Raw genomic sequence first — 56,454 nt, forward strand, 5'->3', positions numbered from 1 at the left:
GATTGCCGCCGAACATGTGGCGCACCCGTCACCGCATTTATCGGTGTTCCGATTGATCGCTTTCGATGGACGGGAAAATCGCCCAAACGATACCAATCGTCATTTGGTGTGCTTCGTCATTTCTGTGAAACTTGCGGATCACCGATGGCATTTGATGCTGAACATTACCCTGGTGAAATACATCTATATGCTGCCTCACTTGAAAATCCTGCTGATTTCAAACCCTTGTTTCACGTTCACTATGATTCAAAATTACCGTGGTTGCATCTGACGGATGATCTGCCAAAATACCCCCACTCCAAAACCTAAAGGATTAGCGATGTCAGAGGATACCGAACGCCACGCGATGAAAATGGCCAAGAAGAAAGCCGCACGCGATAAAATCATGGCGACCAAAACCGATAAAAAGGGTTTGATCATTGTGCACACGGGCAAGGGCAAGGGGAAATCAACCGCTGCCTTTGGGATGATTTTTCGCCATATCGCACATGGTATGCAATCCGCCGTGGTGCAATTTATCAAGGGTGGCATGTCCACGGGTGAGCGCGATATGATCTTGGATCGTTTTGGCGATATTTGTTCATTCCACACAATGGGCGAAGGGTTCACTTGGGAAACCCAAGATAAAACGCGCGACACCGAAATGGCACAGGCTGCGTGGGAAAAAGCCAAGGAATTGATCCGCGACCCCGCAAATTCCATGGTCTTGCTGGACGAAATTAACATCGCCATTCGTTATGATTATGTCGATATCAACGAAGTGGTTGAATTCTTGGTCGAAGAAAAACCAGAGATGACCCATGTTGTTTTGACGGGGCGTAATGCCAAGGATGAATTGATTGAAATCGCCGATTTGGTCACCGAAATGGAATTGATCAAACATCCGTTTCGATCGGGCGTGAAAGCACAAATTGGGGTTGAATATTGAGCGAAGAATCCGAAAAATCAGAGCTATCACTCCTATTGGAAGAGGTACAAAAACTGAACCGTCACCACTATGTGCGCGCGCATGACAGTTGGTGGGGATTGATTTCGTATCAGGTTGTACGTGGATTGGCCTTTGGTTTGGGTTCCGTTGTTGGTGCAACTGTGCTGGTCTCTGTGATGGTTTACTTGCTGGGCCAACTTGATTTCATCCCAATTCTTGGAAATTGGGCGTCGCAAATTTTGGACATCATACAACAAAGGTAAAATATGAAACTGCTTGGAATATCAGGAAGCCTGCGTAAGGGTTCACTTAATCGCAAATTAATGCACCAGGCAATCCGCCTGTTTGGGGATGCAAAGGTCACTATCGCCGATCTGAATTTGCCGCTGTATGATGGTGATCTTGAAGAAGAACAAGGTATTCCTGACAGCGTGACATTGCTTGCCAATCAAATCGCAGCGGCGGATGCAGTCATAGTTTCATGCCCCGAATACAACCAAGGGATTTCAGGTGTGATGAAAAACGCACTGGATTGGGTAAGCCGCACGGATGGATCACCGTGGGCAAATAAGCCAGTTGCGCTTCTTGCGGCGGCGGCGGGTCGAGCGGGTGGGGCGCGCTCAAATTACGCGCTACGTTTGGCGATGGCACCGTTCAATACCAATTTGCTGCAAGGCCCTGAAATTTTGGTGGCCGGCGCTCATAATGAATTTGATGAAAACGATCAGCTGACCAGCGAGTTTTATACCAAATCGCTAACCAAGTTGATGACGGAACTTCGCGAAATTTCCAAATCTTAACTTATAAATCCAAATGGTGCTGAACGGTGAAATTCGCAGGGATATCACAGGTTGTCCCTGCAATCATATCCGCGATCATCTCTGCTGATTTATGCGCCAGACCAAACCCGATTTTGTAACCGCCAAGCGCAGCATAAACATTGTTACAACCTGGTATGGCACCCAACATCGGAGTACGCTTTCGCGCCTTTGGTCGCAATTCCGCCCATCGTTTTTTGACGATCGCATTTTGCAACACTGGGCAAATACGTTTCGCCGATGCAATCACAAAATCCAACTTTTCATCTGTGCCGGTTGGATTATTCCAATCGGTTTCTGATGTTGACCCCACACCAACCGTGCCATCTTCATGTGGAATAATATAGATGCCTTCTGCATTTATTTGCGGCGCATGACCCAAATCATATTGCAACAATGCACCTTGTCCTTTGACGCCTGATCCCGTTTGCATTTCGAACTTTCGGTCAAGAAATTCAAACCCGCCGACACCAGCGGCCAGTACAATTGCATTTGCACGAATTTCTCCCCACTGCCCCGAAACAATGGAATCTTGAACCGTTTCAACTACACAACCCATGCGTATTTCCACACCCATTTTCATCAGTGCCGCCCGTAAAGACTGGCACGCCAATGCCGGGTAAATACGCGCAGACATTGTATCGTGAACCACGCCAAATGGGGCGGCAGACGGAGCGATTAACGCATGGCTTTGCAACACATCCCAGCGGAATTTTCCTTGCCAAATTTCGGTTGCAGATTTTGCGCGCATTTGCGCCAAACCCAACAGGCGTTCATCTGGAATCGGAAACACCCGCCCGATGCGCCCGTATCCAGATGAAACACCCGAACACGCATCAACGTCGCGCCAAAACGTTTCCGCCGCACATAACGCGTCGAACTGAAACTGTTTTTTCTGATTCCAGTTATCGGGCGTATGCGGCGACATCGCACCAACAATTCCACCACTTGCCCCTGCACCAATCGCATCGGACTTTTCCAATACAACAACCGACATTCCACGTAATGCGCAAACATACGCAGCGCATAGACCGAAAACCCCAGCCCCGACGATTGCCACATCTTTGATTTCATTGCTTGCCAAGGCGTCAAACTTTCCTAAAGTGCGCTTATTGCTTACGGCATCCAAACAAAACCAGCCAGCCCGAAATCGCATTGAATAAATGCGCCTGACAGTTTTGCGCGTCAATGCCGTACACCACCCAAGCGACAGGAAATAAAATGACGCGAAACGATCCAAAGCTCGGCATTTGGTTAATGATTGCCACGACATTCGTATTCGCATTGCAAGATGGTGTTTCACGTCACTTGGCCAGCGAATATAATGTGTTGATGGTTGTCATGGTGCGTTACTGGTTTTTTGCCGCATTTGTCATTTTCATTGCACGCATACAACAAGGCAGTATTCGAAAGGCCGCCAAAACCAGCCAGCCGATATTGCAAATTTTTCGCGGGCTTTTATTGATTACCGAAATCTGTGTGATGATTTTGGGATTTGTCTATCTTGGCCTGATCGAAAGTTATGCGGTATTCGCCGCATATCCTTTATTGATCGCTGCGCTCTCTGGCCCCATTTTGGGTGAAACCGTTGGGTGGCGGCGTTGGGCTGCGATTGGTGTTGGCTTTCTTGGCGTGTTGATAATTTTACAACCAGGTGTTCAGGTATTCAGCCCCCTTGCCTTAATCCCACTGGCCGCCGCGTTGATGTTCGCACTTTACGGATTGCTCACGCGGTTTGCCGCACGCAAAGATACTGCCGCGACCAGCTTTTTCTGGACGGGGGTAAGTGGCACAATCGCGATCACAATGATCGGTGTGTTTTATTGGGAAAACATGACCACACCTGATTGGGCTTGGATGGCGGTTTTATGCGTGTTGGGCGCATTGGGGCATTATCTGTTGATCAAATGTTACGAAGTTTCGGATGCCAGCACTGTACAACCGTTTGCCTATTTCCAATTGGCATTTGGCGCGGTGATCGGATTGTTCATTTTTCACGAAGAATTACGTTTCACAACCGCACTTGGCACAACGATCATCATTTCCGCAGGTTTGTTTACCCTGTGGCGCGAAAATCGTGCCAAGGCGAAACGCTAACCCTTTGCCAAATCCACGCTAAGCGCGACAGGTGTTGAACTTCCTGTCAGGCGTGCGCGGTACACATGCAACGATTCAATCACGCGCATGACATAATTGCGCGTTTCGGTATAGGGAATATGTTCCACCCAATCGACGACATCGACATCTTCATTGCGCGGGTCACCATATTCTTTGATCCATGCATCTGCGCGGTGCGGCCCCGCATTATATCCCGCAAATGCCAAAACATATGACCCGTTGTATTTTTCCAGCAAACCCGCCAAATAATGTGTGCCAAGCGTTGCGTTATATTGCCAGTCTTGACCCAGTTTTTGAGTTGAATAATCAATTCCGATTTCACCCGCGACCAGTTTTGCCGTACCTGGCATAACTTGCATTAAACCACGTGCGCCTGCATGGCTTTGTGCGTATGGGTCAAGCTCGCTTTCACGCCGTGCAATTGACATGGCAACCTCGCCATCAACCTTTGATGTAAAACTCGCTAAATCTGTGACGGGGAAATAGGGGCGTGGCAAAACGATCCCCCGTTTTGCCACCTCTTTTGCGATTCCAATTGCCACGAACGGACGGTCCATTTCCAAGGCCAGATCGGCCAGTTGCGCAGCCTCTGTTGCATCCATGGTTTCGGCCATATGCATGAAAAACTGGCGTAGCCTGTTTTGATGATCAGCATAATGAAAAATCAACCCCGCCTGAAAAGTGGTGCTTTTAACGAACGGCGCGTCGCGCCAATCAGGCACGGTTTCTTTGCCCGATAAACTGTCATCGATTGCACCCCCCAATTTTTCTGCGGCCAACTGACCGTAATAGGATGTTTGATGTTTCGCACCCGCCTCATATGCCACCAATGCGGCGTCATAATCGCCCATTGCCTCATATGCGCGGCCTTTCCAATATCCGGCACGACCCAAGCTGATTGGCGATGCCACGGCGGTTTGAAAATTGTTAAAATGCTGCAACGCCTTTTGTGGGCTGTTCAAAAATCGAAGCGCAAGATACCCTGACAGCCATTCCAAATCCGCATAATCGTCACCTGTGAATACGCCATGATTGCTGGCCAAAACATAGGCCGCGGCATGATCACCTGATCGCATCGCACGGCGCGCAAAACCACGACGACGTGGTGTCCATTCTTCTGCGCGGCCCAGTTTTTTTGGGTCTTTGGATTGTTCTAAAATCATTTGCTGTGCGTCGTCCCAGCGCCCCTTTGCAATCCGCCACAAGAACCGCTCGAATGTAAGCCCTGCATCATTTTGCAATCGTGCTGGTACGGCGGCGATCAGCGTATCAACGTTTTTGTCAACGCGGCGCAAACCGATACGTGCCTTGGCCAGTTTTTGCATGTCAGCACCGACCAGTGGCAACATCGCCGTTGCTTCGTTGGTCCAGCCTTTCCACAAAAGATTTTCCAACCGATCCAAATGTTTGGATTTCAACACGGATGGGTATCGCGATAAAAACGCCTCTTGTTCCTCGCCATTCAACGACAGATCAAGCCAAGCGCGAACAATTTCTCGATGCGCTGCATCATTGTTCTCTTGGGCTGCATATGCCTCTGCTAAACGCAAGGCACCTTTGCCTGTTTGTGGCAATTCTGTTTCGAAGAAGCTTCGGATTTGCGTGGGTGAATCGCGATGGGGAATCGACGCTTCACCTTTGCGCCGCAATAGCTTCAAACCCGGCCAATCACCGTTTCGAGCAACGAAATTTTGATAGTCATCCCAACCACCTTCGCCTGCACGTAATCGCTGCCATTCGACGATATCCTTGGCAACAGGATCATCCATTGATTGACGCAGGGTATCAACCTGTTCCCAATCTTTCTGAGCAGCAGAAATCAGCGCATCGGCCAGCAACTGACCGTTGCGTTCCGTGGTGTCTGCCAGCGCAATCGTGTTGTATGTGCATACAATGGCACACGCCAGAATCGCGAAAACCCTATTTTTCATTGTTTGCCTGCCCTCAAGTCGTGGCAAAATAGACGAAACCTGTGCCAAATCATACCCAGAACTTGGCAATCGCATTTTTGCCCGTTACCTTTGCGCAGTTTCACGCTATTAGGGCGGCGACTCAAATCAACTTTCAGGGAGCACGAAAATGTTCAAAGGTTCTATGCCAGCACTTATCACGCCAATGTCCAATGGGCTTGTGGATGATAAGGCCCTGAAACAATTGGTTGAATGGCATATTGCCGAAGGTACGCATGGGCTGGTTCCTGTGGGCACTACAGGCGAAAGCCCAACATTGAGCCATGACGAACATCAACATGTTATTCGCGTGGTTGTTGAAACCGCCGCAGGGCGTATTCCTGTTATCGCGGGCGCAGGTTCAAATAACACTGCCGAGGCTATCAGCCTTTTGCAATTCGCCAAAGATGTGGGTGCGGATGCTGGATTGGTTGTAACCCCATATTACAACAAGCCAACTCAGGCAGGATTGATCGCGCATTACACGGCGTTAAACGAAGTTGGCCTGCCGATTATCATTTATAATATTCCTGGTCGTTCGGTCATTGACATGGCTCCTGCGACAATGGGTGAGCTGTCGAAATTGCCAAACATCGTTGGCGTCAAAGATGCCACTGGCGATATTGCACGTGTCAGCTTGCAGCGCATGACCTGTGATGCGGATTTCATCCAACTTACGGGCGAAGATGCATCCGCACTTGGCCATGCCGCGCATGGTGGCAAGGGTTGTATTTCTGTAACTGCAAATGTTGCACCGCGTCTTTGTGCAGAATTCCAAGACGCATTGATGGCGGGCAATTTCCCACGCGCATTGGAATTGCAAGATCGCTTGATGCCCCTGCACAATGCTATCTTTATGGAACCTGGTTTGTGTGGCGCAAAATATGGTCTATCGAAACTTGGGCATTGCAATAACGAGGTGCGTTTGCCGATGACGACGGTAAGCGCGAGTACTCAAGACGCAATCGATTCTGCAATGCGTCACGCGGGTTTAATCAACTAAACCCACACCAATAATACCCAAGAGGCAATCTGCCTCTTGGCCTTGGCCGTTGATTGACATATATCCATCCATCATGGCCAAAAAAACGAAACCATCCGACAGCAATAACAAACTGGTCGCCGAAAATCGGCGGGCGCGGTATGATTATGCCATTCAAGATACATTTGAATGTGGTGTCGTTTTGATGGGGTCAGAGGTGAAATCGCTGCGCGAAAATTCAGCCAATATCACCGAAAGCTATGCCGATGTCGAAAACGGCGAATTGTGGTTAATCAACAGTTCCATCGCGCTCTATGCCCAAGCAAAAACATTCGGTCACGAAGAACGCCGTCGGCGAAAATTGCTCGCATCAAAACGCGAGATCGCGCGCATGTTTCAGGCCATCGGGCGCAAGGGCATGACATTGGTTCCGCTCAAACTTTATTTCAACGACAAGGGCCGTGCGAAACTGTTGATCGGCTTGGCCAAGGGTAAGAACCAATCAGATAAACGTGCCACCGAAAAACAACGTGATTGGCAAAAACAAAAATCACGATTGCTACGCGATCACGGCTAACGCTTCCTTTGGTGTTGCGGATTTTTTCACGTGGTCATAGCGTGTGCATATGAAAGTTACAGTATCCACAGATTGGCTTGCCCAACACATTAACGATCCCAAGTTACGCATTTTGGATGCGTCTTGGTATTTACCCACCGAAAACCGTGATGGTCGCACAGAATATGAAGCGCAACATATTGCGGGTGCGCAGTTTTTCGATATTGACGCAATTTCCGATACATCAAGCGATCTGCCACATATGGCGCCGACCGCGGCAGTGTTTGAAACCGCCGTTCGCAACATGGGCATATCCAATGATTCAACAATCATTATTTATGATGGTGCTGGGTTGTTTTCCGCAGCGCGCGTTTGGTGGATGTTTCGGGTGATGGGGCACGATGACGTTTACGTATTGGATGGTGGTCTGCCTGAATGGATCGCCAAAGGATTGCCAACACAATCCACGCCCACCCAACCCGACACTGGAAATTTCAGCGCAAAATTTAATGCGCAAAACATTGTCGATGAAACCCAAGTTTTAAAAACAACCGCACAGGTTATCGATGCGCGCCCACCGGCAAGGTTTCGTGGCGAAACGCCAGAGCCACGCGCAGGATTGCGATCTGGGCATATTCCAAATTCAACAAATGTATTTTTCAAAGCGGTGTTGACCCCAGACAACCACCTGAAATCTGTCGATGATTTGCGCGATGTTTTTCAGGGCGCCAATATTGATCTGACCAAGCCCATCATTACCAGCTGTGGTTCTGGTGTGACTGCGGCAGTTTTGGCATTGGCGCTTGCACGACTAGACGTGACTGAACAAGCACTTTATGACGGGTCTTGGGCGCAATGGGGCGCCGATGAAAACTTACCACTTCAAACAGGTTAACAGGACCTTATCATGCTGACTTCGCTTCACGCACAACCCGAAGATAAAATTCTGGCACTTATGGGCATGTTTCGTGCCGATGATCGCCCAAACAAAATTGACCTTGGCGTTGGTGTTTACAAAAACGCCGAAGGCCAAACGCCAATTATGCACGCTGTTAAAAATGCAGAAAAACAATTGTGGGAACAGGAGCAAACCAAAAGCTATACTGGCCTGATCGGTGATGCGGGTTATCACAAAGCGATGTCAGAAATGGTTTTAGGCGGCGTTGTGGATTCTGATCGTTTGGCATTTGCACATACACCCGGTGGTACAGGCGCCATTCGCCAGATTATGGAACTGGTTAAAATGGCCGATACCGGTGCAACCGTTTGGTTAAGCGATCCAACATGGGCGAACCATCCCAGCATTATCAAGCATATGGGGTTGCCACAAACGACATACACCTATTTCGATAATGAAACCCGTTCCGTGAATTTTGACGGCATGATGGACAGCCTGAAAGGCGTGAAATCAGGCGATGTTGTTTTGCTGCATGGTTGTTGTCACAACCCAACAGGTGCAAACTTGAACAATGAACAATGGGCGCTGGTTGCCGATTTGTTGTTGGAAAAGGGTGCAATTCCATTTGTTGACATCGCCTACCAAGGTTTTGGCGATGGTTTGGAAGAAGACGCATATGGCACGCGCCTGCTTGCGCAAAAATTCCCTGAAATGTTGATCGCGGCAAGCTGTTCAAAAAACTTTGGCATTTATCGTGAACGCGCCGGGATTGTGATCGCAATTTCACCTGACGCAGCCGCAAGCAAAATTACCCAAGCGAACCTAAGCTATCTAAATCGCCAAAACTTTAGCTTTCCACCCGATCATGGTGCACGTCTGGTGACGATGGTTTTAACCGACGATACACTTCGTGCGGAATGGAAGGCCGAATTGGAATCTGTGCGTACTGGCATGTTGAACATTCGCCAAATGCTCGCCGAAGCATTGCGCGCCGAAAGCGGATCAGATCGTTTTGGTTTCTTGGCCGAACATCGAGGCATGTTTTCGCGTGTGGGTGCAACACCTGAACAGGTGCAAAAGCTACGCGAAGATCACGCGATTTATATGGTTGGTGACAGCCGTATGAATATCGCTGGGATCACAGAAAAAACCGTGCCGATTTTGGCCAAGGCCATCATCGAAGTTGGTGTTTAAATTTCGCGCCCAAGGTTCCCACCTTGGGCGTTTTTAATTTGGGTAGTGCATGCGCAACACTTGCGCATCTTGGCCTGTTAGTTTGGTAATGCTGTCGGTGCCAACTTGGGCAAAAATGGATCGTTTATCGTAATAGGGATTGTGAATATCCCAAGTTAACCCCAAACTTTGCACCACTTCTTCCAGCAGGATTGATGACAACTTCGACTGTTTCACACGATCAACAGAAACCGCAATTCCCGAAGACAGGATATATTTACCAACTGTCGCGCTTGCCGAAATTGCATTATTTGCCTTTTGCCCGTCTAAAAAACGATAACCCGTGTTTTTGATGATACGATTTTTGCCACGCGGTTTCACCAGATGAACCTGAATATTTGCATTTCGTGCCGCATTCCCAGAATAAAAGCGCAACTGCACACCCGCGTCAACGGCGTTCACTTGTTGCACTGCATTTTTGATCGCAGCCTCGGTCGCGGCGGCATATGCACCATTTTTTGAAACGCCTTGCACGCCAACAAGCCCAACCGAAATATTGTTGCGCAACTGCTTGGGCCAACGTCGCAACGATGTTTGGCAGGCTTGGCCAGGCTTAGCCTTGCACGCAATTGATTTGTAAAACGCTTGGTTGGACAGCTTGCCAGAGCTGCGGGTGAAATCCTGTGCCGACACTGGGAATGCCCCGATCATCACCATCAATAACCCCAACAGATATTGTCTCATGCGACACCCCATCAAATCTTTCGTTTACGATTTCCCTTACCTAAACCGCATAGCGTATAAATCCAGACTCCGCTTGCGTTTTAAATCATAACATCCTATGTCCGCGCTGCTGAACAGCAAAAGTGTCCGCTACCTTTTCAAAACGGAGTACATTATGAATCGCGGTATCATCATTGGCGTCATCGCCATGGCAGCCATTGTCGTTGCCTCTAATATTCTTGTGCAATTCTTGTTGGGCGATTGGCTCACTTGGGGTGCATTTACATATCCATTCGCATTTCTTGTGACCGATTTGATGAACCGTGTTTACGGCACATCCGCGGCGCGCAAAGTTGTGTTTGCTGGTTTCATCGTTGGCATTATCTGTTCGTTCATCGGAACACAGATCATCGGTGAATTTGGCCCATTGGTGACATTGCGCATCGCAATTGGATCGGGCACTGCATTCTTGGTTGCGCAATTGATCGATGTATTGGTGTTTGATCGCCTGCGTTCGGGGAAATGGTGGCGCGCGCCTCTTGCATCCACTTTGATCGGATCGTCATTGGACACGGCTATTTTCTTTACCATCGCGTTTTCTGCAGGCCTTGCATTTATCGAACCCGCAAATGATGTGTCATGGGCAAATGAAATGGTTCCATTGCTTGGTGCGGGCGCAATGTTGCCATTATGGGTTTCACTCGCCATTGCCGATTGGGGTGTAAAATTGGTGTTGGCATTGGTTGCACTGATTCCATTTCGCGTGTTGGCACAGCAACTCACGTTGCGCACTGCCTAAGCATTCACGCCACTTTCACTGAACTGTTTCAAAAAAACGCTTGGAGTTTTTCCAAAGTCGTTGCATGATTCGTTTATCGGACAACGATCCGAGACACAGAAACAATCAGAAAGGAGGTGCCAATGATTATTGGGAAAACAGAGCCGCTGGTGAAGGATACGAGCGAGGTGCATTTTTAGGGGGCAGCCCTCCTACGAACACATCTGGCCTCAAAGCCTCCGGGTTTTGCTTGCCACCTCTAAATCTCGAGAAAAGCCTGCGTTCCTTGGCGCAGGCTTTTTTGCATGTTAAACGGTATTATGATCCGCATTAATGACAACATAACCATCCAAGATTGGGAAATAAGCGAAAGTTTTCAACGCGCTTCTGGCCCAGGTGGACAGCATGTGAACAAAGTGTCCACCGCCGTAGAATTGCGGTTCGAAGCTGACAGATCACCAAATCTGCCCGCCCCCGTTAAAACCCGCCTGCGTAAATTGGCCGGACGAAAATGGACAAAGGATGGTGCGGTTATCATCACCGCAGATAAACACAGATCGCAAAAATTGAACCGCGAACTGGCACGTGAAAAACTGATCGAATTGATCACCGCCGCAATGCAGCGACCAAAATTTCGCGTCAAAACCAAGCCCACCCGCGCATCACAACGCCGCCGCATGGATGCAAAAACACAGCGCGGACAAGTGAAATCATTGCGCGGAAAGGTCAATCTGGATTGATTGTGGGCACTGGACGAACCTCATGCACAGGCGTATATGGCGCGCATGACAAAAATCATCGTTGCCGCACTTTATCATTTTACCAAGTTTGCAGATCATAAATCGCTGCAAGCTCCGCTTCAGGCTGTTTGCAAATCAAACGGGGTAAAAGGTTCGCTTTTGCTTGCGTTTGAGGGTATCAACGGCACCATCGCAGGATCGCGCACAGGCATCGATAATGTGCTGTCTGCCATCCGCGCCTTGCCCGGCTGCGCAGATTTCGAACACAAAGAAAGCTTTGCCAGCGAAATGCCGTTTAACCGCATGAAGGTGAAGCTGAAAAAAGAAATCGTCACAATGGGACAACCCAATGTTGACCCAACAGCGAATGTTGGAAACTACGTCGATGCGGCCGATTGGAATGATCTGATCACACGTGATGATGTTGTGGTGATTGATACGCGCAATGATTATGAGGTTGCGATTGGCACATTTGATGGTGCGATTGATCCAAAGACAAAATCATTCGGTGAATTCCCCGCCTGGTGGGAAGAAAACAAACAACGTTTTCACAATAAAAAGGTTGCGATGTTTTGCACAGGCGGTATTCGCTGTGAAAAATCCACCAATTATCTGCTCGGCGAAGGTGTCGAAGATGTTTATCACCTGAAAGGTGGCATTCTCAAATATCTTGAAGAAGTCCCCCAAGAAGATAGCACTTGGGACGGCGAATGTTTCGTCTTCGATAGCCGCGTTTCGGTGAAACACGGGCTGGAAGAAGGCAAATACGATCTTTGCCATGCTTGTCGTATGCCCCTTGCCCCCGAAGATTTCGCACGCCCCGAATTTGAAAAAGGTGTGAGCTGTCATCAATGTATTGATACCACCAGCGAAGAGCGTAAAACCAGATTTCGTGAGCGTCAAAAACAGGTTGAATTGGCCAAAACCCGTGGCAAACATCATATTGGTTAACGCCGCAAAATTGCGCTAGACCATAACAAGGGATGCTGATAGCGCTGCGCTATGAGCGATCCAACAATCACAATTCTTTTGATCTTGTTTGCAGTTGCATTTTTTGCAGGCGCAATTGATGCAATTGCTGGGGGCGGTGGATTGATCACGGTTCCCGCGTTGTTACTCGCGGGTGTTTCACCAATTCAGGCGATTGCGACAAACAAATTTCAAGGCTTGTTTGGAACGGGAACAGCCGCAATTACTTTTTTGAAAAAGGGCCATTTGGATATTCGCAAAGAGTGGCCTATTGCATTGTTGTGTTTTGTGCTGTCTTTCATTGGTGCCTATGTCGCATCATATGTTTCCAGTGAAGTATTGGAAATCGTACTGCCCGTGGTTTTGATCAGCATTGCAATTTATTTCGCTATCCAGCCAAAACTGGACGATCAATCCAAAAAATCCTTGCTACCAATCGGATTGGTTAGCGTTGCAATTCTCCCACTTGTTGGATTTTACGATGGGATATTTGGCCCAGGTGCAGGGAGTTTTTATATGCTTGTGCTTGTCGCACTTGGTGGGCATGGCGTGTTAAGCGCCACAGCCAAAACAAAATTGTTTAATTTTGCGTCTAACCTTGGTGGGTTTGTAAGCTTTGTTTTTCTGGGTGTAATTTCGTGGAAAATTGGGGTGGTCATGGCATGTGGACAAATTTTGGGTGCGCGTGTTGGTGCAAACTTGGCGATTAGCAAGGGCAACACAATTATAAAACCCATGCTCGTGACCATTTGTGTTGCATTGGCGCTAAAGCTTTTGTTCTGGAGTTAGCATGGGCGCAAAGCGTTCCAATAATTCAAACACCATTTTTTTCTTTAGCGGTTTTGCCAAATAATCATCCATACCCGCGGCAATAAATCGATCCCGATCACCTGCCATTGCATGTGCCGTTAAGGCGATAATGGGTGTTGGCGGCATTTTGTTTCGTTTTTCAATCCGTCGAATTTCTTGGGTTGCTTCCACTCCATCACATTCCGGCATTGATATATCCATAAAAATAATTCTGGGTTTCGTGATTTGAAACTGTTCAATTGCGTCAAATCCATCACGACAGGTCGTTAAATTCAACTTCAACGCCTTGGTCATCTGGCGAAACACCAATTGGTTGGTTTTGTTATCTTCCGCCAACAGGACGGGTAAATTTTCCAAATTTTGAATAGACGATGAACCAACCACCAATGTTTGTTTTGTTTTTACCGATGTGTCAAACACACAGTTCAGCGATTTATAAAGTTCGTTGCGCAAAGATGGGCGTTGCAATATCGCCGTAATACATTCGGTATTCACCTGCGAAGGCTTTAAATTGCGCAGATCCGAGCTCAGCATAAAAATCGGGCCGCTGAATCCAAGATCGCGCAGTTGAATTGCCAAATGCTCACCCGTTTTTTCTGGCATTTGGTGATCTGTAATAACCATATCGCACGGCATGCCCGCTTTGAACGCATCGACGGCCTGATCCACATTTGAAAATTCATGCGAATGCAAATTCATCGCGCCCAATTGTTTTTTCAAAATGGTGCGATTTTGTTCCAAATCGTCAACAATCATGACATCCTGAATTTCCGTTGGTGCGGTAGGTTGGCGGTATATTTCGTTTTCTTGTGAAACAAGATCAATTTTAAAACCAAAAACGGATCCCTTTCCCGCCTCAGAATCAAGCCACATTACACCGCCCATCTTTTCAACCAATTTCTTGCTAATGGCCAATCCCAATCCGGTGCCCTCTAATTTGCGATTTTCAATGTGATCAACTTGTTTAAATTCACTAAACACATGTTCCTGCTTTTCTTCAGGTATACCAATACCCGTATCTTCGACCGCTATGTGGATTTTGTAATCGGTATCATTTTGCGTCACGCCCACAACACGGATCAACACATATCCAAACTGTGTGAATTTTATGGCGTTGCTAATCAAATTCAACAAAACCTGTCGAATGCGCCCGACATCACCAACGAATCCCGTCGGCAAAAACATGTCGTAATCCAGTAGTAGATCGAGATTTTTATCGCTCGCTTTGCTTTGCAGCAATCGGACACAATCCAGAACCATTTCTTCCAGATTAAAGGGTTCTGGAAACAGTTCCATTTGCCCGGCTTCAATCTTGGAATAATCCAAAATGTCATTAATGATTGTCAGCAATGCTTCACCAGAATTTTTGATCGTATTCGCAAACAGCAATTGTTCGTCGTCAAGTTTTGTTTCAACCAATAATTCCGCCATCCCAATTACGCCATTCATTGGTGTACGAATTTCGTGACTCATATTGGCCAAAAATGCCGATTTTACACGGCTAGCATGATCTGCATTCTCTCGCGCCTTTTGCAATTCAATAGAGCGCAGTTTTTCGGATGTGATATCAACCCGATATGTAACGCTATCGCCATATTTTGTTTTGCGATTTGTAACGCGATACCATTTTCCATCGGTTGTTTGTAACGTGCTTTCACCAAATTCGGCAGATCGCCATTGTGGCGCTGTTTGTGCAAACCATTCTTTGGCAGACTTCCCATTGAAATCAAGCAATCCAACCGCTGCGACTTTCTCCAAAATTTGCAATCGTGACATACCAATTTCAAGCACAAGCCGTTGATCATCAATGGGGTCTAAATACGCCTTGTTTGCCGCCACCAATATGTCATCTTTATCAAACAGCGCCATCGCATCAGGTGCCGCCATCATCGCCGAAAGAATACGATCTGTAAGTTGGCGTTTTTCAGCGTTTTTGATTTCAACCTGACGCCGATATTCCGCCAACGCGTTTTCGGCGGACATGCGCGCGGCACGTTCTTGTTTCAGCTGCTGTTCAAGAAATGCAATATTTGTCAAAACTAGTCCTGCTTGGTGGTCTTGCAATAGACCTAAGCCAAGAAAATTAGCCTTGCGTTAATTGCGCAAATTTAATCGATAAAATTGAATCAATTCAGACACGAACCGCTTGTCGCAACTTGAGTGGGATTTCTTTGACTGGAATGTGGACCAAGGCGCTAAATGCACCCACACCGACGCCAACCCACCAAACAGTGTTGTAAGTGCCGTAAATATCATAAAGCTGACCACCCAGCCAAACACCCAGAAACGATCCCAATTGATGGCTAAAAAACACTAGCCCGTAAAGCGTGCCCATGTAACGCAAACCGTAAATATAACCAACCAAACCCGAGGTCAGCGGTACCGTTGCCAGCCATAACAATCCCATTGAAAAACTAAACAAAAGAACCGTTACAGGGGTCATTGGAAACAGGATAAATGCCGCCGCAACAACGGTACGTGCCACGTAAATCCACATGAGCAGATTTTTCTTTTTATATCGTTTGCCAAAATAGCCTGCTGCGATTGTACCGATAATATTTGCCGCACCAATCACAGCGATTGCCAAGGCGCCAAGTGCGCTTGTGGTGCCAACGCCAATACTTGCCAGCAAACCATCGGCGGCAATCGGTCCACACATTTCGGTCACAAAAGCAGGAAAATGTGCGGTAACAAAAGCAAGCTGAAACCCACAAGAAAAGAACCCTATAAAAATCAACGTAAAGCTTGGATCAGACAGTGCCTTTTTCAATATTTCGCCAAGCGTTTCATCCAATTCATCGCGTTTAATCGGCTGATCTGTTTTTAAAAACGGTAACAACAAAACCGAGGCCATGATCACGCCAGCAAAAACCAAAAACACTGACGACCAATTCATATATGTCAGCAAATATTCTGCCGCGGGTGGGCCGATGATTTGCCCCACAGATCCCACTGCCGTGGCGATACCCATCGCCATTGATCTGTTTTCATCCGATGCTGCGCGTCCAACGATTGCCAGGATCACACCAAATCCCATACCCGCAACGCCAAAGCCAACAAATAGCGAGAGCATTTGATGCCCCGCAGGTGTGATTGCAAAGCTCGATGCAACCAAGCCAAAGACATAGCATAAAATGCCAATGAAAATTGCCTTTCGGTCGCCCAGCTTTTCTGCGATCGCACCAAAAATCGGCTGACCAAATCCCCACGCTAGATTTTGAAACGCAATCGCAAGTGAAAATTCGGATCGCAGCCATGAAAATTCTTGGGCAATTGGAATTTGAAACACACCAAAAGACGCGCGCACCGCAAAGCCCAGCATCAATATCAGTGAGCTGGCGATCAATACTGGTGTGAATAAATTTTGCTTTTGGGTAGTTTCCATTGTGACACGATGCGCAAGTTGTTATCTGAGGTCAAAGAGATTTTTGTAAGGGTTACAATTTTCATGACGCCAATTGCAACATATGATCAACGTGTGGAGTCTGGTGAATTAACCGATGATACCGCACAACGCCAAGCACTTGTTGCGCTTCAAAATCTGCATGAACAGCTTGTTGATTATAAACCCAAATCAAAATGGTTACTGTCAGGTTTGTTTGGCGTCGCACCACCGCGTCCAAAAGGATTGTATATGTATGGCGGTGTGGGGCGTGGGAAATCCATGTTGATGGATTTGTTTTTCGATACCGCTCCAATCAAACGTAAACGCCGCGTTCATTTCCACGCATTCATGCAAGAAATCCAAGACAGCCTGCACGCTGTGCGCAAAACAGGTGTTGAGGATGCAATTAAACCCGTGGCACAAAAAATTATCGCGGATGCTTCGTTGCTCTGTTTTGATGAGATGCAAATCACCGATATCGCTGATGCGATGATTGTGGGGCGTTTGTTTGAACACCTGTTCGAAGCGGGCGTGATTGTTGTAACCACATCCAATCGTCATCCAACTGATCTGTATAAAAATGGATTGAACCGACAACTGTTTGTGCCGTTTATTGATCTGATCCAAGATTACTTGTTGCTGCATAATCTGGACAGTGAAACCGATCATCGTCAAAATCGGTTAGCCAAGGAACAACTTTATTTTACTCCGCATAATGATGCTGCTCAAAAACAGATCGACACGCTTTGGGCTGATCTATCAGGCGGGCATTCCACCCCATTGGTTTTGAAACGAAAGGGCCGTGAAATCACATTGCCGTTTCACAATAACAGCACTGCAATGGCAAGCTTTGATGAACTTTGTGGCAAACCGCTTGGACCAGGGGATTATTTGGAAATTGCGAAATCGGTCAAACTTTTGATTGTTACCAACATCCCCGCGTTATCGTCTGCCAAAAATAACGAAGCAAAACGTTTCGTCACGCTGATCGATGCGCTTTATGAGGCGAAAACAAAACTGATCGCATCCGCGGCAACCGAACCAGAACAGCTATACACCACAGGGCGCGGCGCGTTTGAATTTGAACGCACCGCCAGCCGTTTGCGAGAAATGCAATCTGCCGATTGGGGTAATAATTAACGCGTGCGTTTGCGCAGCAAATTCAACAAATCTTGGTTTGCTTTGCCATCGGGTACCATTCCCAATGAACGTTGAAACGCGCTAACCGCATCGATGGTGTTTGGACCAAGAATTCCATCGGCATCCCCAACATCGAACCCCGCTTTGTTCAGTCGTTCCTGAACCTCGATCTTTTGCGCAAGCTTTAACGCCCCTGGCCCACGCGGCCATTCACGTGCGAATTCACCGCCACCCACAATTTTATCCGCCAAATGCCCCACCGCCATCGCATAGGAATTGGCATTGTTGTATCGTTTGATCACACCAAAGTTTTTGAACACAACAAACGCAGGCCCATCCGCGCCCGCTGGTAAAAATATCGACCCTTCGCCATGATTTGGGATGCGACCACCATTGACCAGCCGGACACCAAGTTCGCCCCAGCGTGCGGGCGTTGCCTTCACCTTTAAGCTCGCATTGCCATAATTAAACCCAGAGGGTAATATTACCTCTAACCCCCATGGTTGGCCTTTGACCCAGCCAAATTTTTTCAGATAATTCGCGGTGGAGGCAAGCGCATCCGATGGGTTTCGCGGATCCCAGACATTGCGTTTACCATCACCTGTGAAATCTTGCGCATAGGCTTGATAACTGGTTGGAATAAACTGCGTATGGCCCATCGCACCTGCCCATGAACCATTCATACGTTTGGGTGTAATATCCCCGCGTTGAATAATGCGCAGCGCTTCAAGCAATTGCGTTTCACCAAATTTTTGACGTCGCCCTTCATAAGCAAGGGTTGCAAGGGCTTCGACGATGTTAATGTCACCCATGTTTTCACCATAGGATGACTCCAGCCCCCAAATCGCAACAACTACTTCTGCATCAACGCCGTAACGGGCTTCGATCTTTTTCAACGTGTTGCGTTCGGATTTAAATTTCTTTTGACCATTGGACACGCGTTTTGGGGATGTCGCGGTATCAAGGTAATCCCAAATCTGGCGCGAAAATTCTGCCTGTTTGCGATCATAACCGATTACGGTTTGGTTTAATTTCACACCGCGAAATGCGCGGTCATATGTTTTTGCGGACACGCCTTTGGTCAATGCCTTGGCGCGAAAGGATTTTACCCACCGCTCAAATCCCGCCTGTGTTTGCGCCACAACGATATTTTCCTGTGAATTGAATCGATCGTCTGATTCCGCCCAACCGATATTCGGAATTGCCATTATCAATGCGGCTGCACCACTTAAAATCACCTGTTTCATCAAAATCTCCTGCTCGGGATTTGTTATTTTTTTATCAGTCTAGCGATTCTTGCACCAAGACCAAAGCGCAAAAATATAATGTTTGATCACATTGCGAATAGTTGCTTATGCTGTTTGCCTATGTATCAGTCGTGCGAAAAATGATGAAATATCCGTTTTCAGATCCTCAAATCGAACAGATTTTTGCCGATTTTCCAAGCGATTCACGGCTTCATTTAATTGAATTGCGCCAATTGATTTTTTCCACAGGCGCAACGCTTTCACACGTTTCCAAAATCGATGAATGTTTACGTTGGGGACAACCATCTTATGTTTCGCCTATTGGAACCGCGCTGCGACTTGGGGTGCCCAAGTCGGGTGGGTTTGGAATATTTGCCCATTGTCAAAGCAATGTCATTTCAAATTTTGCACAGACCTTTGGCACTGACTTTCGCTTTGACGGCAATCGTGGTGTGTTGTTTGAAACGCGCGAAGATATTCAACCAGACAAGCTTTGCTTGCTGATTAAACATGCGCTGACATATAAATTAAATCGAAATTAACGGCTGCGTTTTACTTTGCGCCGGTGTTTGGCGGATTTTGATTTCGCCTTAACCAGTTTGCGCCGCCCGCCGTTTTTGCCGGTCTTACCACGTGTGCGGGAACTGCCCTTGGGCATGGGTTTGCCATCTAATTCCAACATTTCAAGTGTCAAACCACCTGTAACCGCAGTCGCGTCAACAAGGCTGACCTTACACGGCATACCAACCTGAATAACGCGCCCTGAATCTTCGCCTTTGAGCGATCCATCGCGCTCCACATAGCGCCAGTATTCGCGCCCAAGATTGGCCAGCGGGATAATTCCATCGGCACCCGTTTCGTCCAACTTTACAAATAATCCAAATTTAGCGATGCCGCTGACACGACCCGTAAATTCATTGCCAACACGTTCAGCCAGAAATGCCGCCAAATAGCGATCTGTTGTATCGCGTTCGGCCAACATGGATCGACGTTCAGTTTGTGAAATCCATTCACCCGTTTCTTTGAGCTGTTCAATATCTTGGGGACGCAACCCATCATCGCCAAACCCATGTGCCGTGACCAACGCGCGGTGCACGATCAAATCAGCATAGCGGCGAATGGGTGATGTGAAATGTGCATAGCGTTTTAAGTTCAAACCAAAATGGCCAAAATTGACAGGTGCGTAATACGCTTGGGTCATGGACCGCAGTACAGACATATTGATAACTTCGGCGTCTTCGGAATCTTTCGCGGCCTCTAGCAATTTATTGATGTGCTGGGTTTTCAGAACCTGACCCTTGGCAAGCGTCATGCCTGCCGCATCCGCAACCTCGCGCAGTGCGTCGAGTTTTTCAGGGCTTGGTTCTTCGTGAACGCGATAGAGCAATTCTGTGCGTTTGGATTCAAGCGTTTCTGCCGCACACACATTTGCGGTGACCATGAATTCTTCGACCAATTTATGCGCATCAAAACGCGCGCGAAAATCAACCGACAATACGACACCCTCGTCAGACAGAACGATTTTGCGTTCCGGTAGGTCAAGGTTGAGCGGCTGTCGTTTATTGCGGGCCTTGGTCGCGCTTGCATATGCCGCGAATAAATCCGCAATTGGGCCAGCCAGCGGTTTTGTCGCCTCGTCATATCGCCCTTCATGTGCGGCCTGCGCTTGTTCATAGGATAGCGACGCTGGTGATCGCATCAAACCGCGGTGAAATTCATGGTGTAATTTTTCACCTTTGGAATCCAATACGATCCGCACCGCCATACAGGCACGATCCACACCTTCGTGCAGTGAACATAAATCGCCCGATAACGCATCAGGCAACATCGGCACCACACGATCGGGGAAATAGGATGAATTACCACGGTTGCGCGCTTCTTTATCCAGCGGCGAACCCGCCCGTACATAATGCGCGACATCAGCAATGGCGACCCAAACGATATGACCGCCTTCGTTTTTTGGATCATCATCAGGGGCGGCGCAAATTGCGTCATCATGGTCGCGCGCATCGGATGGATCAATTGTAAACAATGGCAAATGGCGCAGATCGGTGCGATCACCCAATTCTACGGGTTGCGCATTTTCGGCCTCTGCCACCACATCATCAGGGAAATGATCGGGTATTTCATGTTGATGAATAGCGATCAGAGAAATTGACTTGGGCGCCATCGGATCGCCAAGACGTTCAACAATCCGTGCAGATGGCAGCCCCATGCGCCCCTTGGGGCCAGATTGCTGTGCTTCGACCAGTTCACCGTCTTTGGCGCCATTGGAATCTTTTTCCGTAACACGCCATTCGCGATCGCGTTTTTTATCCACGGGCATAATGCGCCCGCCCTCTGAACCCGTGCGATAAATCCCGATAAACAGCTCTGGTCCATCGCTTAGTTTGCGAATGATCCGCGCATCATAGGTGACATCTTCTTGTGTGCTGGGCGACAAGCGGCAAAGCACCTGTTGACCTTTGGCAGGGGCTGAATGATCTTTGGATGGCAAAATATGAATGCGTGGTGTGTCACCATCACCGTTCCATTCCAAGGCTTCTGCCCAAACATCACCGTCTTTATCCGCTCCCAAACAGCGCAAAACCGAAACGGGTGGTAATCCATTTGGGTCGTGAAACGTGCGCTTTTCTTTTTGCAAATGCCCCTCGGCGGTTAATTCTTTGAGCATGCGTTTCAAATCGATACGCGCCGCACCCTTGATCCCAAATGCGCGCCCAATGTCGCGTTTATTGGTTTTTGTGGGGTTTTCTGCGATCCAATTTAGGATTTCGTCTTTGGTGGGAAGTTTTTTCATACCCGTTGCTTAACATGCAAAATCTATGGGGTCATTGCAATTTAACGGACGATGAACAAATCACCACCGATTGGTGAAATGAACATCCTCACCTTAATACTTGTAACGTGGACGTGAACTTCCTAAATTTACTTCACAATTAGGCTTATTAATATTGGGGAGAGCCATCTTGCGTACCGTGATCGGAATATTAATCCTGGTTTTAGGATATTTGTTTTTGGGTTTTGTTGGAACGGGCAAAATTCTTACACATTGGAATTTTGGCAAAGATACCAAAGAAATTGAAACATTCGTTGCGCAATCTGCCGCTGAAACTATTCCAGATACATCGCTAATTGAAACGACGGTTTCTGGGCGCGATATCACTGCCACTGGTTTGGCCGAAAACCAAGTTCAAAAAGACGCAATTCTTTCTGCATTGAACGATGTCACCGGACGGCGTGTGGTGAACGACAATATCGCTTTGATGGATGTTGCATCACCCTATGTGTTTCGCGCAGAAAAATCAGACGATGGGAACATCGCCTATTCAGGTAATACCCCACGCAATGACACATTTAACGGTAGTATTTCATCCGAAACACTTTCGCTTGCTTCTGGCATGCCAGACGAACAGTGGCCATCTGTGGTTCAGAAATCTTACGCGGCTTTGAACCCGCTGAGCAATGCAACGCTGGATATTTCTGATCGTGAAATAACACTGACAGGATTGGCAAAAAACCTAGAAGATCGCACAAGCGTTGTTGAACAATTCAATGATTTGCCAGAAGGCTATGCCGCGAACATCAACATTGATGTCACCCCCACCCGCCCATATGTTTTCGACGGGCAAAAAACAACGGACGGGATTTCCTTCCAAGGGTTGGTTCCATCCGCAGATGCCATTGATACGTTTACAAATCTGGTCGGATCAGATGCGCAATTAAAACCCGCATTTGGTATGCCCGATGAGAATTGGCCAGCATTGGTCGGCAAGGGTGCGGATGCATTGGCACAGCTGACAATTGGCGAAATGAAAGTTGTTGATCGCAATCTTTCCATTACGGGTGAGGCGGCAAATCCAACAGTGGCATTGGACATTCAAACGGCGCTGAACGATTTACCAGAAGGTTACACCGCAAATGCCGACTTAACGGTTAAACCGCTGGATGAATACACGTTTCGTGGTGAAAAGAAGGGCGATCAGGTTGATTTCGCTGGGTTCATTCCTGATGAAACCGCACGTGAAAGCCTTGCAGAATTTATCGGGGATCAGGCGGATAATTTACAACTTGCCGCAGGGATGCCCGATGAAAACTGGCCCGCATTTGTCGGTGCAGGTGTCGGTGCGCTTAACGGGTTAACCGATGGCGAGCTGAACATTGTTGATCGCAAACTCACGCTCACAGGTACGGTGGAAAACCCAAGCGTTGCCGATAGTGTCGCAACCCAAATTGGCAAAGTACCACAAGGATATGATGTCGAATTGCATTTGACCGCGCTTGATGACGGACAGCCTGCAATTATTTCGTTCGACCTTGGCGCCAACGGCGCGGGCACCATTTCTGGCAAGGCGCCAAATGGGCTTTCTGATGATGAAGTGGCGGGTGCACTTGGACTTGCCAATATTTCAGGTGGCGTCACAAACAGCCGTCTAACCGGTGAAGATCAAATCAAAGACCGCTTAACAGCAATCGGGCGTTGGGTTCCAACGTTTGAAACAGCAAATGCAACGGTTGGTACGGATTTTACAAATCTTTCCGCGGTGCTTCGTCCAGGGCAAGCGTGCCGATTGGAAGAAACCAAATCAGAAATGACGACGGCCTTTGGTGAAAATGCCCAAATATCGTTGCAGGTTTCAGAACAAGAACCTGAAAATGGAACTGAACGCGTGAACGCACAAACGGGTAAGACCGAAATTTACCAAGATTGTTTTTGGCTGGTAAAACCAGAAGAGCCAAAACCAGTGGAACAGGAACCACAACCCGCAATCGCGGAACCTGAGATAAGCCAACCGGAGCCAGAAACAGAAACAACTGTGTTACCAACACTGGCATCATGTGAACAACGTACCGCCGATTTATTGCAAGGTGCAAAAATCAACTTTGTCACAGCCAAAGCAGACCTTGATCCAAGTTCACTTGAACTGATTGACCAGTTGGCGGAAATTTTGCGTGGATGTGTAGATCAGGGTATCGGCCTTGAAGTTGGCGGTCATACCGACAGCCGCGGAAGTGCCGAATATAATGCCCAACTCAGCCTTGAGCGCGCCTCTGCTGTTGTTGCTGCATTGGTGGAACGCGGTGTGAATGCATCGGCAATGGTTGCCAAAGGATATGGTGAAAGCGACCCAATCGCATCAAACGAAACAGAAGAAGGCCAAGCCACAAATCGGCGTACGACCTTTACTTGGAATCAGAACTAAGGCGGATGCCAACCCAAAAGGAGACGAATAATGTTTAAAGAATGGGGATTTTTACTCTCGGAATGGTGGATTTTACTGGCATTGGCAGCATTGCTAGGATTGTTCGTAGGCTGGTTGATTTGGGGGCGTTCACGACGCCAAATTGATACGCTACAAGCGCAATTAAACGGGTGCCGCGCAGATCTTGATGAATGTCAGGCCGATCTAGACGATTGTCGCAACGCCAAAATTGCACCAATTGCTGCACCAGCAACATCCGTTGATATGTCAGAAGATTACGACGGTGATGGCGTTGTCGAAGGTGCAAACGAAGGTACCCGACCAGAAGCACTAGATGGCCCACGCGGTGGTGTTGCCGATGATCTGAAACAGATCAAAGGTGTTGGCAAAAAAATGGAAGAGCTGTGTAACAAACTTGGCTTTTATCATTTCTATCAAATCGCAAATTGGACCCCAAACGAAGTTGCATGGGTGGATGCCAATTTAGAGGGTTTCAAAGGCCGGGTATCCCGTGACAAATGGGTCGCCCAAGCCAAAATTCTGGCCGCAGGTGGCAGCACGGAATTTTCCAAAAAGGTTGAAGGCGGCGATGTAAATTATTGATCGCGCTTGATCCGTTGCAAATCGGATAGGTGATCGACATCTTGCAAAACATCAATGAAAGCGACGCTTGCACCCGCAAGCGTCGCTTTTGTATCTGCTAGGGTATGTTCGCTTGACCAACGCACATTATCAAATAAACCTCGCGGAATTGCATTTGCACCACGTTTCAACCCGATCAACCAATACCCGCCATCAGGCGCTGGGCCAAACACGGCGTCATGATCACCAAGTGTACGAAATGCGCGATCAATCAGTTCTGGTGTAATATTGGGAATATCTGCCCCAATAATCACAACCGGACCATTTGGTGCATGACGAAAAACGCGCCCCATACGATCACCTAAATTTCCACTTCCTTGTGGCCATTTGGGTAAATGGTTTGGCCAAATACGACTTTGTAATCCTGCATGATCTGGTGCAACTGCAAGCACTGTGCGCCAACGACGATCGGCGGACAGACGTCTGATCAAATCAGATGCTTGGTGACGAAACCACCATGCAGCGCGCGTCATGCCCATATCCGCGCCAAGGCGTGTTTTCACGCGCCCTGCTTGGGGTTCTTTTAACATGATAAAAAGATGTTTGTTCACGCAAAATAGTCCTGCAATATGCGTTTATAAATCGCCTTGAGCTGGTGAATTTGGGTGACTTCTACACGCTCATCGACCTGATGCATGGTTTTACCAACCAATCCAAATTCGACCACAGGACAATGGTTTTTCACAAACCGTGCATCGGATGTGCCACCCGTGGTCGATGCCTCTGGCACCACACCTGTTTCAACCTTTACCGCATTTGCAATTAACGCAGATAATTCACCTGGTGGGGTGACGAAACTTTCACCAGATACGGACACATTCATATCAATTTCAACGCCATAATTTTTGGCCACATCATCGGCAACACCGCGCATCCATGTGGAAATATCTGACGAATGATGTGCATCGTTAAATCGAATATTTGCGGTAGCTTTGCATTGTGCTGGGATCACATTATTCGCGGGATTGCCCGTATCAATTGTTGTCACGGCCAATGTCGATGCATCAAAATGATCTGTACCATTATCAAGACTATGGCTCGCCAAACGACAAACCAAATCCGCCATCGCCGGTAATGGGTTTTTCGCGCGATGCGGATAGGCTGAATGCCCCTGAACGCCGCGAACAGTGAAATAGGCGGTCATCGAACCGCGCCGCCCAATTTTCATCATTTCACCCATTGTATCGGGACAGGTCGGTTCACCAACCAAACAATGATCCATCTTTTCGCCATTGGCATCCATCCATTCCAGCAAGGCAATAGTGCCGTCTTTGGCATCGCCTTCTTCGTCGCCAGTAATTGCCAAAACGATGGAACCATCGGGGGGTGTATCAGAAACGTAATCAATCGCTGCTGCCGCAAATGCCGCCACGCCAGATTTCATATCCGTTGATCCACGCCCATATAAAAACCCATCTTTGATCTGTGCACCAAACGGATCAACTGACCATGCATTCACATCTCCAACTGGCACCACATCCGTGTGACCATTGAACCCAAACGTTTTCCCCGCACCCCAACGCGCGAACAGGTTTGAAACATCACCCCGATCAACACGCGTACAGGTAAAACCAGCCGCGCTTAGCATTTCCTCAAGCAATACAAGTGCCCCGCCTTCGGTCGGGGTCACAGATGCGCATCGTACAAGTTTTGCGGTTAAGTCTACGGGATCAATTGCCATCGGATTTTCCTTTTGTTGAACCTGTGATTATCGGTTTCAACTCCGTTGGGCAAGCGGGCGCTTAAAACGGTGATTTGGCGATAAATTCACACCATGCACCACCCGTTGGGTGGCGCAGCCTGAGCATTGATGCATGAAGCGCAAGGCGGTCCATGCGGGAAATCACATCTGAATCGCCGTAAAAACGATCACCCAATATGGGATGACCAATGGCCAACATGTGAACACGTAACTGATGGCTACGCCCCGTTTTTGGATATAATTCAACATATGTTGAATTGTGTGAACGCGAACGCACACGCCATTCTGTTTGCGCAGGTTTCCCTGTTTCCAAATCCACTTTCTGTAGCGGTCGATTTGGCCAATCCACAATTAACGGCAGATCAACCAAGCCCGTATCATCACGAACGATCCCAGCGACAATCGCATGATATGTTTTTTGCATCTGGCGTTTTTCAAACTGTAACCCCAGATGGCGTTGCGCGGATTTGTTGCGTGCAAAAACCATCACGCCAGATGTATCCATATCCAAGCGGTGCACCAATAGCGTGTCAGGATAGATATTGCGCATTCGCGTTTCCAAACAATCCGCATGCTCTGCGGCCTTTCCGGGGACCGATAACAAACCAGATGGTTTATCCACCACCAACAAGTCGGCATCCGCATGCAAAATGGTGAGCGGCGCCGAAGGTGGCTGATAATGTAACTTTTCCAAAGCCCGTTTACACCTTAACCCGTTCTGATTTGGGATCATACATCGGGCGCAAACTTGCGGTTGCTGCCACACGCGTTCCAGCAACATCAATTTCATATGATGATCCAAGAACATCCGCCGCCGTTTCACCCGCGCAAGGGACATAGCCCAACCCAACAGCCCCACCCAAGGTGTGGCCATAGCTACCCGAAGATAAATACCCAACAATTTCGCCGTCACGCAAAATCGGTTCGTTGTGGTACAGCATTGGTTCACTTTCATTCAACATGAATTGCACCATACGGCTGTTCAATCCCGTATCCTTTTTATGAAGCACCGCATCGCGGCCAATGAAATTGGGTTTGTCGGTTTTTACGGCAAAGCCCAAGCCAGCTTCCATTACGTGATCTTCGCATGTGATGTCATGCCCAAAATGGCGAAATCCCTTTTCGATGCGACAACTGTCCATCATATGCATACCACAAAGTTTCAGATCAAATTCTTGCCCTGCGTCTTGCAATGTTTCAAAAACATGTGCTGCTTGGTCGGCACTCACATACACTTCCCAGCCAAGTTCCCCAACATAGGTCACGCGATGCACTCGCGCCAAACCCATACCAATTTCAATTTCTTGAGCGGTGCCAAATGGATTGGTCGCATTGGTGAAGTCATTTGGGCTCACTGCCTGTAACAATTTGCGGCTATTGGGACCCATGACGGCAAGCACTGCTTCGCCTGCTGTGACATCGGTAATGACGACATTGTATTCACCCACATGGCGTTGTAGCCAAGTTTGATCCGCCAATCGCGTGGCCGCAGGTGTCACCACCAAATACGCAGTTTCGCTCAGGCGCGTTACGGTGACATCCGCCTCGATCCCGCCGCTGGAATTTAAAAATTGAGTGTAGACAATTTTACCAACTGGAACGGACATGTCGCCGCCACAGACATAGTTCAAAAACGTTTCGGAATCACGACCCTCTACGCGGATTTTCCCAAAAGATGACATGTCATACATGCCAATGTTTTCGCGCACTGCGCGATGTTCAGTGGCCGAATTTTCGAACCAGTTCTGGCGTTTCCACGAATATTCATATTCTGGTTTTTGCTCGGCGTTCGCAAACCAATTCGCGCGTTCCCATCCTGCCAATTCACCCATCACCGCACCATTTCTCAACAAGTGTTGATGAAATGGCGTGCGGCGAATGCCACGTGCGGTTGCCTTTTGACGATATGGAAAGTGATCGGCATATAGCAGGCCAAGCGTTTCTTTCGATCGTTCATACAGATATGTTTTATTGCCTTGAAACGGTTGCATACGGCTTATGTCCACATCGCCCAGATCAAACGGTTTTTCACCCGCATCCATCCACTGTGCCAACGCCATGCCCGCACCACCAGCAGATTGAATGCCGATGGAATTGAACCCCGCCGCAACCCAAAAATTTTCGCATTCAGGCGCCAATCCCAAATGATAAGCGTCATCAGGGGTAAAGCTTTCTGGCCCATTGAAAAACGTGTGAATGCCAGCGTCCGCCAGCATCGGCAATCGTTCACATGCCTTTTCCAAGATCGGTTCAAAATGATCGAAATCTTCGGGCAATTGATCGAATTCAAAATCCGACGGAATACCATCCATCCCCCACGGTTTCGCGTTCGGCTCAAACGCACCGAGCAGGAACTTTCCCGCGTCCTCTTTGTAATACGCACATTCATCAGGAACACGCAGCACTGGCATTTGCGTTAAACCCTTGATTGCCTCGGTCACGATGTAAAAATGTTCACACGCTTGCAGGGGCACATTCACACCCGCCATGCGGCCCACTTCGTGACCCCACATGCCAGCACAGTTCACCACATGATCAGCAGCGATATGCCCGCGTTCGCCGTTCGCTTCCCATTCAACACCCGTGATGCGTTTGCCCGATTTGGTTATGTTTTCGACACGCACATGTTCACGCACAATCGCGCCATTCTGGCGTGCACCTTTGGCCAATGCCAATGCGATATTTGCTGGATCACCTTGCCCATCCAATGGCAACCAAACACCCGCCTTAACACCTTCAATGTTTAGATGTTCATATTTTTCTTTAACCTCGTTGGGAGAAATTTCTTCGACTTCGACCCCAAAGGCACGCGCCATTGCGGCTTGGCGGTAAATTTCCTCTTTACGCTCATCCGTCAGTGCAACAGTGATTGACCCACAACGTTTGAAACCTGTTGCGACACCTGTTTCGGATTCCAATGCGCCGTAGAGTTCTTGGCTATATTTGGCAAGTTTGGTCATATTGGCAGTTGCGCGAAGCTGTGCAATCAACCCCGCCGCATGCCATGTGGTGCCAGAAGTTAATTGTTTGCGCTCTAGCAAGACAATATCTTTCCAACCCAGTTTGGCCAAATGATAGGCGACAGAACATCCGATCACCCCACCACCGATAATGACGACCCGCGCTTTATCTGGAAGGTTTGTCATGCGCGTAGTCTTTCATTTTCGGGATCCCACAACGGTTGATCAGCCTGTACAATTGCATCGTAACGCTTGCCGTAAATTTCGACCTCTAGCTTGGTATCTGGAACAGCCAAATCGACGCGCACCATGCCAAGAGCAACCGATGCATCAATACGATACCCCCACGCCCCAGACGTGGTTTCGCCAACAACCTGTCCGTCATGCCAGATCGTAGACATATAGGGCGCGTCGCAATCATCCGCATCAACCAGCAATGTTACAAACGCCTTTTTACGCCCTTGTTGCATTTCATTTTGAAGCGCTGTTTTGCCTGTGAAATCCTGTGGTTTGTCCAATCGAACGAACCGGTCAAGCCCACCTTCGAGCAATGTGTAATCAGATGAAAGATCACCCTTCCATGTGCGATACCCTTTTTCGACACGCAAACTATCCAACGCATACATGCCAAACGGTTTTGCACCCGCTTTGATTATCGCTTCATAAATCACTGGCATATCATCATTCACGGCATGGATTTCCCACCCCAATTCACCTGCAAATGATACACGGATCAGATGGCATTTCTTGCCTGCACATGTCGCGGATTGATGAGTAAGCCATCCCGTAGATAAATCGGCATCTGTGAGAGGTTTTAAAATCTCTCTTGATTTTGGACCTGTCACAATTAGTGTATCGCGTGTGGTTGTGATATCCTTGATCGTCACCCCATCGGGTGCTGCATTGACCAACAAATCACGATCATGCCATTGCGCAGTTGCCGCAGTGATCAACGAAAATTCATCCTCGCCGGTACGAATACACGACATTTCGGTCACAATGCGTCCGCGTGCATCTGCCACATAAATCAAATTCATACGGCCAATTTTTGGCAACGCACCCGTACAATATCCACGCAAAAATTCAGCAGCGCCATCACCATAAATCGCAAACCGAGAAAAGCCGGGCAAATCGAGCACACCGCAATGATCGCGCACGGCTTCACATTCTTCGCGCACGCGTTGTTCCCATGGCCCCGATCGCCCCCAAGTATGCGTGGCATCCAGCGATGTATCATCGCCATCCTTTGCAAACCAGTTGGCGCGTTCCCAGCCGTTATAGGCACCCATGACCCCGCCAAGCTCTTTGACGCGATCATGAACGGGTGACAGTTTTTTATCGCGTCCTGCGGGCCATTCATGGCGTGGGAAATGCATGGCATATTCGTGGCCATATGTTTCCATACCCTTTTGGATGCAATAATCCGCATCGGTATAGTCGGTATAACGGCGCGGATCGACCGCCCACATATCCCATTCTGTGTATCCTTCGGTAATCCATTCCGCCAGAACCTTGCCCGCGCCACCCGCTTGGGCAATACCAAAGGTAAATACGCAAGCCTCAAACGCATTTGGCACACCTGGCATCGGGCCAAGCAATGGCAACCCATCAGGTGCATATGGAATTGGGCCGTTGATAACTTTGTTGATACCCGTTTGACCCAACAGCGGCACACGCGCCATCGCGTCTTCGATATACCATTCAAGGCGTTCCAAATCATCTGGGTAAAGCTGAAAACTGAAATCTTCGGGAAATGGATCGTCTGGTGTGACCCAATGCGCCTTACAATTGCGTTCATACGGGCCAAGGTTCAAACCGTGTTTTTCTTGGCGCAAATAGTATGATGTATCCACATCACGTAACAACGGGAGCTTGCCATTTGCCTTGGTGTATTCTGCAATTTCGGGGATTTCATCCGTCAACAGATATTGATGGCTCATGACCATCATCGGAACGGTACGCCCGCCATATGGTTTAAACCATTCGCCAACCTTTTGTGCATAATAGCCAGCGGCGTTTACAACGTATTCTGCACGAATTTCACCCTTATCAGTTTCAACAATCCATTCACCATTTTCGCGGCGCACACCAATTGCAGGTGTGAAACGGAAAATTTGCGCGCCCATATCGCGGGCCCCTTTCGCCAATGCTTGGGTTAGCTGGCTTGGATCCATATCCCCGTCATACGGATCATACAGCCCACCCGCTAGGTCATGTGTTTCCATAAACGGATAGCGATCTTTGAAATCGCTCACGCCCATCATTTCGATATCCATCCCCTGATACCGCCCCATGCCAGCAGCGCGTTCAAATTCGCGCATACGTTCAGCGCTATGCGCCAATCGTACCGACCCGGTCACATTATAATTCATCGGGTAATCAACCTCTGCGCCCAATCGGCGATAAAGCTCGGTTGAATAGCGCTGCATATTCATGATCGACCAGCTGGTGGAAAATGTCGGAATATTCCCTGCGGCATGCCAAGTTGACCCTGCGGTCAGCTCATTTTTTTCTAACAAAACACAATCGGTCCAGCCCGCCTTGGCCAAATGATAAAGACTGGATGCGCCAACCGCACCCCCACCAATAATCACAACACGTGCCGTCGTTGGAAAATCTGCCATGCGTTTTTGTCCTTTGTTTGGGGATGTCTGTTCCCGTTGTTAGTCGTTTGAATTGCCCACGCCCGCCACCTGTGGCAAGCCATCTGAAATATCGTAATAATCGCCCTTATCGGCACAACAGATATGCTTTTCTGTTTTTAGGTTTGTTTCACCATCCAATGCGCCTGCCCCGATGGATGTCGCGTTTTCACCATCCAATTGCCAAAACAGGCTTGCTCCGCAACCCGTACAAAAACCGCGTCGCGCAAAGTTCGACGAACGAAACCATTTCAACCCAGATTTATTGATAATTTTCAGATTTTCGTTGTCCACCTGTGTGGCTGCCCAATAATGTCCACTGGTTTTTCGACATTGTGTGCAATGACACGCCACAACGGGGCGCAAATTTCCCGTTATTTCAAATGTCACGCTACCGCATTCACAAGAACCTGTTTGCATCGCTTATCCTAATACACTGGCGGTGCGATTACCCAAATCGCAACCGCTGTTTCTGAATGTGGGTTTTCCCATTTGAACCGCTCTGCACGTATGCGAAAACTGTCACCTGCTTCCAAATCAAACTTTTCGTCACCCAACCACAATGTCAGACGGCCAGAAATGAGATATCCAACCTCTTGTGTGTCACGGGTAACGAATTCTGATAATTTGGCATTTGGTTGGAATACAGAACGAACCATTTCAAAATCATCTGTAAGATCAGGTGATAACAATTCCTCGATCAACCCGGCGTCACCACCCCCGATTTGGCGCCGCGCAGACGCACGTACAATGCGCCCTTTTTCATTTTCTTTCATGTCGGATTGACCAAAGAACAAGGAAATCGACACGCCCAAAATATGAGAGAGCTTTCGTAAATCTGTGATCGACGGTTCGGATAGGTCACGTTCAATCTGGGAAACCCAACCCACCGAACGTTGGGTTTTTTCCGCCATCTGAGCCAAGGTGATTCCACGCGATTTACGCAATGCACGCAAATCAGCACCAAGCGACGTTGGGAATTTTTGCAGAGTGTCGGACATTTTTATCCATCTCGTGAAATTTTAAATGATTTTTTCACCAACAGATAATTTCTGTCAAGAAAATTCATTGCATATGGTTGGCAACCAATATTGCGTTTGTTTTTGCGTATTTTCCTAAAGTGTGATATAGGTCACTTATTCCCTCCTTTCCCTAACGTAACTACATGTTATGCAACGTAATGAACTCACATTCCCCAAAAGCACCTTTCTTGGTCAGATAAGCCAGGAAAGCTGGAATATTTTGTCCAGCGCTTGGTCCACACATTTATACAGTTCTGGACAGTTTCTGATTTCAGCAGACGATAGCAACTCTGATGTGTTTTTCGTGTTACGCGGGGCGGCAAAGGCCACAATCTATACCGACAAAGGACGCGAAATTTCATTTATCAGTGTCGCAACAGGTGATTGTTTTGGTGAATTCTCGGCGATTGATAATTCACCGCGCTCATCCAGTGTTGTCGCATCTGGCGAATGTTTGGCGGCATCTTTACCCGCTGAAAAATATTTGGAATTAATCAAAACCTATCCCGACATGACATTCGCAGCGCTTTCAATATTGGTGAGCCATCTGCGGCATCTGTCAAAACGAGTGGTTGATTTTAACGCCAAGTCCGCCGATCTGCGTCTGCGCGAAGCATTGTTGGAGCTTGCGCTTAAAAATACGCGCAATGCGGAAGAAGATAACGTTCTTATCGACCGCCCACCAACCCAAAGCGAATTGGCTGCATTTATTTTTTCAAGCCGCGAAGGCGTTGCGCGTGAAATGGGTCGGTTACGCAAGGCTGGTATTATCGGGCGCGAAAAACGTAGCTTGCGCATTCCGTCAATCGAACAGTTGCGCAAAACCATCGCAAATTCGCATTAGGGTGTTTTACGTGTAAACACCCAATCGGTTTCACCAGATAGTTTTGCGTTGAATTTATATCCATCGGTATCAAATGATTTAAGCCCATCCAATGTTTCGATGCGGTTTTGAACTATATAGCGTGCCATAGAACCGCGTGCTTTTTTGGCGAACAGTCCAATCATTTTTAACCCACCGTCACGTTCTTCTTTGAACGCTGGGGTAATGACCGTGGAATTCATATTTTTACCAGCGGCCTTGAAATATTCGTTCGAGGCCAGATTGATAACCGCGCCGCCATTTGCCGCGCTATCAAGTGCGTTTCCGATACGATCATTCCAATATGCGTATAGTGTTCCGCCAGCTTTGGTTTGCAATTTGCGTCCCATTTCAAGACGATAGGGTTGAATACGATCCAAGGGGCGCAGTACACCGTAAAGACCAGATAAAATGCGCAAGTGATCCTGAGCATAGGCAAGATCATCATCCGATAAACTGTCCGATTGCAAACCCGTATATGTATCCCCTGCAAATGCAAACGCTGCCTGTTTGGTTTCCAAATCAGATGGCGTATCTTTAAACGCTTGAAAACGTTCGCGGTTCAATTTTGCCAAATCCTCGGAAATTTTCATCATTGCACGTAAATCTGAAACAGACAGTTTTTTCGCAACTTTGACCAATGCATTCGCTTCCGATTGGAATTGCGGTTGGCTGTCGGAAATGGATTTTTCCAACGGATCGAAATTCATCTTTTTCGCAGGAGAGATCACAGCAAGCATTTGAACACCTTCGTCATTTTAGAATTATTCTAAACATACCGATTTTTATCCCAAGGCCAAGCCTTAATCACCATTCAAAATTTCCAAAAACACATTGCCAAAGCGTTCTGTTTTTTGCGCACCCATGCCTTGGATTCGATCAAGGCTGGCCAAATCGCGTGGCTTGATCTGGGCGATTTTGGATAATGTCGAACTGTTACACGACAAAGGTTTCCCCGTTCCATCTGGCCCACGTTGCAATTCAATTTGCGCCGCTTGCAATCGATCAAAAATTTCACCCGTATCGCGCCCTGCCAATTTGCGCCGTGCGGGATGCGATCGTGGTGTTTCACCGTTGATCACAGTTAAAAATGCCGCACCATAGCGTTCTAATTTCACCGCACCGACACCGGGAAGTTTTGCAAATTCATCCAGATTACGCGGTTTTGCCGTGGCCATACCAATCAACGTACTATCTGGAAAAACTACATATGCTGGCGCTTGTAGCGATTCTGCCAATGCGCGGCGCTTGGCCTTTAACGCGGATAATAATGGTTCGTCTTCTTCTCGAATTAAAGATTTCACACGTACAGAACGGCGCGTTTCCTTTACGATTGTATCGCGGCGCAATTCAATCTTTTGTTCATCGCGTAATATTGGACGTGCGGCATCTGTCATGCGCAATGCACCGTAACGTTCCATGTCAGGGCGCACCAAATCATACCCCATCATTTGTCGAAAAATTGCCTGCCATTCGCCCTTTGAATATTCCGTCCCTACTCCGAATGTTGGCAATTCATCGTGACCCTTGGCACGAATTTTATCCGTGCGTTCCCCACGCAGAATGTCAATCAAATGCCCCGCTCCGAAATATTCGCCCGTGCGTAATATCGCGGATAACGCCATGCGCACCGATGTTGTTCCATCAAACAATTCGGGTGGGCTGTCGCACAGATCGCAATTGCCACACCCTTCGGTTTCATCGCCAAAATATCGGAGCAAAACACGCCGCCTGCAACGTCGTGCTTCTGCAAGTCCTAGCAAAGCATTCAACCGCCCATGATCCGCCTGCTTGCGCTCATTGGGGGCAAGACCTTCGTCGATCTGACCGCGACGCAAACGAATATCATCCGCTCCATAAAGCGTGAGCGTTTCCGCAGGCGCACCATCCCGCCCAGCGCGGCCAATCTCTTGGTAATAGCTTTCCATTGATTTTGGCAAATCAGCGTGGACCACATAACGAATATCGGGCTTATCAATCCCCATCCCAAACGCAACAGTCGCACAAACGATCAGCCCATCCTCGCGTTGAAACCGTGATTCTGCGATGCGTCGTTCTTCGGCATCCATGCCTGCATGATAATGCAATGCAACGTGACCTTCGGCACGCAAGGCTTGTGCCAATGTTTCGGTTTTTGCCCGTGTCCCACAATACACAATACCAGATTGATTTTTTCGTATCGCCACAAATTTCAATACTTGTTGACGCGGCGCATTTTTCGCCGCAAAGGCCAGATGAATATTCGGGCGATCAAATCCGCGCAGAAATATTTTGGGATCTGATTTGGCAAACAACCGCGCGATAATTTCCGCGCGCGTTTCTTCATCCGCTGTGGCGGTAAAGGCCGCAAGCGGCACATTCAATTCATCGCGCAATGCGCCAATACGCAAATAATCAGGACGAAAATCATGCCCCCATTGACTCACACAATGGGCCTCGTCTACGGCAATGCGCGAAACGCCAACCTTGCGCAGCATCATCGCGGTTCCGGGATTGGCCAATCGTTCCGGCGCAATATACAGTAACTTTAATATGCCTTGTTCCAGCGCATCGAAAACCTCTTCGGTTTCTTCGTCTGTATTTCCACTTGTCAATGCTCCTGCATTCACGCCGATCTGTTTTAATGCCGCGACCTGATCGCGCATCAATGCGATTAACGGGGAAATAACGACCGTAACACCATCAGACATCAAAGCGGGCAATTGGAAACATAATGATTTCCCACCGCCCGTTGGCATAATCGCCAACACATCGTCGCCGCCCGTTACAGCATCAACGATTTCCTTTTGCCCATCGCGAAACGCATCATGACCAAATACATTTTTTAACAAAGATGCCTGCACGTTCCGACCTTTATTCATCGTATTTTGGACAGAATCGCATATCACAACACAACGAACAAGCGCGGATTAAACGCCAACATATTCCAAAATATGAACCCATGTATCGCCGTATTTTCGCGCATCAAGCATTTCAAACCCATCAGGTGCAACCTGTTCTGCGTTTTCTTCCCAAACGATCAATCCAGCATCCTTGATCCATCCCCCGCCTGCGGCGGACACCAATGCCTTTTGCCCTAAACCCTTGCCATATGGTGGGTCGAAAAATACCAAATCAAAGGGCTCAAATGTGCTCGTACCAAGCTTTGTTGCATCACGCCGATATAATTTTGTTGGACCAATGGCGCGTAAAATATCAATGTTTTGTCGGATCAAGCTTCGCGATTTTATTCCGTCATCCACAAATAAAACAAATTTCGCCCCTCGTGATAACGCCTCCAGTCCCAGTGCACCTGTTCCTGCAAATAAATCCAACACACGCGCTTCGGATATGGGATCGCCATATCCTCCGTTTATCAGCAAATTAAATATGCTTTCGCGCACTCGATCCGTGGTCGGGCGTAAATGCGCGCCTGTGTCACCTTTGCCAACGGACGCCAACGCGGTTCCTTTGTGTTTACCAGCGATAATCCGCATTACATGAATGCACGCAAATCAGTGGCAGGATCGGCAACTGCTGTTTTATCAATTGTTTTGCCTGCTTCGATGATACGCTTACCGATCATATATCCACGTGGATCATTCATTGCATCGACTGCCAGCATTGCATCGCCCTTGAAATACCAAAATGAAACGGCGCCCTCGCCACGGCGTGCAATTACATCATCATACCCGCTATTCAGCCCAGCAATTTGCAGCTTCACATCATATTGATCTGACCAAAACCAAGGCTTTGCATTATATTCCTTTTCTCCACCCATAATATTTTGGGCAACAGTTTCCGCCTGATCAATCGCATTGGGCACGCTTTCCAATCGAATACGTTGGCCGTTATATGGAAAAGACGCACAATCACCCGCGGCCCAAATCCCATCCACATTGGTGCGGCCAAATTTATCCGTCGCAATCCCATTATCCATTGCAACGCCCGCCATCTCCGCGACAAGTGCACATGGCATTATTCCAATACCAGCGACAACAAAATCAACGTTCAGAATACGCCCATCAGAAAGTTTTGCTTGCCTCACACGACCATCGCCGATCAGAGTTTCCAGACCAACACCTTCAATGATTTCCACACCGTTTTCCTGATGCAACCTGCGAAAAAAATCAGATGTCTCTTTACAGGCGACGCGTTGCAATATGCGATCCGCCATCTCTACAACGCTCACACGAAGCCCCTTTGACGCGGCAACCGCCGCTGCTTCCAACCCGATGTAACCACCACCAATCACCAAGACATGGCGATCACTTTCAAATTCTGACGCCATCGCATCAACATCTGCCAAATCGCGAACAGCGTAGACACCGCCCAGATCACCCCCAACACTCGCAGGAAGATACCGCGGTGACGAACCTGTGGCAAAAACCAGTTGATCGTAACCAATTTTTTCACCACCAATCGCAATCGTTTTTCCAATACTATCTACGGAATCAACCGCTTTGCCCAATTTAAGCGTAATGTTGTTGTCGTCATAAAATGCCTTTGGACGCAAAAACAAACGTTCCAAATCCATTTCACCCAGCAAATATTTTTTGGATAATGGAGGGCGCTGATATGGTAAAATAGGTTCAGCGCCGATCAAGGTAACCTCTCCTTCAAAACCATCATTTCGCAACTTGGCAACAACAGAAGACCCCGCTTGCCCAGCGCCAATCACGACTACGTGTGCCATCACTTCCCCTTATCCAAACTTCTGGTACAGTCAACGTAATCAACCTATACATCACATGAACAAATTGAAAATAGAAAGGAATACAAAATGACGATTTCCGTTGACGATATTCTCCCTGATGCAAGCTTTACAAAATTTGGGGAAAATGGCCCCGAACCGGTTAACCTTTCATCTTTGAGCACCGGTAAAAAACTAGTTATTTTTGCAGTTCCTGGCGCCTATACCCCAACATGTTCATCAGCACATATGCCAAGCTTTGTTCGCACCGTGGACGATTTTCGCGCCAAAGGTATTGATGACATCATCTGCGTTTCTGTGAACGACCCATTCGTTATGCATGCATGGGGCAAAGACACAGGTGCTCTTGATGCAGGTATCCACGTACTCGCAGACGCCGAAAGCAAATTCACCACTGCGATTGGCATGGATTTTTCTGCCCCCCCCGCAGGTTTACTTGCACGCTCAAAGCGCTATGCCATGGTGGTCGAAAACGGCAAAGTAACGACGCTACAAGTCGAAGAATCTCCTGGTGAATGCACAATCAGTGCCGGTGAATCTTTGCTCGAAACGCTCTAACAATCCAAATGTTTAAAATATCCTCGCCGAAGGCATAAAACCTATTGCGCTAAAGCATCCATTTTACGCGCGAGAGTGACATCCAAATCTGTCAGACCACCCGCATCATGGGTGGTCAACACAACATTTACGGTTGCATAAACATTGGACCACTCTGGATGATGGTTCATCTTTTCTGCGATAATCGCCACACTGCTCATCCAGCCAAACGCGCGCACAAAGCTCTTGAATTTAAATTGCTTCTGTATCGCATCACGCCCGTCAACCGGACTCCACCCAGATTTTATCAACCCATCAAGCGCTTCTTTGCGCGTGATATCATTCAATTTCTCCGCCATTTTTATCTCCAACATTTTTGCGAAACGGGCCATAGGCCGTTAGAATTTCAATATCTTCACCAACTGCATTTCGCTCCGCTTCCAGATATTTTTCAACCGCTTCACCAAACCCTGCATCGCGAAACCAATGGAGCGAATAAACAGGTGTGGGTAAATATCCCCGCGCAAGTTTATGTTCACCTTGCGCACCGGCTTCAACCCGCTTCAACCCATGCTTGATCGCATAATCAATCGCTTGATAGTAACACACCTCAAAATGCAAATATCTGTGATCTTCCACACAGCCCCAGTACCGCCCATATAAGGTATCGCGTCCGATGAAATTTAACGCACCCGCAATCCAACGCCCATCACGTTCACACATAACCAGTAAAATATCATCTCTGAGGCTTTCCTGTGCGGATTCAAAAAACGCGCGGGTTAAATATGGCGTTCCCCACTTGCGTGCCCCCGTATCTTGATAAAATTGCCAAAAGGCATCCCAATGTTCAGGCAAAATCTGATCACCCGTGAACTGATGAATCGTGCCACCAAATTCTTGGGCGCCTGTTCGTTCTTTGCGGATATTTTTACGCTTGCGCGAAGAAAGCTTGTTCAAAAACTGATCAAAGTTGGCGTAACCGTCGTTATACCAATGGAACTGTTGGCCAATACGTTGTTTCAGCCCAATTTGCCCCCCGGCAATATATTCAGATTCATCACAGAATGTGACGTGCAAAGATGATAAATTATTCTGCGCTACCAACTCGATTGCGCCCTGAACCAATGCCGACATGCCGATTTGCGCAAATCCGTCGCGGGTTAAAAAACGACGCCCTGTCGCAGGTGTGAACGGTACCCCGACCTGAAGCTTGGGGTAATATTCACCGCCCGCATTTTCATACGCATGCGCCCAATTGTGATCAAAAATATATTCGCCCTGACTGTGCCCTTTGGCATAGCTTGGCATCACCCCAATCAGCCGTTCATTTTGACGCGCAACAACGTGGCGTGGAACCCAGCCTGTTCCTGTGCCCACTGATCCGCTATCTTCCAGTGCTTTTAAAAATCGATGCGTGGTGAATGGATCTTTCGGCCGATCCGCATTTTGCGCATTCGCGCAAGTATCCCATTCATCTGGTGCGATTTCATCTATTCCTGTGATGACTGACACTTCGATATTTGGGGTGTTGTTCATCGTTTAAAATTTGGCAAGATATTTTTCAAACGTCACATTTTGTGCAATTTTGCGGGCGTCTTGCTCTTGTTCTTTGGATCTGACCGTCCAACAAAAAACTGCGCCGCCTTTGGCTTTGATCTTTGCGACGGCATCCGATTGTAAATCATTCACATTATGTGAAATGAACGATGCACCAACACGTTCATAATCGGGAATTTTAGCAAGCGTTTCACGCCGATCATCCGCAATCATTGGCCAATCTTTTTGCGTATAAGGATCAGTAACCAAACCACGTGGATATTCTGGCAAAACCAGCGCAAATGTTTCGATCATATGTGGATTGAATGACATAAACGCCAAGGGGCCAGTATATCCATCAACGCAGGCTTTCACCGCATTCACCATATCATCAGTTTCTTCGTCCAATGTCAGGTTCTGCGCCTTTAATTCAACCAACAATGGGACGCGCCCATCAATGACGTTTAAAAAATCATCGAATTTTGGGATTGCGCGTTCACCGTGCAGCAACTGAATTTGCGAAAGCTCTGCCGCAGACATATTCTGAACAAAGCCTTTTTGCCCAGTCAGACGTTCCAAATCGTAATCATGAAACACCATCGCGATACCGTCGCTGGACAGTTGCAAATCAATTTCAATGGCATACCCCGCATCAATCGCGGCTTGTGCACCCTCAAACGAATTTTCAGGGCGCCCATCGGCAATATCGTGCAAGGTACGGTGGCTTATAGGTTTTGTAAAAAACCCGCGATCAAGCTTTGTCATGAAATCTGAAAAATCCCGTCAATTTCCACTGCAACACCCAGTGGAAGGCTAGAGCTTCCAACCGCTGCACGTGCATGGGCGCCGATATCACCAAAAACCTCGCCGATGAAATCTGATGCACCGTTTACGACTGCTGGGTGTTCTTTGAAATCGGGTGTAGAATTTACAAATCCGCCCAATTTCACCACACGTTTCAAACGGTCCAAATCGCCGTCACAGGCAGATTTCAACTGTGCGATTAAATTTATTGCGCATGTTTTTGCTGCGGCTTGCCCTTGTTCGACAGTAAAATCATCGCCCAATTTTCCGCAAATACGGCCCGTTTCATCTTGGGCAACTTGACCAGAGATAAACACCAAATCGCCAACAATTACATATGGCACGTAATTCGCCGCAGGTGCTGGCGCAGCGGGCAATACCACACCCAATTCGGCCAACCGAGTTTCGTATTTTCCAGACATATCACACTCCTATATTTCGCCCGTGAATTGAAAGCCACGCTAATCTTATTCACACCAAGAGCAAGCCATAATTACCGTGATCAGCTTTCGCGAAATGCCCGGTTGAAATAATCCGCGAGCGGTTTGATCAGGTAACTTGCAGGTGTGCGCTCGTCTGTTTTGATAAAGGCTTCGACGGGCATGCCAGGCAATAATTCGACATCACCCAATTTTTCCAATTCACCTTCTTTTGGTAAAATATCAGCGGAATAATAGGACACGCCGGTTATTTCATCCTGAAACACGTCGGCAGAAACGCGTGCGACCGTGCCATAAATTTCGGGCGTTGTGCGCAAATCAAATGTTGAAAACCGCAACGCCGCCTCTTGTCCGATGTGAACCTGATCCACATGGATGGCTTCGACTTTGCTTTGGATCACAAATGGTTGGTCTTGGGGAATGATATACATGATGGGATCGGCGGCGCGCACCACTGATCGCAAGGCAAAAACCTGCATACCATAAACCACACCTGCAACAGGGGCGCGTACATCCAATCGGGCCAATGTTTCACGTGCGCTGAACAATTGATCAATAAATTCCAATTCGCGCACTTCCATTTCGCGCAGCTCTGAAATCGCCTGCTCTCGCTGTGAAGTGCCAAGTCGCAAAATCTGAATATCCGTTTCAATGACCTGTGCCGCACCACCCGCAATTGCCGATTGCAACTCACCGACTGTGCCCTGTAATCGCGCCAATTCACGTTGTAATGACAAAACACGTGTTGCCTGCGCCAAGCCTTTGGCCAACAGATCCTGTTGATCCTTTAATTCCAATTCAACAAATTCAATTTGTTTTTCGGTCGATGCTAATTGCGCCTCTGTTCCGCCAATTTGGATTTTGATTTGGCCTTTGCGTTCTTCAAGCTGCTGTTCTTCTTTTTGAATTGACTCGCGTTGTGCAAAAAACAATCTGCGTTGTCCCTCGACGATATCATTGACCTCTGGTTTTAATTTTGCCTGTTCTAACAAAGCTGTTGGAAATGATATTGTTTCTTCTTCGTCTTGCATTGCAATCAAACGGGCCTTTCTTGCCGAAACTTCGGCAAGCTGGCTTTCGATCAGTGCAATTTGCGAATTTAGGAACCGATCATCGAAACGGATTAAAACTTCACCCGCATCAACGCGATCTCCGTCTTTGACATTGATTTCACCAACAACACCGCCTTCTGGGTGTTGCACGATTTGGCGAAAACTTTCGACTTGAATCAGACCGCTGGCGACAATGGCACCTGCAATTTTGGTGACATTCCCCCAAACACCCAATCCAACAATCAAAATAAGAACCGCAAGAAATCCAGCAAAAACTGGTTTTTTTGCTGACCAATTTGGCGCGTTATCAACAGGATTACTCATCTTTTGGCTCCTTGTTTAACGCATCGCTCAAAATCATCGGTTTGATTTTTTTATATTCCCTTGGGCGCTGTGGTGGTTGCGCTGCTTTGGGTTTAGGGCGGGTTAATCCTTTGGCAATTTGATCGGCGTTTTGAACATTCGCCTTAAGCACTTCGTCACGCGGACCAAATGCTTTGGGAACGCCTCCTTCTAAAATCAAAAGCGTATCACATTCGGCGATGGCCGCTGGACGATGCGCCATGATAATGACCGACTTGCCGTTCTTTTTCATTTCGCGAATGGCATTGTTCAATGCATCGGAACCAACGCTATCCAAATTCGAATTGGGTTCATCCAGCACAAGCATCACCGGATCACCATAAAGCGCACGTGCAAGCCCAAGACGTTGTCGCTGACCCCCAGAAAGCTTGCCGCCAAACGCGCTTAACATTGTGTTATATCCATCGGGCTGTTGCAGGATCATTTCATGAGCGCCCGCTTTTTGTGCCGCCTCGATCACCTTGGCATCATCTGGTGCAACCGACATGCGCGCGATATTTTCCGCGATGGTTGCGTTAAACAACGTCACATTTTGGGGTAAATATCCGATATATTGCCCAAGTGTATCAGGTTCATATTGATCAAGTGCGGCGCTATCCAATCGAATTTTACCTGAACTGGGTGGCCAAATTCCTGTGATAACGCGGGCAAGGCTGGATTTACCTGCCGCACTTGGCCCAATCACACCCATCGCTTGCCCTGGTAGGACCCGAAACGACACCATGCGCAAACTAGGTTCACGCTCACCTGGCGGAAAGACCGTTAAATTTTTCGCCTCTAACATCGCCTTTGGCACGGGTAAAATTGTGCGTGCAGTTTGCACCGGTACGGTCTGTAAAAGACGCGACAGATTATGCCAGCCATCCTTTGCTTGTAACACCAACGGCCATTGACCGATTGCCAATTCGATTGGTGCCAATGCGCGTCCCATTAAAATGGAACCCGCAATCATTGCACCGGGTGTCATTTCGCCCTGCAAAACCAAATAAGCGCCCAAACCCAACATCGCCGATTGCAAAAGCAGGCGAAACGATTTGGAGAATGATGTGAAAAAACCCGTAAGATCGGATGACGAAATTGACGACTGTAATGCCGCATCGCGTGATTTTTTCCACCGCGATAAAACTGCGTCACGCATTCCTAAACCTTCGACAGATTCGGCATCTTCGCGAACGGCTTCGGCAAAGTGATCGGCGATGGATGCTTGTTGTTGTGATTCTATCACACCTTTTTTTGTCACCAATTGATTGATCACGGTCACGGCGATCAATAATGCACCGCCTGACATCGCCAAAATTCCAAGCCACGGATGGAACAGGAAAATCGCCGCTGCAAAAATCGGTGTCCACGGAATGTCACAAATTGCAAACAATGCTGGTGATGACAAAAAGCGTTGCACATAGCTAAGATCACGAAGCCCTGTTTTGGGCACACCTTGTTGATCTGGGATCTTCGCAGATTTCAGAACCGCATCAAACACGCGTTCATCAAGGCGTGATTGAAACCGTGCAGCAACACGCCCCAGCACCCGTCCACGTGCCCAGTCAAGTACGCCCATCAAAACATACAAAACAACAACCAACACCATCAACGCGGTAAGCGTTTCTTCTGATCTGCTGCCAAGCACGCGATCGTAGACTTGCAACATAAACAATGGCCCTGTGAGCATCAGCAAATTCACGAACACGCTAAACAGGCCCACAATCAGGAATAAAATGCGGCTTTCACGGCGCACCGAACGCAATTCGTTCAATCCTGTCGGATAAATATTTTTTTCAACCATTGTGAATTACCCCATCGTGTTCATGCACGTGTTTCGCATAATTTATCACTATACCCTATTATAAAAGTGTGAATCGACACTGTTTGTATGATTGGCCTTGATATAAGGTGTTTCTTGCTCAGTTCACAATTCGCGGCGCATCAATGGACTTTCGCGTTTTGGGCAACTATGTAGGCTAAAAATCGAGTGGACGAATGTTGAAAATTAAAAATTTGAGTAATTCCTTTTCTGCCAAGTTGCCTATTGCGGCGATGGTTATCGCGGTATCTGCCTGTTCTGACAATCCAACGGGCAGCACAATTGTTGATCCCTATGAGGACGACAACCGCAAAGCGCACGCATTTAACAAAGCCGTGGATAAGGCTCTGTTTAGACCTGCGGGTGAATCCTATGGCAATTTAATGACGGAACAGGATGACAAGATCATCAATAATGTCGTTGAAAACCTGTCCACACCCAAAAAGGCGGTTAACAACCTGTTACAAGCCAATATGGAAGGCTTTGTCGAAAACACATTGCGCTTTACCATCAACAGCACTCTTGGCCTGTTTGGCTATTTTGATGTTGCCGCAAATGATTTCGGTTTGGAACCAAAGGAAACCGATTTTGGGCAAACATTGCACAAATGGGGATTTGGCGAAGGCCGCTATCAAGAATTACCCCTTCTGGGTCCAAGCACTGGGCGGGATACCGTTGGGTTTGTGGTTGATATTTTCCTTGATCCCGTTGGCGCGGTAACGTCACCATCCGTAAGTCTTGGCATTAGCACGGTGAAAGGTGTCGAATTTGTCGGTGATCGGTATACATACGCCGATCTGATCGACGGTGTTCTGTATGAATCAGAAGATAGCTATGCCGCATCACGAATCTACTACTTGCAAAATCGTCGTTTCTTTTTAAATGGCGGTATATCAGAGGCCGATTTGGAGGACCCTTATGCAACAGAATAATCACCTAAACCGCCGCGGTTTTATTATTGCTGGCTCCGCAACCATCCTTGGTGCGGCAACCCCCAGTTTTGCAATTTCTAGCGGCTCTGCTGAAGGCTTGGTTAATTCGCTGGTTGCAGAGGTTTTGAAAACCGTTAACGCATCCATGTCAGACAATGCACGATTTGCAAAATTTGAACAGATTTTTGCGCGTTATGCAGATGTGCCATTGATTGCACGTAAATCCTTGGGGCCAGCCTATCAGGCCGCAAACAAATCCCAACAAGCAGCATATGTTGATGCGTTTAAGGGATACATGGCACGATCATACGGTGGGCGTTATTTCAAACAATTCATCGGTGCCGAAATCAAGGTAACCAAATCCAAGAAAATTTCTGGTGGTTATTTGGTGGACAGTTCTGTCAAAACCAAAGGCGGCACACCGTTTTTGACGCAATGGCATGTGATTGATGCCCGCGGTACAGATAAAATGTACAACATTTTTGTCGAAGGCGTTTCAATCCTGACCGACACGCGCACCCAAATCGGTTCGATGTTGGACGCACGAGGCGGCAATATTGATAAGTTGATCGCACACCTGAAAACGGCGCGCTAAACGCTAGTTTTTCTTTTTCAACGAATTTAGAATTTGATTGAGGATGTTCTCTGCATCATCCTCAATTTTTTTCATCCGTTTATCCAGTTTCTTTTCAAACTTCTCAAATGGCTTTTCCGCTGTTTGACGTTTCTTTTCACGCGGGGCGGGTTTGGCGATTTCCGGCTCTGGTACGCTTGGCGGTTCAACTGGGCGGATCATGTTCAGCGGCGTTGCTGGCATCCCTTGATGCACACGCAACATGGTTTCTTTCCATATTTCTGCGGGCAGACCACCGCCCGTCACACCGCTTAACTTTGAATTATCGTCATAGCCCATCCAGACACCCGCAACATAATCCCCTGTGAATCCGATAAACCATGCATCGCGTGCGGAATTTGTTGTGCCCGTTTTGCCTGCAACTTCGCGGTCTTGCAATTTGGCGCGTCGCCCAGTGCCGGTTTCAACCACTTGGTTCATCATATAGGTCAATTGTTCCGCGGCGCGATCATTGATCACACGCAACCCGCTTCCGCCTGATTTACCCAACAACGGTTCGGGATCGCCCTGAATGGTTAGCGCCGTTAAGCCATACGGAATCGCCAATCGGCCACTGTTTAAAATACCGGCATATGCGCCTGTCATTTCCAACAATGTGGATTCAGATGCACCCAGCGCCAACGCAGGGCCAGGGGCCAAATCACGATTGATTCCAAAATCATGCGCAACAGCTTCGACACGTTTACGTCCGATATCTTCGGACACGCGCACCGCTGTCGTATTTATTGATTTCGCCAAGGCAGTGGTAAGCGTCGTTTCACCCAAATATGTCCCTTTCAGGTAATTATCTGGCGTCCATGGCCCAGAGCCCGGGATATTAATGGTAATCGGTTCATCCAAAACAACGCTGTCATATTGATAGCCTGACTCAAGTGCCGCCGCATAAACGAATGTTTTAAACGCCGATCCCGTTTGGCGCAGCGCCTGAGTTGCACGGTTAAATGATCCTTCTGCCCCTGTGTGGCGCCCACCAACCATTGCGCGAACTGCGCCGTCTTTGGATAACACCACAATGGCGGCTTGGGCTTTTGAGCCTTGTTTCACCTTTTCCTCAAAAACGTATTTCAATGCCTCTTCGGCGGATTTTTGAATGCGTTTATCAAAGGTGGTTTTGATCACCACATCTTGCTTGGCGTCTTTGATGATAAATTCTGGTGCGGCTTCCATCACCCAATCTGCGAAATATCCGCCCGCGCGTTCGCGTGCCACTTCTGATAATTGAGCGGGGTTTACGCGTGCGTCGGTTGCTTGAGATTTTGTTAAATATCCCTGCGCTTCCATCAGGCCAATAATCAAATTTGCGCGTTCTTGAGAGCGTTCCAAATTGCGTGTTGGTGCATATCGTGTTGGCGCTTTTAACAACCCCGCCAGCATCGCTGCTTCTGCGGGGTTTACTTCGCGTGCGGATTTTCCAAAATACCGCTGGCTTGCCGCTTCGAACCCATTTGTTCCCGAACCAAGATATGCGCGGTTTAGATAGATCGCCAGAATTTCATCTTTGGTATATTTCAGTTCCATCGCAATCGACATCGGAACCTCTTTCAATTTGCGCTTTTTACTTGGCAAATCTAAAAAGTAGACGTCTTTTGCAACCTGTTGCGTGATTGTCGAACCACCATGCCCATCAAATGCAGAGCGCCCTTCGCGCAGATTTGTACGAATGGCACCCGCGATCCCGCGCGGGCTGATCCCCAAATGACGATAGAAACGTTTATCCTCTGTTGCGATAACAGCGTTTCGCAAATGCGGGGAAATTGTATCGGGTTCAACCAACCCACCAAATTGATCGCCACGCCAAGCAAATGTATTTCCCTGATGATCCAGCATGGTCACGGAACCGCGTTGGCGTTCATCCATTAAACTATTGGCATCGGGTAAATTGCGATAATCAATTGCAACGAACCCACCCAGAACCAATCCAAAAACAATCGCAAATCGGCTCCCCGTCCACCAGATCATGCGACCAAGCGCACGCATACTACGTGTTGCAAAGCCTGCCTTTTTGGCGGGTGTGCGTTTACGTTTGGCACTACTGCGCGAAGATTTCGCAGCCGTAGGTTTGCTTGGTTTCTTTTTGGATGCCTTTGGGTCTGGAAAGTGCCGTTTGGGCGCTACCAGTTTGTGTTTATCCTTGGAACCGTTCGTCATCTGCTCGTCGCCTTTTTCAGGTCTATTGGTGAAAGATAGTCGGTCTGAGTCGGTTTGTGGAGTAGCAACCGAAAGTTATTTTCAGTTGTTGTATGCTTAATTTTTGAACAAATACCAATCATTGATTAAAAAATGGGCATTATCATCAATTGCTGTCCATTTTTTCACGCCTATTCATTGAAGTAACGCTCGTTTCACCGTTTTTCTTGGCGCATTGCGATACGCGGCATACCGCGTTTGGAAATGAGGGAAACATGAAACTAGTAATAGCAACGATCAAACCGTTCAAGCTGGAAGAGGTGCGCGAAGCACTTTCTGCTGCTGGCGTGACGGGAATGATGGTCACTGAAATCAAAGGGTATGGCACACAATCTGGCCACACTGAAATTTATCGCGGCGCAGAATACGCCGTTAATTTTGTTCCAAAAATTCGACTGGATATTGTTGTGACAGACAGCGCGGTTGACGCCGTTGTAAGCACCATCGAAAGCGCCGCAAAAACTGGGAAAATCGGCGACGGGAAAATTTTTGTTCTGAACGTAGAACAAGCAGTTCGGGTTCGCACAGGCGAATCTGGCGAAGACGCTGTTTAAACGGCACACGAAGGGAAAATGAAATGAAACGACTTACTCTTGGCCTTGCTGCAACGCTTACCGCTTTACCTGCGGTGGTGTTTGCAAATGACGCCCCCGCCGATCTGATTGAAACAGGTTATATCCTGACAACATTGTTGTTCTTGGTTGGTGGCTTTTTGGTATTTTGGATGGCGGCAGGTTTCGCCATGCTGGAAGCGGGACTTGTCCGTTCCAAAAACGTAACAATGCAGTTGACCAAAAACATGGGTCTATTTGGGCTGGCTTGTATTTTCTATTATTTGCTTGGTTATAACTTGATGTATCCAGGTGATGGCTGGTCTGTTGACGGCGTCATCGGCGCATTTTCAATCACATCATTGGAACCAGTTGGCCTTGCCGCAAGTGATGCTGCTTTGGATTATGCATCTACCGGTTCTGACTTCTTCTTTCAGTTGATGTTCTGTGCCGCAACGGCATCAATCGTATCAGGTGCACTTGCTGAACGTATCAAATTGTGGCCATTCCTTGCATTTGTCATCGTTTTGACAGCCGTGATTTACCCAATCCAAGCGTCTTGGAAATGGGGTGGCGGTTTCTTGGATGCAGCTGGTTTCTTGGACTTCGCTGGTTCAACTGTTGTTCACTCTGTCGGTGGTTGGGCAGCTTTGGCTGGTGCGATTATCCTTGGGCCACGTATCGGTAAATACACCAAAGATGGACGCGTTGTTCCATTCTTGGGTTCAAACCTGCCATTGGCGACATTGGGTACATTCATCCTTTGGATGGGTTGGTTTGGCTTTAACGGCGCATCACAATTGGCGATGGGTACAGTTGGCGATGTCACAGATATTTCGCGTATCTTTGCAAATACAAATGCTGCCGCTGCTGCAGGTGCGATTGCTGCGCTGATCCTGACACAGCTTTTGTATAAGAAAGCGGACCTTACAATGGTGCTAAACGGTGCATTGGCTGGTTTGGTTGCGATCACTGCGGAGCCGCTAACACCATCCCTAACAGGTGCCACCTTGATCGGTGCCATTGGTGGTGTGATCGTTGTGTTTGGTGTTCCATTGCTTGATAAATTCAAAATCGACGATGTTGTTGGTGCGATCCCTGTTCACTTGTTCGCAGGTATCTGGGGTACGATTGCAGTTGTTTTCACAAACGGCGATGCATCACTGGGCACACAGCTTTATTCAATCATCGTTGTCGGTCTGTTCGTATTCATCACATCATCGGTTCTTTGGTTCATTTTGAAAATGACCGTAGGCATCCGTGTTGGTGAAGAAGAAGAAATCACAGGCTTGGACGTATCTGAATTGGGTATGCCTGCTTACGATATCGTAAAATAATTTCCCGGGGATAGCGATCTATCCTCCACCTGACCGGTCCTTCGGGGCCGGTTTTTTTGTTCTTTAAAGTGTGACGCACATCACTATACCAAAAATGTGATCGCTGTTACCGTTCTTGGATAACTAGATATATTTTAGCGTAACAATTTCAATTTTCATTCAAAATATCACAGTATGTATTTTTGAGCTTTCCGCGCGGATTATTTATTTTCGCCAAGTCTTAATTTTCGCTGTGATCGTACAGGGGAAACTATGACAACTTTTACTTTTCAAGGCGTATCAATCAGTTCCACAACACCAATCGCCACATTAACAATTGTAACAAGCGCCGCTGACAGCGTGTTTAGCTACACGGGAGCTGGGGGAATTGGTGACCCCGTTACCTTCGATTATTCAAATGCTTACGATGTCACTTTGGAATACAACGGCACACTTTATACTTTCGAAGAGGTTGTTGCATCAAACTTTTATATGTTTGAAACGCAATGGGCGAATGGCCCAACAACAATCGCCGGTTTTCAAATAGGTGGGAACTCCATCGCTTTTTCCATTTCTGGCACTTTTTTGAACGATTTTGCCTTATCATCTGCTGAAACATCCGCCGGAGGCATTTTTGCGCCCGACACGGATTTTACTTTTGCTCAAAGCGATTACACTTCCATTACAGAAAATGACGTGATCGAAGGAAGCAACCAATCAGAGGTTTACGAAACCACATTAGGTGATGATACGATTAACAGCAGAGGTGGCGACGACACCATAATGGGTGGCGACGGCGATGATGTTGTTAATTCCGGTCGCGGCAGCGATCGTATTGAAGGGGGCGCTGATCAGGATTTGTTGCGCGGCGGCCAAGGCAATGATTTCATCTATGGTGGCGACGGATTGGATCGCATGATTGGCGGTAGTGATAATGACCTATTGCATGGCGGCGATGACAAAGATGTCATGTATGGAGGAAGCGGTAACGACGATGTTGTCGGACAGGATGGCAATGATCGTTTGTTTGGTGGCGATGGTGGCGATCATATGAACGGTGGCAAAGGCAACGATGTGCTCGCGGGTGGCATCGGAGCCGGTGATATATTCTACTTTTACTTAAATGATGGATCAGATCGGATATTGGATTTTGAAACTGGCTTAGATCGAATAAGATTTGTTGGTACTGGATTAGAATTTGATGATCTTGATATTTCGGGGCGCGGGACCGATACGGTCATTCGTTATGGCGATTCAAGAATTGTGCTCAAAGATGTCGATGTCGATGACATCATGCCAGAAGATTTCGGATTCTAAATAAGCATTAAGATGTCGCATTAAAGCTCGCCATTTATGGCGAGCTTTGGTTACATTAAATGGTTAAGAGACTCGCTTTTTTGCACATTGGCAAAGGGGAAATATGGCAAATATCATAACGCAGCTCACCAATCTGCCTTACCAACAGCAACGCATCGACCTTGCCGCGGCGTTTCGTTGGACGGCGCGATTGAACATGCATGAAGCAGTGGCCAACCATTTTTCACTGGCGGTGAATGACGATGGTACACAGTTTTTGATGAATCCAAATCAGATGCATTTTTCACGGATCAAAGCATCTGACATGTTGTTGATTGATGCGAATGACCCAGAAACACTACATGGACCCAATGCACCCGATCCAACCGCTTGGGGATTACACGGAGCAATTCATCGCCATTGTCCTCATGCACGATGCGCCATGCACGTACACTCAATTCACGCCACTGTATTGGCAAGCCTTGCGGACAGCCGCCTGTTACCCATTGATCAAAACACAGCGACATTTTTCAACCGATATGTCATTGATGAACATTACGGTGGGCTTGCCTTTGAAGAAGAGGGCGAACGTTGCGCCGAATTGTTCCAAGATCCAAACAAGAAAGTCATGATCATGGGCAATCACGGCGTCATGGTCATTGGCGATACGGTCGCGGATACGTTTAATCGAATGTATTATTTTGAACGCGCAGCCGAAACATATATTCGCGCATTACAAACAGGTCAGCCATTGCGCGTATTATCGGATGACATCGCAGAAAAAACCGCACGCGAACTTGAAGAATACCCTGAACAAGGTGATCGCCATTTGGCAGAGCTAAAAGCGATATTGGATGAAGAAGGCGCTGCTTACGCGCATTAAAAAACGTGCCGCACATGTTTGCGCGGCACGTCAGAAAATTATGCATATAGCGGCTGAACACCCAGCATTTGATGAATTTGGTTCACTTGCTGTTTGCCAATGTTCATCGCATTTGCAAGATCGTTCAAATATTGCGCTTCGTTTTGGTTATCCAAATTAATGCCCATCAATGACATCATGTAAACTTGTTGCTCCATGCCATTTGGCACATCAGCGGCAAGACCACTAATATCAATGCCACGGTTCATCTCTGCATTCACAAAGTTGATTTCATCTTGGTCCAAATCGCCAAGATGCTGTAGCAACTGTTGTTTTTCCGCTTCGTCCACACTGCCATCTGCTTTGGCTGCTTGTAACATCGCGCGGATCATCAAACCTGCGGCTTCTTCTTCCTTTTGGCTAGGTTTTTGTTGCACTTGACCAAGCCCACCAGCGCTCCCGCTGAGGGCGTCGTTCAACATTCCACCTAAACCACCAGCCGCGGATCCTGCGCCCAGCTGACCAAGCAAACCACCAAGCCCACCAGCGCCGCCAGAACCAGAAGCGCCACCGCCCAATTGTCCGAGCAAATCACCGATACCGCCTGCGGATTTACCCCCGCCAAGCTGGCCCAACAAATCGCCGATACCACCGCCAGTGCTTGCGCCGGTTGTTCCTGTGGAACCACCTGTGATGCTGTCCATCATACCCTCAAGCCCTGTTGATTGACCCGATGCCGATCCGCCAAACACGCTTCCGCCACCTGATTTTGCAGCGCCGCCGCCGCCGATTACACTTTTGACACCGCGCGCGACCGCGTAACCAACTGCAAGTTTTGCAAGCGTTCCAACTAGGCTCATGAGAAATCCTCCAAGATAAATGAGTTACCAAGAATATAGGAACGCCTTTGCCCCATGCAAAGGGCAAAGGCATTAAAACAAATGGTAAAACGGCGTCATATACTGCCGTTATCAATTACATTTCAATGATTTCAGCGACTTCGATGCTTCCGCCCTCGTCATTGATCGGGCAACCTTTTGCAATTTCACAGGCTTCTTCAATTGAATTTGCGCTCACGATCGTGAAACCAGACGTTGGATTCGCACCTCCATTATCCGCAATGCCACTGGCACTTACGGTCTTTGACATGCCCACAGGATTACCAGGGTTTGTAAATTGCGATTCATGCTTATCCATCCAAGCCTGCCATTTGGCCATCATCTGTTCGCCTTCTTCGGGCGTTTCAGGATTTTTGCCACCGTGATAGACGTAAAGAAATTCAGACATGTTCTTTCTCCTCTGTTTAATGAGCCATTGTTTCAAGTTTGCGTAAACTTGATGTCCAGCCTTGGTTATGGTTTTGCGCAGATTCTTCATCCGCCAAACCAGAATGCGTCAGGGTAAAAATGCTTCCACCTTTACCGTCGTCCTCAACGCTCATACTCACAACGCTTTCATGTCCGCGTTGATCCTGTTCATCATGCCATGCCCATGTAAATTCTACATAACGCGGTGGCGAAATTTTTTGAACGACACCAGATACTTTGAATTTTTGCCCATCTTTGTTTTCCATAACAGTAACCCAACTACCTGATTGTGTAAGATCAAGATCAAATTCGGGGCATGTCATGTTTTCTGGTCCCCACCATTTCTTTAAATGTTCAGGCCGGGTGATAAAATCATACACAGTTTCAGGATCAGTGGGAAAATTTTTTGTAATGACCAAAGGATTCATTTGGTTTCCTTTTCTGCGATTAAAACTTGTTCCAATCGAGCTAAACTTGATTGCCAAAACTCTTGGTGGCTGATTGTCCAATTATGAATAGCCATTATGGCTTGTGGACGCACGCGATACATTCGCCGTTGTGCATCAATGCGTTGCTCAACCACACCTGCATTGCGTAAAATTTTTAAATGGCGCGAAATCGCCGGACCCGAAATGGCCACAATACCTTTCAATGAACCCGCTGATTTTTCACCATTTTCGAGCAATTGATTCACAATCGCAAATCGCGTTGGATCAGAAAGTGCAGCAAATGTTGAATTCAGTTTTGACATATTTTAACCATCCATTCTTATTTAACAATATAGTTAAATAAGAATGTGTCAAATTTTACTCGCTTCTTTGAATTTGCTTCGATACCGTTTTGTCAAAAGAGTCCCAATGCAAAATTCACAAAATACCAAAGGCGCATTTCTTATGGCTGGCTCTATGGCGGGCTTTGCCTTTAACGACGCGGCAATAAAACTCGGTGCCACTGACGTTGGCATTTACCAAGCGATTTTCGTACGCGGAGTTTTCGCATCACTTTTGATCGGATTATTTGCGTGGCGCATGGGGGCATTTAAACAACTGCCAAATAGAGCGGATCTATTCTGGATTGGGTTGCGCACTATGACAGAGCTTGGCGCAACAATTTGTTTTTTGACCGCACTTTTACACATGCCAATCGCAAATGTTACCGCCATATTACAAGCACTTCCACTGACCGTAAGCCTTGCGGCCGTATGGTTATTAAATGAAACCATCGGGTGGCGACGTGCAGGCGCCATCATTGTTGGTCTTGTCGGGGTCATGTTGATCATCAAACCTGGGACGGAAGGATTTAACAATTACGCCATTCTCGCAATGATTGCCGTGGTTTTTATTACATTTCGCGACCTGATCGTTCGCCAATTTTCAGAACAGGTATCAACATTATTTGTCAGCTTCATCACAGCAATTGCCATTACACTTGCAGGGGCGATTGTGCTGGTTCTGTCCAATTCTTGGCAACCAATGTCATCACAAACAGTGTTACTGTTACTACTGGCCTCAGTGCTTATTTTTGCAGGCTATTACTGTTCAATCGCTGCTATGCGATTTGGCGAAGTCGCAATTGTGGCACCGTTTCGCTACAGCATTATGATATGGGCAATTTTGTTGGGCTGGATCATATGGGGGGAAACTCCAGACCATCTAACAATGATTGGAATGATGATCGTTGTGTTAATGGGCGTTTATACGTTCTGGCGCGAAAGAGTGCGAAAATAGAATTCCTCACACAGATCACCATCAATACATTCCACCAAATAAGAAACGCCCCTTGCGTGTTTTGCAAGGGGCGTTTTTTATTGGAATGAGTGCTTATTAGTTTTGGCGGTGACCTACTCTCCCACGTCTTAAGACGCAGTACCATCGGCGCAACCGTGCTTAACGGCC

55 protein-coding genes (1 of these 55 cut by a window edge) are annotated in these 56,454 nt (G+C 47.8%); 26 read left to right on the forward strand and 29 right to left on the reverse strand.

Annotation, left to right across the window (positions count from 1 at the left end; translation table 11 throughout):
• The 4 genes in view from BFP76_RS14280 to BFP76_RS14295 are tightly spaced (at most 10 nt apart) and all read left to right on the forward strand, a layout consistent with a single transcriptional unit that may run on beyond the window.
• Positions 1-309, forward strand: partial view of a GFA family protein gene (locus tag BFP76_RS14280; protein ID WP_240514075.1) — the 3' portion only. The gene continues 84 nt to the left of window position 1, outside the view; only the last 309 of its 393 coding nucleotides appear in the window; the start codon falls outside the window, past its left edge; its stop codon occupies positions 307-309.
• A 10-nt stretch (positions 310-319) separates the two neighbouring features.
• A complete protein-coding gene (cobO, locus tag BFP76_RS14285) occupies positions 320-928 on the forward strand; it encodes a cob(I)yrinic acid a,c-diamide adenosyltransferase (protein ID WP_099594637.1) in 609 nt (202 codons plus the stop codon).
• A complete protein-coding gene (locus BFP76_RS14290; protein WP_099594638.1) occupies positions 925-1,191 on the forward strand; it encodes a DUF5665 domain-containing protein in 267 nt (88 codons plus the stop codon). The genes cobO and BFP76_RS14290 overlap by 4 nt, the downstream gene beginning before the upstream one ends.
• 3 nt (positions 1,192-1,194) lie before the next feature.
• Positions 1,195-1,728, forward strand: a complete 534-nt coding sequence (locus BFP76_RS14295) for an NADPH-dependent FMN reductase (RefSeq protein WP_099594639.1) — start codon at positions 1,195-1,197, stop codon at positions 1,726-1,728.
• A 1-nt stretch (position 1,729) separates the two neighbouring features.
• On the opposite strand, the gene BFP76_RS14300 is transcribed toward BFP76_RS14295, so the two are convergent.
• Positions 1,730-2,830, reverse strand: coding sequence for an NAD(P)/FAD-dependent oxidoreductase (locus BFP76_RS14300; protein WP_240514076.1), 1,101 nt, complete (start codon positions 2,828-2,830; stop codon positions 1,730-1,732).
• Between the two features lie 137 nt (positions 2,831-2,967).
• Here BFP76_RS14300 and BFP76_RS14305 point away from each other — a divergent pair, with 137 nt between their 5' ends.
• Positions 2,968-3,843 (forward strand): DMT family transporter, encoded by an 876-nt coding sequence (locus BFP76_RS14305; protein ID WP_099594640.1) that lies wholly within the window; start codon positions 2,968-2,970, stop codon positions 3,841-3,843.
• Here the strand turns inward: BFP76_RS14305 and BFP76_RS14310 are convergent.
• Positions 3,840-5,795, reverse strand: coding sequence for a lytic transglycosylase domain-containing protein (locus tag BFP76_RS14310; protein WP_165775733.1), 1,956 nt, complete (start codon positions 5,793-5,795; stop codon positions 3,840-3,842). The genes BFP76_RS14305 and BFP76_RS14310 overlap by 4 nt on opposite strands.
• A gap of 148 nt (positions 5,796-5,943) precedes the next feature.
• Here BFP76_RS14310 and dapA point away from each other — a divergent pair, with 148 nt between their 5' ends.
• From dapA to BFP76_RS14330, 4 genes are all read left to right on the forward strand, one after another.
• On the forward strand, positions 5,944-6,816 hold the full coding sequence (dapA, locus tag BFP76_RS14315; RefSeq protein WP_099594642.1) for a 4-hydroxy-tetrahydrodipicolinate synthase: 873 nt from the start codon (positions 5,944-5,946) through the stop codon (positions 6,814-6,816).
• Positions 6,817-6,889: 73 nt separating this feature from the next.
• Positions 6,890-7,372 (forward strand): SsrA-binding protein SmpB, encoded by a 483-nt coding sequence (gene smpB, locus BFP76_RS14320; RefSeq protein WP_099594643.1) that lies wholly within the window; start codon positions 6,890-6,892, stop codon positions 7,370-7,372.
• A gap of 49 nt (positions 7,373-7,421) precedes the next feature.
• Entirely contained in the window at positions 7,422-8,246 is an 825-nt protein-coding gene (sseA, locus tag BFP76_RS14325; protein WP_099594644.1) for a 3-mercaptopyruvate sulfurtransferase, read from the forward strand.
• A 12-nt stretch (positions 8,247-8,258) separates the two neighbouring features.
• Entirely contained in the window at positions 8,259-9,443 is a 1,185-nt protein-coding gene (locus BFP76_RS14330; RefSeq protein WP_099594645.1) for an amino acid aminotransferase, read from the forward strand.
• Between the two features lie 33 nt (positions 9,444-9,476).
• Here BFP76_RS14330 and BFP76_RS14335 read toward each other — a convergent pair whose 3' ends face one another.
• The gene (locus BFP76_RS14335; RefSeq protein WP_165775734.1) at positions 9,477-10,166 is read right to left on the reverse strand and encodes a DUF2927 domain-containing protein; all 690 of its coding nucleotides are present in this window, start codon (positions 10,164-10,166) and stop codon (positions 9,477-9,479) included.
• A gap of 154 nt (positions 10,167-10,320) precedes the next feature.
• On the opposite strand from BFP76_RS14335, the gene BFP76_RS14340 reads away from it, so the two are divergent.
• The 4 genes from BFP76_RS14340 to BFP76_RS14355 all read left to right on the forward strand — a co-directional run bounded on the left by BFP76_RS14340 (position 10,321) and on the right by BFP76_RS14355 (position 13,421).
• Positions 10,321-10,944, forward strand: a complete 624-nt coding sequence (locus BFP76_RS14340; protein WP_099594689.1) for a queuosine precursor transporter — start codon at positions 10,321-10,323, stop codon at positions 10,942-10,944.
• Positions 10,945-11,243: 299 nt separating this feature from the next.
• Positions 11,244-11,663 carry an alternative ribosome rescue aminoacyl-tRNA hydrolase ArfB gene (gene arfB / locus BFP76_RS14345; protein ID WP_099594690.1) on the forward strand — a complete coding sequence of 140 codons (420 nt, stop codon included), beginning with the start codon at positions 11,244-11,246 and terminating at the stop codon, positions 11,661-11,663.
• Positions 11,664-11,708: 45 nt separating this feature from the next.
• On the forward strand, positions 11,709-12,614 hold the full coding sequence (gene trhO, locus BFP76_RS14350) for an oxygen-dependent tRNA uridine(34) hydroxylase TrhO (RefSeq protein ID WP_099594691.1): 906 nt from the start codon (positions 11,709-11,711) through the stop codon (positions 12,612-12,614).
• Positions 12,615-12,665: 51 nt separating this feature from the next.
• Positions 12,666-13,421: a TSUP family transporter gene (locus tag BFP76_RS14355; protein WP_099594647.1), complete on the forward strand. Its 756-nt coding sequence runs from the start codon at positions 12,666-12,668 to the stop codon at positions 13,419-13,421.
• Here BFP76_RS14355 and BFP76_RS14360 read toward each other — a convergent pair.
• Together BFP76_RS14360 and BFP76_RS14365 are read right to left on the reverse strand one after the other, a co-directional pair.
• On the reverse strand, positions 13,398-15,479 hold the full coding sequence (locus tag BFP76_RS14360) for a response regulator (protein WP_099594648.1): 2,082 nt from the start codon (positions 15,477-15,479) through the stop codon (positions 13,398-13,400). The two genes, BFP76_RS14355 and BFP76_RS14360, sit on opposite strands and share 24 nt — an antisense overlap.
• A 94-nt stretch (positions 15,480-15,573) precedes the next feature.
• Complete coding sequence (locus BFP76_RS14365; RefSeq protein WP_099594649.1) at positions 15,574-16,827, reverse strand: MFS transporter; 1,254 nt, start codon at positions 16,825-16,827, stop codon at positions 15,574-15,576.
• Between the two features lie 63 nt (positions 16,828-16,890).
• Between BFP76_RS14365 and zapE the strand changes: the two genes are divergently transcribed.
• Positions 16,891-17,967, forward strand: a complete 1,077-nt coding sequence (zapE, locus tag BFP76_RS14370) for a cell division protein ZapE (RefSeq protein WP_099594692.1) — start codon at positions 16,891-16,893, stop codon at positions 17,965-17,967.
• On the opposite strand, the gene BFP76_RS14375 is transcribed toward zapE, so the two are convergent.
• Positions 17,964-19,214: a lytic murein transglycosylase gene (locus BFP76_RS14375; RefSeq protein ID WP_099594650.1), complete on the reverse strand. Its 1,251-nt coding sequence runs from the start codon at positions 19,212-19,214 to the stop codon at positions 17,964-17,966. The genes zapE and BFP76_RS14375 overlap by 4 nt on opposite strands.
• Positions 19,215-19,354: 140 nt before the next feature.
• Between BFP76_RS14375 and BFP76_RS14380 the strand changes: the two genes are divergently transcribed.
• Positions 19,355-19,756 (forward strand): DUF1801 domain-containing protein, encoded by a 402-nt coding sequence (locus tag BFP76_RS14380; protein ID WP_240514077.1) that lies wholly within the window; start codon positions 19,355-19,357, stop codon positions 19,754-19,756.
• Here the strand turns inward: BFP76_RS14380 and rnr are convergent.
• A complete protein-coding gene (rnr, locus tag BFP76_RS14385) occupies positions 19,753-22,014 on the reverse strand; it encodes a ribonuclease R (protein ID WP_099594651.1) in 2,262 nt (753 codons plus the stop codon). The genes BFP76_RS14380 and rnr overlap by 4 nt on opposite strands.
• A gap of 178 nt (positions 22,015-22,192) precedes the next feature.
• Between rnr and BFP76_RS14390 the strand changes: the two genes are divergently transcribed.
• Both BFP76_RS14390 and BFP76_RS14395 read left to right on the forward strand, forming a co-directional pair.
• Positions 22,193-24,418, forward strand: a complete 2,226-nt coding sequence (locus BFP76_RS14390) for an OmpA family protein (protein WP_240514079.1) — start codon at positions 22,193-22,195, stop codon at positions 24,416-24,418.
• Between the two features lie 30 nt (positions 24,419-24,448).
• Positions 24,449-25,021, forward strand: a complete 573-nt coding sequence (locus tag BFP76_RS14395; RefSeq protein WP_099594653.1) for a hypothetical protein — start codon at positions 24,449-24,451, stop codon at positions 25,019-25,021.
• On the opposite strand, the gene BFP76_RS14400 is transcribed toward BFP76_RS14395, so the two are convergent.
• The 7 genes from BFP76_RS14400 to BFP76_RS14430 form a co-directional block, all read right to left on the reverse strand.
• A complete protein-coding gene (locus BFP76_RS14400; RefSeq protein WP_099594654.1) occupies positions 25,015-25,611 on the reverse strand; it encodes a TIGR04282 family arsenosugar biosynthesis glycosyltransferase in 597 nt (198 codons plus the stop codon). The two genes, BFP76_RS14395 and BFP76_RS14400, sit on opposite strands and share 7 nt — an antisense overlap.
• Positions 25,608-26,741, reverse strand: a complete 1,134-nt coding sequence (gene dapE, locus BFP76_RS14405; protein WP_099594655.1) for a succinyl-diaminopimelate desuccinylase — start codon at positions 26,739-26,741, stop codon at positions 25,608-25,610. The genes BFP76_RS14400 and dapE overlap by 4 nt, the downstream gene beginning before the upstream one ends.
• Before the next feature lie 61 nt (positions 26,742-26,802).
• Positions 26,803-27,456 (reverse strand): RluA family pseudouridine synthase, encoded by a 654-nt coding sequence (locus BFP76_RS14410; RefSeq protein WP_240514078.1) that lies wholly within the window; start codon positions 27,454-27,456, stop codon positions 26,803-26,805.
• A gap of 7 nt (positions 27,457-27,463) precedes the next feature.
• Entirely contained in the window at positions 27,464-29,908 is a 2,445-nt protein-coding gene (locus tag BFP76_RS14415) for a GcvT family protein (RefSeq protein WP_099594657.1), read from the reverse strand.
• The gene (locus BFP76_RS14420; RefSeq protein WP_099594658.1) at positions 29,905-32,346 is read right to left on the reverse strand and encodes a GcvT family protein; all 2,442 of its coding nucleotides are present in this window, start codon (positions 32,344-32,346) and stop codon (positions 29,905-29,907) included. The genes BFP76_RS14415 and BFP76_RS14420 overlap by 4 nt, the downstream gene beginning before the upstream one ends.
• 39 nt (positions 32,347-32,385) lie before the next feature.
• Entirely contained in the window at positions 32,386-32,784 is a 399-nt protein-coding gene (locus BFP76_RS14425; protein ID WP_099594659.1) for a GFA family protein, read from the reverse strand.
• Positions 32,785-32,792: 8 nt separating this feature from the next.
• Positions 32,793-33,365, reverse strand: coding sequence for a helix-turn-helix domain-containing protein (locus tag BFP76_RS14430; protein WP_099594660.1), 573 nt, complete (start codon positions 33,363-33,365; stop codon positions 32,793-32,795).
• 169 nt (positions 33,366-33,534) lie between these two features.
• On the opposite strand from BFP76_RS14430, the gene BFP76_RS14435 reads away from it, so the two are divergent.
• Positions 33,535-34,230: a Crp/Fnr family transcriptional regulator gene (locus BFP76_RS14435; protein ID WP_099594661.1), complete on the forward strand. Its 696-nt coding sequence runs from the start codon at positions 33,535-33,537 to the stop codon at positions 34,228-34,230.
• Here BFP76_RS14435 and yaaA read toward each other — a convergent pair.
• From yaaA to BFP76_RS14455, 4 genes are all read right to left on the reverse strand, one after another.
• Positions 34,227-34,988: a peroxide stress protein YaaA gene (gene yaaA / locus BFP76_RS14440; protein ID WP_099594662.1), complete on the reverse strand. Its 762-nt coding sequence runs from the start codon at positions 34,986-34,988 to the stop codon at positions 34,227-34,229. The genes BFP76_RS14435 and yaaA overlap by 4 nt on opposite strands.
• Before the next feature lie 63 nt (positions 34,989-35,051).
• Positions 35,052-37,109 (reverse strand): DNA helicase RecQ, encoded by a 2,058-nt coding sequence (gene recQ, locus BFP76_RS14445; protein ID WP_205661476.1) that lies wholly within the window; start codon positions 37,107-37,109, stop codon positions 35,052-35,054.
• A 48-nt stretch (positions 37,110-37,157) separates the two neighbouring features.
• Entirely contained in the window at positions 37,158-37,724 is a 567-nt protein-coding gene (gene rsmD, locus BFP76_RS14450; protein WP_099594663.1) for a 16S rRNA (guanine(966)-N(2))-methyltransferase RsmD, read from the reverse strand.
• A complete protein-coding gene (locus tag BFP76_RS14455) occupies positions 37,724-38,923 on the reverse strand; it encodes an NAD(P)/FAD-dependent oxidoreductase (RefSeq protein ID WP_099594664.1) in 1,200 nt (399 codons plus the stop codon). Before BFP76_RS14455 ends, rsmD begins: the two co-directional genes overlap by 1 nt.
• 87 nt (positions 38,924-39,010) lie before the next feature.
• Between BFP76_RS14455 and BFP76_RS14460 the strand changes: the two genes are divergently transcribed.
• Positions 39,011-39,499 carry a peroxiredoxin gene (locus BFP76_RS14460; RefSeq protein WP_099594665.1) on the forward strand — a complete coding sequence of 163 codons (489 nt, stop codon included), beginning with the start codon at positions 39,011-39,013 and terminating at the stop codon, positions 39,497-39,499.
• A gap of 41 nt (positions 39,500-39,540) precedes the next feature.
• Here BFP76_RS14460 and BFP76_RS14465 read toward each other — a convergent pair whose 3' ends face one another.
• From BFP76_RS14465 to BFP76_RS14490, 6 genes are all read right to left on the reverse strand, one after another.
• Entirely contained in the window at positions 39,541-39,837 is a 297-nt protein-coding gene (locus BFP76_RS14465; protein WP_099594666.1) for a 4a-hydroxytetrahydrobiopterin dehydratase, read from the reverse strand.
• Entirely contained in the window at positions 39,818-41,014 is a 1,197-nt protein-coding gene (locus BFP76_RS14470; RefSeq protein WP_099594667.1) for a GNAT family N-acetyltransferase, read from the reverse strand. Before BFP76_RS14470 ends, BFP76_RS14465 begins: the two co-directional genes overlap by 20 nt.
• A 3-nt stretch (positions 41,015-41,017) precedes the next feature.
• On the reverse strand, positions 41,018-41,779 hold the full coding sequence (locus BFP76_RS14475) for a glycerophosphodiester phosphodiesterase family protein (protein WP_099594668.1): 762 nt from the start codon (positions 41,777-41,779) through the stop codon (positions 41,018-41,020).
• Positions 41,776-42,240 (reverse strand): RidA family protein, encoded by a 465-nt coding sequence (locus BFP76_RS14480; RefSeq protein WP_099594669.1) that lies wholly within the window; start codon positions 42,238-42,240, stop codon positions 41,776-41,778. Before BFP76_RS14480 ends, BFP76_RS14475 begins: the two co-directional genes overlap by 4 nt.
• Positions 42,241-42,320: 80 nt before the next feature.
• Positions 42,321-43,634 carry an HlyD family type I secretion periplasmic adaptor subunit gene (locus tag BFP76_RS14485; protein WP_099594670.1) on the reverse strand — a complete coding sequence of 438 codons (1,314 nt, stop codon included), beginning with the start codon at positions 43,632-43,634 and terminating at the stop codon, positions 42,321-42,323.
• Positions 43,627-45,456 (reverse strand): type I secretion system permease/ATPase, encoded by a 1,830-nt coding sequence (locus BFP76_RS14490; protein WP_099594671.1) that lies wholly within the window; start codon positions 45,454-45,456, stop codon positions 43,627-43,629. Before BFP76_RS14490 ends, BFP76_RS14485 begins: the two co-directional genes overlap by 8 nt.
• A gap of 194 nt (positions 45,457-45,650) precedes the next feature.
• On the opposite strand from BFP76_RS14490, the gene BFP76_RS14495 reads away from it, so the two are divergent.
• Together BFP76_RS14495 and BFP76_RS14500 are read left to right on the forward strand one after the other, a co-directional pair.
• Entirely contained in the window at positions 45,651-46,406 is a 756-nt protein-coding gene (locus BFP76_RS14495; protein WP_099594672.1) for an MlaA family lipoprotein, read from the forward strand.
• Positions 46,393-47,001, forward strand: a complete 609-nt coding sequence (locus BFP76_RS14500) for an MlaC/ttg2D family ABC transporter substrate-binding protein (RefSeq protein ID WP_165775735.1) — start codon at positions 46,393-46,395, stop codon at positions 46,999-47,001. The genes BFP76_RS14495 and BFP76_RS14500 overlap by 14 nt, the downstream gene beginning before the upstream one ends.
• A 3-nt stretch (positions 47,002-47,004) precedes the next feature.
• Here BFP76_RS14500 and BFP76_RS14505 read toward each other — a convergent pair whose 3' ends face one another.
• Positions 47,005-49,188 carry a transglycosylase domain-containing protein gene (locus BFP76_RS14505; RefSeq protein WP_099594674.1) on the reverse strand — a complete coding sequence of 728 codons (2,184 nt, stop codon included), beginning with the start codon at positions 49,186-49,188 and terminating at the stop codon, positions 47,005-47,007.
• Between the two features lie 254 nt (positions 49,189-49,442).
• Here BFP76_RS14505 and BFP76_RS14510 point away from each other — a divergent pair, with 254 nt between their 5' ends.
• The 4 genes from BFP76_RS14510 (at position 49,443) to BFP76_RS14525 (ending at position 53,273) form a co-directional block, all read left to right on the forward strand.
• The gene (locus tag BFP76_RS14510) at positions 49,443-49,781 is read left to right on the forward strand and encodes a P-II family nitrogen regulator (protein ID WP_099594675.1); all 339 of its coding nucleotides are present in this window, start codon (positions 49,443-49,445) and stop codon (positions 49,779-49,781) included.
• 23 nt (positions 49,782-49,804) lie between these two features.
• The gene (locus BFP76_RS14515) at positions 49,805-51,115 is read left to right on the forward strand and encodes an ammonium transporter (protein ID WP_099594676.1); all 1,311 of its coding nucleotides are present in this window, start codon (positions 49,805-49,807) and stop codon (positions 51,113-51,115) included.
• Positions 51,116-51,367: 252 nt separating this feature from the next.
• Positions 51,368-52,411 carry a calcium-binding protein gene (locus BFP76_RS14520; protein WP_099594677.1) on the forward strand — a complete coding sequence of 348 codons (1,044 nt, stop codon included), beginning with the start codon at positions 51,368-51,370 and terminating at the stop codon, positions 52,409-52,411.
• A gap of 103 nt (positions 52,412-52,514) precedes the next feature.
• Entirely contained in the window at positions 52,515-53,273 is a 759-nt protein-coding gene (locus tag BFP76_RS14525; protein WP_099594678.1) for a class II aldolase and adducin N-terminal domain-containing protein, read from the forward strand.
• Positions 53,274-53,311: 38 nt separating this feature from the next.
• Here BFP76_RS14525 and BFP76_RS14530 read toward each other — a convergent pair whose 3' ends face one another.
• The 4 genes from BFP76_RS14530 to BFP76_RS14545 all read right to left on the reverse strand — a co-directional run bounded on the left by BFP76_RS14530 (position 53,312) and on the right by BFP76_RS14545 (position 55,310).
• Positions 53,312-54,112, reverse strand: coding sequence for a DUF533 domain-containing protein (locus tag BFP76_RS14530; protein ID WP_099594679.1), 801 nt, complete (start codon positions 54,110-54,112; stop codon positions 53,312-53,314).
• Positions 54,113-54,227: 115 nt separating this feature from the next.
• The gene (locus BFP76_RS14535; protein WP_099594680.1) at positions 54,228-54,539 is read right to left on the reverse strand and encodes a YciI family protein; all 312 of its coding nucleotides are present in this window, start codon (positions 54,537-54,539) and stop codon (positions 54,228-54,230) included.
• Positions 54,540-54,555: 16 nt separating this feature from the next.
• Positions 54,556-54,987, reverse strand: a complete 432-nt coding sequence (locus BFP76_RS14540; RefSeq protein WP_099594681.1) for an SRPBCC family protein — start codon at positions 54,985-54,987, stop codon at positions 54,556-54,558.
• The gene (locus BFP76_RS14545) at positions 54,984-55,310 is read right to left on the reverse strand and encodes an ArsR/SmtB family transcription factor (protein WP_099594682.1); all 327 of its coding nucleotides are present in this window, start codon (positions 55,308-55,310) and stop codon (positions 54,984-54,986) included. The genes BFP76_RS14540 and BFP76_RS14545 overlap by 4 nt, the downstream gene beginning before the upstream one ends.
• A gap of 106 nt (positions 55,311-55,416) precedes the next feature.
• On the opposite strand from BFP76_RS14545, the gene BFP76_RS14550 reads away from it, so the two are divergent.
• Entirely contained in the window at positions 55,417-56,286 is an 870-nt protein-coding gene (locus BFP76_RS14550) for a DMT family transporter (protein ID WP_165775736.1), read from the forward strand.
• The last annotated feature ends 168 nt before the right edge of the window (positions 56,287-56,454 follow it).

Origin of the sequence: Paramylibacter kogurei (assembly GCF_002742285.1) — a bacterium.
GTDB classification, from domain to species: domain Bacteria; phylum Pseudomonadota; class Alphaproteobacteria; order Rhodobacterales; family Rhodobacteraceae; genus Amylibacter; species Amylibacter kogurei.

Coding starts and splice junctions, on each gene's coding strand:
- BFP76_RS14495 (WP_099594672.1), top strand. CDS start 45,651: ATGTTGAAAATTAAAAATTTGAGTAATTCCTTTTCTGCCAAGTTGCCT.
- BFP76_RS14510 (WP_099594675.1), top strand. CDS start 49,443: ATGAAACTAGTAATAGCAACGATCAAACCGTTCAAGCTGGAAGAGGTG.
- dapA (WP_099594642.1), top strand. CDS start 5,944: ATGTTCAAAGGTTCTATGCCAGCACTTATCACGCCAATGTCCAATGGG.
- BFP76_RS14455 (WP_099594664.1), bottom strand. CDS start 38,923: ATGGCACACGTAGTCGTGATTGGCGCTGGGCAAGCGGGGTCTTCTGTT.
- BFP76_RS14485 (WP_099594670.1), bottom strand. CDS start 43,634: ATGAGTAATCCTGTTGATAACGCGCCAAATTGGTCAGCAAAAAAACCA.
- sseA (WP_099594644.1), top strand. CDS start 7,422: ATGAAAGTTACAGTATCCACAGATTGGCTTGCCCAACACATTAACGAT.
- BFP76_RS14380 (WP_240514077.1), top strand. CDS start 19,355: ATGATGAAATATCCGTTTTCAGATCCTCAAATCGAACAGATTTTTGCC.
- zapE (WP_099594692.1), top strand. CDS start 16,891: ATGACGCCAATTGCAACATATGATCAACGTGTGGAGTCTGGTGAATTA.
- BFP76_RS14460 (WP_099594665.1), top strand. CDS start 39,011: ATGACGATTTCCGTTGACGATATTCTCCCTGATGCAAGCTTTACAAAA.
- rnr (WP_099594651.1), bottom strand. CDS start 22,014: ATGAAAAAACTTCCCACCAAAGACGAAATCCTAAATTGGATCGCAGAA.
- BFP76_RS14330 (WP_099594645.1), top strand. CDS start 8,259: ATGCTGACTTCGCTTCACGCACAACCCGAAGATAAAATTCTGGCACTT.
- BFP76_RS14505 (WP_099594674.1), bottom strand. CDS start 49,188: ATGACGAACGGTTCCAAGGATAAACACAAACTGGTAGCGCCCAAACGG.
- BFP76_RS14415 (WP_099594657.1), bottom strand. CDS start 29,908: ATGACAAACCTTCCAGATAAAGCGCGGGTCGTCATTATCGGTGGTGGG.
- BFP76_RS14295 (WP_099594639.1), top strand. CDS start 1,195: ATGAAACTGCTTGGAATATCAGGAAGCCTGCGTAAGGGTTCACTTAAT.
- BFP76_RS14420 (WP_099594658.1), bottom strand. CDS start 32,346: ATGGCAGATTTTCCAACGACGGCACGTGTTGTGATTATTGGTGGGGGT.
- BFP76_RS14480 (WP_099594669.1), bottom strand. CDS start 42,240: ATGTCTGGAAAATACGAAACTCGGTTGGCCGAATTGGGTGTGGTATTG.
- BFP76_RS14525 (WP_099594678.1), top strand. CDS start 52,515: ATGGCAAATATCATAACGCAGCTCACCAATCTGCCTTACCAACAGCAA.
- BFP76_RS14335 (WP_165775734.1), bottom strand. CDS start 10,166: ATGAGACAATATCTGTTGGGGTTATTGATGGTGATGATCGGGGCATTC.
- BFP76_RS14540 (WP_099594681.1), bottom strand. CDS start 54,987: ATGAATCCTTTGGTCATTACAAAAAATTTTCCCACTGATCCTGAAACT.
- recQ (WP_205661476.1), bottom strand. CDS start 37,109: ATGAATAAAGGTCGGAACGTGCAGGCATCTTTGTTAAAAAATGTATTT.
- dapE (WP_099594655.1), bottom strand. CDS start 26,741: ATGGCAATTGATCCCGTAGACTTAACCGCAAAACTTGTACGATGCGCA.
- rsmD (WP_099594663.1), bottom strand. CDS start 37,724: ATGCGGATTATCGCTGGTAAACACAAAGGAACCGCGTTGGCGTCCGTT.
- BFP76_RS14340 (WP_099594689.1), top strand. CDS start 10,321: ATGAATCGCGGTATCATCATTGGCGTCATCGCCATGGCAGCCATTGTC.
- BFP76_RS14550 (WP_165775736.1), top strand. CDS start 55,417: ATGCAAAATTCACAAAATACCAAAGGCGCATTTCTTATGGCTGGCTCT.
- yaaA (WP_099594662.1), bottom strand. CDS start 34,988: ATGCTTGCTGTGATCTCTCCTGCGAAAAAGATGAATTTCGATCCGTTG.
- BFP76_RS14305 (WP_099594640.1), top strand. CDS start 2,968: ATGACGCGAAACGATCCAAAGCTCGGCATTTGGTTAATGATTGCCACG.
- BFP76_RS14375 (WP_099594650.1), bottom strand. CDS start 19,214: ATGAAACAGGTGATTTTAAGTGGTGCAGCCGCATTGATAATGGCAATT.
- trhO (WP_099594691.1), top strand. CDS start 11,709: ATGACAAAAATCATCGTTGCCGCACTTTATCATTTTACCAAGTTTGCA.
- BFP76_RS14435 (WP_099594661.1), top strand. CDS start 33,535: ATGCAACGTAATGAACTCACATTCCCCAAAAGCACCTTTCTTGGTCAG.
- BFP76_RS14365 (WP_099594649.1), bottom strand. CDS start 16,827: ATGGAAACTACCCAAAAGCAAAATTTATTCACACCAGTATTGATCGCC.
- smpB (WP_099594643.1), top strand. CDS start 6,890: ATGGCCAAAAAAACGAAACCATCCGACAGCAATAACAAACTGGTCGCC.
- BFP76_RS14520 (WP_099594677.1), top strand. CDS start 51,368: ATGACAACTTTTACTTTTCAAGGCGTATCAATCAGTTCCACAACACCA.
- BFP76_RS14535 (WP_099594680.1), bottom strand. CDS start 54,539: ATGTCTGAATTTCTTTACGTCTATCACGGTGGCAAAAATCCTGAAACG.
- BFP76_RS14490 (WP_099594671.1), bottom strand. CDS start 45,456: ATGGTTGAAAAAAATATTTATCCGACAGGATTGAACGAATTGCGTTCG.
- BFP76_RS14475 (WP_099594668.1), bottom strand. CDS start 41,779: ATGACAAAGCTTGATCGCGGGTTTTTTACAAAACCTATAAGCCACCGT.
- BFP76_RS14430 (WP_099594660.1), bottom strand. CDS start 33,365: ATGTCCGACACTCTGCAAAAATTCCCAACGTCGCTTGGTGCTGATTTG.
- BFP76_RS14500 (WP_165775735.1), top strand. CDS start 46,393: ATGCAACAGAATAATCACCTAAACCGCCGCGGTTTTATTATTGCTGGC.
- BFP76_RS14425 (WP_099594659.1), bottom strand. CDS start 32,784: ATGCAAACAGGTTCTTGTGAATGCGGTAGCGTGACATTTGAAATAACG.
- BFP76_RS14355 (WP_099594647.1), top strand. CDS start 12,666: ATGAGCGATCCAACAATCACAATTCTTTTGATCTTGTTTGCAGTTGCA.
- arfB (WP_099594690.1), top strand. CDS start 11,244: ATGATCCGCATTAATGACAACATAACCATCCAAGATTGGGAAATAAGC.
- BFP76_RS14310 (WP_165775733.1), bottom strand. CDS start 5,795: ATGAAAAATAGGGTTTTCGCGATTCTGGCGTGTGCCATTGTATGCACA.
- BFP76_RS14470 (WP_099594667.1), bottom strand. CDS start 41,014: ATGAACAACACCCCAAATATCGAAGTGTCAGTCATCACAGGAATAGAT.
- BFP76_RS14465 (WP_099594666.1), bottom strand. CDS start 39,837: ATGGCGGAGAAATTGAATGATATCACGCGCAAAGAAGCGCTTGATGGG.
- BFP76_RS14545 (WP_099594682.1), bottom strand. CDS start 55,310: ATGTCAAAACTGAATTCAACATTTGCTGCACTTTCTGATCCAACGCGA.
- BFP76_RS14530 (WP_099594679.1), bottom strand. CDS start 54,112: ATGAGCCTAGTTGGAACGCTTGCAAAACTTGCAGTTGGTTACGCGGTC.
- cobO (WP_099594637.1), top strand. CDS start 320: ATGTCAGAGGATACCGAACGCCACGCGATGAAAATGGCCAAGAAGAAA.
- BFP76_RS14395 (WP_099594653.1), top strand. CDS start 24,449: ATGTTTAAAGAATGGGGATTTTTACTCTCGGAATGGTGGATTTTACTG.
- BFP76_RS14515 (WP_099594676.1), top strand. CDS start 49,805: ATGAAACGACTTACTCTTGGCCTTGCTGCAACGCTTACCGCTTTACCT.